Origin of the sequence: Pseudomonas nitroreducens TX1, assembly GCF_000313755.1 — a bacterium.
Lineage (GTDB): Bacteria > Pseudomonadota > Gammaproteobacteria > Pseudomonadales > Pseudomonadaceae > Pseudomonas > Pseudomonas nitroreducens_A.
The window spans coordinates 1-57,671 of record NZ_AMZB01000098.1; the positions used below are offsets into that span (position 1 = coordinate 1).

At 64.7% G+C, this 57,671-nt stretch carries 48 protein-coding genes and 1 tRNA gene (1 of these 49 running past the window's edge); 12 read left to right on the forward strand and 37 right to left on the reverse strand.

Features of this window, described 5'->3' with window-relative positions; all coding sequences use genetic code 11:
• Positions 1-135 precede the first annotated feature (135 nt).
• From C167_RS0108965 to C167_RS0109080, 23 genes are all read right to left on the reverse strand, one after another.
• Positions 136-226 (reverse strand) — tRNA-Ser (locus C167_RS0108965).
• A gap of 60 nt (positions 227-286) precedes the next feature.
• Entirely contained in the window at positions 287-472 is a 186-nt protein-coding gene (csrA, locus tag C167_RS0108970) for a carbon storage regulator CsrA (protein ID WP_003085981.1), read from the reverse strand.
• A 186-nt stretch (positions 473-658) separates the two neighbouring features.
• A complete protein-coding gene (locus tag C167_RS0108975; RefSeq protein WP_017517936.1) occupies positions 659-1,894 on the reverse strand; it encodes an aspartate kinase in 1,236 nt (411 codons plus the stop codon).
• Between the two features lie 100 nt (positions 1,895-1,994).
• Positions 1,995-4,619, reverse strand: coding sequence for an alanine--tRNA ligase (gene alaS / locus C167_RS0108980; protein ID WP_017517937.1), 2,625 nt, complete (start codon positions 4,617-4,619; stop codon positions 1,995-1,997).
• 121 nt (positions 4,620-4,740) lie between these two features.
• On the reverse strand, positions 4,741-5,745 hold the full coding sequence (gene ltaE, locus C167_RS0108985; protein WP_017517938.1) for a low-specificity L-threonine aldolase: 1,005 nt from the start codon (positions 5,743-5,745) through the stop codon (positions 4,741-4,743).
• A gap of 316 nt (positions 5,746-6,061) precedes the next feature.
• Positions 6,062-7,054: a succinylglutamate desuccinylase gene (astE, locus tag C167_RS0108995; protein WP_017517940.1), complete on the reverse strand. Its 993-nt coding sequence runs from the start codon at positions 7,052-7,054 to the stop codon at positions 6,062-6,064.
• A 50-nt stretch (positions 7,055-7,104) separates the two neighbouring features.
• A complete protein-coding gene (locus tag C167_RS0109000; protein ID WP_026078911.1) occupies positions 7,105-7,386 on the reverse strand; it encodes a GTPase in 282 nt (93 codons plus the stop codon).
• A 9-nt stretch (positions 7,387-7,395) separates the two neighbouring features.
• Positions 7,396-8,742, reverse strand: a complete 1,347-nt coding sequence (gene astB, locus C167_RS0109005; RefSeq protein ID WP_017517942.1) for an N-succinylarginine dihydrolase — start codon at positions 8,740-8,742, stop codon at positions 7,396-7,398.
• Positions 8,742-10,208: a succinylglutamate-semialdehyde dehydrogenase gene (gene astD, locus C167_RS0109010; protein ID WP_026078912.1), complete on the reverse strand. Its 1,467-nt coding sequence runs from the start codon at positions 10,206-10,208 to the stop codon at positions 8,742-8,744. Before astD ends, astB begins: the two co-directional genes overlap by 1 nt.
• Positions 10,209-10,233: 25 nt before the next feature.
• Positions 10,234-11,253 (reverse strand): arginine N-succinyltransferase, encoded by a 1,020-nt coding sequence (gene astA, locus C167_RS0109015; protein WP_017517944.1) that lies wholly within the window; start codon positions 11,251-11,253, stop codon positions 10,234-10,236.
• A gap of 11 nt (positions 11,254-11,264) precedes the next feature.
• Positions 11,265-12,281 (reverse strand): arginine/ornithine succinyltransferase subunit alpha, encoded by a 1,017-nt coding sequence (gene aruF / locus C167_RS0109020; protein WP_017517945.1) that lies wholly within the window; start codon positions 12,279-12,281, stop codon positions 11,265-11,267.
• A 167-nt stretch (positions 12,282-12,448) separates the two neighbouring features.
• Positions 12,449-13,669 (reverse strand): aspartate aminotransferase family protein, encoded by a 1,221-nt coding sequence (locus tag C167_RS0109025; RefSeq protein ID WP_017517946.1) that lies wholly within the window; start codon positions 13,667-13,669, stop codon positions 12,449-12,451.
• Positions 13,670-14,007: 338 nt separating this feature from the next.
• The gene (gene argR / locus C167_RS0109030; RefSeq protein ID WP_017517947.1) at positions 14,008-14,991 is read right to left on the reverse strand and encodes a transcriptional regulator ArgR; all 984 of its coding nucleotides are present in this window, start codon (positions 14,989-14,991) and stop codon (positions 14,008-14,010) included.
• 34 nt (positions 14,992-15,025) lie between these two features.
• The gene (gene aotP / locus C167_RS0109035) at positions 15,026-15,790 is read right to left on the reverse strand and encodes an arginine/ornithine transport ATP-binding protein AotP (RefSeq protein ID WP_017517948.1); all 765 of its coding nucleotides are present in this window, start codon (positions 15,788-15,790) and stop codon (positions 15,026-15,028) included.
• A gap of 17 nt (positions 15,791-15,807) precedes the next feature.
• Entirely contained in the window at positions 15,808-16,920 is a 1,113-nt protein-coding gene (locus C167_RS0109040) for a succinylglutamate desuccinylase/aspartoacylase family protein (protein WP_017517949.1), read from the reverse strand.
• 10 nt (positions 16,921-16,930) lie between these two features.
• The gene (locus tag C167_RS0109045) at positions 16,931-17,629 is read right to left on the reverse strand and encodes an ABC transporter permease (protein WP_017517950.1); all 699 of its coding nucleotides are present in this window, start codon (positions 17,627-17,629) and stop codon (positions 16,931-16,933) included.
• A 16-nt stretch (positions 17,630-17,645) separates the two neighbouring features.
• Entirely contained in the window at positions 17,646-18,335 is a 690-nt protein-coding gene (locus C167_RS0109050; RefSeq protein WP_017517951.1) for an ABC transporter permease, read from the reverse strand.
• A gap of 140 nt (positions 18,336-18,475) precedes the next feature.
• Positions 18,476-19,255, reverse strand: a complete 780-nt coding sequence (locus C167_RS0109055) for an ABC transporter substrate-binding protein (RefSeq protein ID WP_017517952.1) — start codon at positions 19,253-19,255, stop codon at positions 18,476-18,478.
• A gap of 570 nt (positions 19,256-19,825) precedes the next feature.
• Positions 19,826-21,781 (reverse strand): acetate--CoA ligase, encoded by a 1,956-nt coding sequence (acs, locus tag C167_RS0109060; protein WP_017517953.1) that lies wholly within the window; start codon positions 21,779-21,781, stop codon positions 19,826-19,828.
• 162 nt (positions 21,782-21,943) lie between these two features.
• Entirely contained in the window at positions 21,944-23,224 is a 1,281-nt protein-coding gene (gene dctM / locus C167_RS0109065) for a C4-dicarboxylate TRAP transporter large permease protein DctM (protein ID WP_017517954.1), read from the reverse strand.
• Positions 23,221-23,859: a TRAP transporter small permease gene (locus C167_RS0109070; RefSeq protein WP_017517955.1), complete on the reverse strand. Its 639-nt coding sequence runs from the start codon at positions 23,857-23,859 to the stop codon at positions 23,221-23,223. The genes dctM and C167_RS0109070 overlap by 4 nt, the downstream gene beginning before the upstream one ends.
• Positions 23,860-23,904: 45 nt before the next feature.
• Positions 23,905-24,951, reverse strand: a complete 1,047-nt coding sequence (locus C167_RS0109075) for a TRAP transporter substrate-binding protein (RefSeq protein WP_026078913.1) — start codon at positions 24,949-24,951, stop codon at positions 23,905-23,907.
• A gap of 217 nt (positions 24,952-25,168) precedes the next feature.
• Positions 25,169-26,116, reverse strand: coding sequence for a LysR family transcriptional regulator (locus C167_RS0109080; protein ID WP_017517957.1), 948 nt, complete (start codon positions 26,114-26,116; stop codon positions 25,169-25,171).
• A 346-nt stretch (positions 26,117-26,462) separates the two neighbouring features.
• On the opposite strand from C167_RS0109080, the gene C167_RS0109085 reads away from it, so the two are divergent.
• Both C167_RS0109085 and C167_RS0109090 read left to right on the forward strand, forming a co-directional pair.
• Positions 26,463-28,610 (forward strand): FUSC family protein, encoded by a 2,148-nt coding sequence (locus C167_RS0109085; RefSeq protein WP_017517958.1) that lies wholly within the window; start codon positions 26,463-26,465, stop codon positions 28,608-28,610.
• 396 nt (positions 28,611-29,006) lie between these two features.
• Positions 29,007-29,270 (forward strand): DUF2790 domain-containing protein, encoded by a 264-nt coding sequence (locus C167_RS0109090; RefSeq protein WP_017517959.1) that lies wholly within the window; start codon positions 29,007-29,009, stop codon positions 29,268-29,270.
• Between the two features lie 57 nt (positions 29,271-29,327).
• Here C167_RS0109090 and C167_RS0109095 read toward each other — a convergent pair whose 3' ends face one another.
• On the reverse strand, positions 29,328-30,635 hold the full coding sequence (locus tag C167_RS0109095) for a hypothetical protein (protein WP_017517960.1): 1,308 nt from the start codon (positions 30,633-30,635) through the stop codon (positions 29,328-29,330).
• Between the two features lie 221 nt (positions 30,636-30,856).
• Between C167_RS0109095 and C167_RS0109100 the strand changes: the two genes are divergently transcribed.
• Complete coding sequence (locus C167_RS0109100; protein WP_017517961.1) at positions 30,857-32,521, forward strand: MFS transporter; 1,665 nt, start codon at positions 30,857-30,859, stop codon at positions 32,519-32,521.
• A 59-nt stretch (positions 32,522-32,580) separates the two neighbouring features.
• Here C167_RS0109100 and C167_RS0109105 read toward each other — a convergent pair whose 3' ends face one another.
• The gene (locus C167_RS0109105) at positions 32,581-33,918 is read right to left on the reverse strand and encodes a DEAD/DEAH box helicase (RefSeq protein ID WP_026078914.1); all 1,338 of its coding nucleotides are present in this window, start codon (positions 33,916-33,918) and stop codon (positions 32,581-32,583) included.
• 144 nt (positions 33,919-34,062) lie between these two features.
• Here C167_RS0109105 and C167_RS0109110 point away from each other — a divergent pair, with 144 nt between their 5' ends.
• The 3 genes from C167_RS0109110 (at position 34,063) to C167_RS0109120 (ending at position 35,985) form a co-directional block, all read left to right on the forward strand.
• Positions 34,063-34,635 carry a dihydrofolate reductase family protein gene (locus tag C167_RS0109110; RefSeq protein ID WP_051167953.1) on the forward strand — a complete coding sequence of 191 codons (573 nt, stop codon included), beginning with the start codon at positions 34,063-34,065 and terminating at the stop codon, positions 34,633-34,635.
• The gene (locus C167_RS0109115; RefSeq protein ID WP_017517964.1) at positions 34,632-35,036 is read left to right on the forward strand and encodes an NUDIX hydrolase; all 405 of its coding nucleotides are present in this window, start codon (positions 34,632-34,634) and stop codon (positions 35,034-35,036) included. Before C167_RS0109110 ends, C167_RS0109115 begins: the two co-directional genes overlap by 4 nt.
• Positions 35,037-35,415: 379 nt before the next feature.
• On the forward strand, positions 35,416-35,985 hold the full coding sequence (locus tag C167_RS0109120; protein WP_017517965.1) for an NlpC/P60 family protein: 570 nt from the start codon (positions 35,416-35,418) through the stop codon (positions 35,983-35,985).
• A gap of 42 nt (positions 35,986-36,027) precedes the next feature.
• Here C167_RS0109120 and rarD read toward each other — a convergent pair whose 3' ends face one another.
• From rarD to rpsA, 3 genes are all read right to left on the reverse strand, one after another.
• The gene (gene rarD, locus C167_RS0109125) at positions 36,028-36,924 is read right to left on the reverse strand and encodes an EamA family transporter RarD (protein ID WP_017517966.1); all 897 of its coding nucleotides are present in this window, start codon (positions 36,922-36,924) and stop codon (positions 36,028-36,030) included.
• The gene (locus tag C167_RS0109130) at positions 36,921-37,790 is read right to left on the reverse strand and encodes a carboxylate/amino acid/amine transporter (RefSeq protein ID WP_017517967.1); all 870 of its coding nucleotides are present in this window, start codon (positions 37,788-37,790) and stop codon (positions 36,921-36,923) included. The genes rarD and C167_RS0109130 overlap by 4 nt, the downstream gene beginning before the upstream one ends.
• Positions 37,791-37,930: 140 nt before the next feature.
• Entirely contained in the window at positions 37,931-39,613 is a 1,683-nt protein-coding gene (gene rpsA, locus C167_RS0109135; RefSeq protein ID WP_017517968.1) for a 30S ribosomal protein S1, read from the reverse strand.
• A gap of 829 nt (positions 39,614-40,442) precedes the next feature.
• Between rpsA and C167_RS0109140 the strand changes: the two genes are divergently transcribed.
• A complete protein-coding gene (locus C167_RS0109140; protein ID WP_017517969.1) occupies positions 40,443-41,003 on the forward strand; it encodes a hypothetical protein in 561 nt (186 codons plus the stop codon).
• Positions 41,004-41,262: 259 nt separating this feature from the next.
• On the opposite strand, the gene cmk is transcribed toward C167_RS0109140, so the two are convergent.
• The 8 genes from cmk to mtnA all read right to left on the reverse strand — a co-directional run bounded on the left by cmk (position 41,263) and on the right by mtnA (position 52,201).
• Positions 41,263-41,952, reverse strand: coding sequence for a (d)CMP kinase (cmk, locus tag C167_RS0109145; RefSeq protein ID WP_017517970.1), 690 nt, complete (start codon positions 41,950-41,952; stop codon positions 41,263-41,265).
• Positions 41,952-44,177, reverse strand: a complete 2,226-nt coding sequence (locus C167_RS0109150) for a bifunctional prephenate dehydrogenase/3-phosphoshikimate 1-carboxyvinyltransferase (protein ID WP_017517971.1) — start codon at positions 44,175-44,177, stop codon at positions 41,952-41,954. The genes cmk and C167_RS0109150 overlap by 1 nt, the downstream gene beginning before the upstream one ends.
• Positions 44,170-45,282: a histidinol-phosphate transaminase gene (hisC, locus tag C167_RS0109155; protein ID WP_017517972.1), complete on the reverse strand. Its 1,113-nt coding sequence runs from the start codon at positions 45,280-45,282 to the stop codon at positions 44,170-44,172. The genes C167_RS0109150 and hisC overlap by 8 nt, the downstream gene beginning before the upstream one ends.
• A gap of 26 nt (positions 45,283-45,308) precedes the next feature.
• A complete protein-coding gene (cysC, locus tag C167_RS0109160) occupies positions 45,309-45,914 on the reverse strand; it encodes an adenylyl-sulfate kinase (RefSeq protein ID WP_017517973.1) in 606 nt (201 codons plus the stop codon).
• Positions 45,914-47,011 (reverse strand): prephenate dehydratase, encoded by a 1,098-nt coding sequence (gene pheA / locus C167_RS0109165; RefSeq protein WP_017517974.1) that lies wholly within the window; start codon positions 47,009-47,011, stop codon positions 45,914-45,916. Before pheA ends, cysC begins: the two co-directional genes overlap by 1 nt.
• Complete coding sequence (gene serC, locus C167_RS0109170; protein ID WP_026078917.1) at positions 47,011-48,096, reverse strand: 3-phosphoserine/phosphohydroxythreonine transaminase; 1,086 nt, start codon at positions 48,094-48,096, stop codon at positions 47,011-47,013. Before serC ends, pheA begins: the two co-directional genes overlap by 1 nt.
• Positions 48,097-48,110: 14 nt before the next feature.
• Complete coding sequence (gene gyrA / locus C167_RS0109175) at positions 48,111-50,891, reverse strand: DNA gyrase subunit A (RefSeq protein WP_017517976.1); 2,781 nt, start codon at positions 50,889-50,891, stop codon at positions 48,111-48,113.
• Between the two features lie 233 nt (positions 50,892-51,124).
• Positions 51,125-52,201, reverse strand: a complete 1,077-nt coding sequence (mtnA, locus tag C167_RS0109180; protein ID WP_017517977.1) for an S-methyl-5-thioribose-1-phosphate isomerase — start codon at positions 52,199-52,201, stop codon at positions 51,125-51,127.
• Between the two features lie 152 nt (positions 52,202-52,353).
• Between mtnA and C167_RS0109185 the strand changes: the two genes are divergently transcribed.
• The 5 genes from C167_RS0109185 to C167_RS0109205 all read left to right on the forward strand — a co-directional run bounded on the left by C167_RS0109185 (position 52,354) and on the right by C167_RS0109205 (position 57,355).
• Positions 52,354-53,679, forward strand: a complete 1,326-nt coding sequence (locus tag C167_RS0109185) for a TRZ/ATZ family hydrolase (protein WP_017517978.1) — start codon at positions 52,354-52,356, stop codon at positions 53,677-53,679.
• Between the two features lie 314 nt (positions 53,680-53,993).
• Entirely contained in the window at positions 53,994-54,692 is a 699-nt protein-coding gene (gene ubiG, locus C167_RS0109190; protein WP_017517979.1) for a bifunctional 2-polyprenyl-6-hydroxyphenol methylase/3-demethylubiquinol 3-O-methyltransferase UbiG, read from the forward strand.
• Positions 54,689-55,366, forward strand: a complete 678-nt coding sequence (gene mupP / locus C167_RS0109195) for an N-acetylmuramic acid 6-phosphate phosphatase MupP (RefSeq protein WP_026078918.1) — start codon at positions 54,689-54,691, stop codon at positions 55,364-55,366. The genes ubiG and mupP overlap by 4 nt, the downstream gene beginning before the upstream one ends.
• A 51-nt stretch (positions 55,367-55,417) precedes the next feature.
• Positions 55,418-56,161 carry a YciK family oxidoreductase gene (locus C167_RS0109200; protein ID WP_017517981.1) on the forward strand — a complete coding sequence of 248 codons (744 nt, stop codon included), beginning with the start codon at positions 55,418-55,420 and terminating at the stop codon, positions 56,159-56,161.
• A gap of 267 nt (positions 56,162-56,428) precedes the next feature.
• On the forward strand, positions 56,429-57,355 hold the full coding sequence (locus C167_RS0109205; protein WP_026078919.1) for a GGDEF domain-containing protein: 927 nt from the start codon (positions 56,429-56,431) through the stop codon (positions 57,353-57,355).
• Positions 57,356-57,605: 250 nt separating this feature from the next.
• Here the strand turns inward: C167_RS0109205 and rluB are convergent, their stop codons facing one another.
• A protein-coding gene (gene rluB, locus C167_RS0109210) for a 23S rRNA pseudouridine(2605) synthase RluB (RefSeq protein WP_017517983.1) crosses the window boundary here: on the reverse strand, positions 57,606-57,671 show its 3' end. Its footprint extends 1,299 nt past the window's final position; the window shows 66 of its 1,365 coding nt (coding positions 1,300-1,365); its start codon lies beyond the right edge, outside the window — the gene reads right to left on this strand; its stop codon occupies positions 57,606-57,608.

The window sequence follows — 57,671 nt, forward strand, 5'->3', positions numbered from 1 at the left end:
ACTCTATCCAGCTGAGCTATGAGTGCGCTGATGAGGGCGCAAATTCTAGAGCGATTTTTCTGACCTGTCAACAAGATTTTTCAATCTTTTCAGTCACTTACGTAACCGGACAACTCATCGCACCAGAGGATGCAATGGCGGAGAGGGGGGGATTCGAACCCCCGACACCCTTTTGAGGTGTACTCCCTTAGCAGGGGAGCGCCTTCGGCCACTCGGCCACCTCTCCGCAACACGGGGCGCATGATATCCATGTTTTCCCCGTTTGCAAAGAAAAATTTTAGAAAAATTAATGGTTTGGTTCTTGGTCTTTCTCTTTCTGGATGCGCTGGTAGATTTCCTCACGGTGCACAGCAACTTCCTTCGGCGCATTCACACCGATACGCACCTGATTTCCTTTGACGCCCAATACAGTCACGGTGACGTCATCACCGACCATCAGGGTCTCTCCGACCCGGCGAGTCAGAATCAGCATTCCTTTCTCCTTACGTGTTACGGGATAAGCAGTCTGCAAAAAAAGAAATGGTGGCAGATTCGTATAGATCAAGTGCGCGAATCCTTCACCCAAGTATTGACCAGTCCTGCCGGAAAGAAAGTTCCTGTCAGACAGTCAAAAACGACAAAAGGCGCGGGGTAGCCGCGCCTTTCGATATCTCCCGCCTTACTCGCCCTGTCGGGCGGGGGCGTCGAGTTCGAAAGCGGTGTGCAAGGCACGGACCGCCAACTCGAGGTACTTTTCTTCGATAACCACGGAAACCTTGATTTCCGAGGTGGAGATCATCTGGATGTTGATGGTTTCCTTGGCCAGGGCTTCGAACATGCGGCTGGCGACACCGGCGTGGGAGCGCATGCCAACGCCGACGATGGAAACCTTGGCGATGTTGGTGTCGCCGGTAGCTTCGCGCGCACCGATGGCGATGGCGGTCTGCTTGAGGATTTCCAGGGCGGCCTGGTAGTCGTTGCGGTGCACGGTGAAGGTGAAGTCGGTGGTGTTATCGTGCGCGACGTTCTGCACGATCATGTCGACTTCTACATTGGCGGCACTGATCGGGCCGAGAATCTTGAAAGCAACGCCGGGGGTATCCGGTACGCCACGGATGGTCAGCTTGGCTTCGTCGCGGTTGAAGGCGATGCCGGAGATGATCGGCTGTTCCATGGATTCCTCTTCATCAAGGGTAATGAGGGTGCCCGGACCCTCCTGGAAGCTGTGCAGCACGCGCAGCGGGACGTTGTACTTGCCGGCGAATTCCACCGAGCGGATCTGCAGCACCTTGGAACCGAGGCTGGCCATTTCCAGCATCTCTTCGAAGGTGATCTTGTCCAGGCGACGAGCCTGCGGCACGACGCGCGGGTCGGTGGTGTAGACGCCATCGACATCGGTGTAGATCTGGCATTCGTCGGCCTTGAGTGCCGCCGCCAGCGCCACGCCGGTGGTGTCGGAGCCGCCACGGCCAAGGGTGGTGATGTTGCCCTGCTCGTCCACACCCTGGAAGCCCGCGACCACTACTACGCGGCCGGCTTTCAGATCTGCGCGAATGTTCGCATCATCGATGCTCAGGATACGCGCCTTGGTGTGGGAACTGTCGGTCAGGATGCGGACCTGATTACCGGTGTAGGAAATCGCCGGCACGCCACGCTTCATCAGCGCCATGCTCAGCAGGGCGATGGTCACCTGCTCGCCGGTGGAGACCATCACGTCCAGCTCGCGCGGAATCGGTTGATCCATGATCTGTTTCGCCAGACCAATCAGGCGGTTGGTCTCGCCGCTCATGGCGGACACCACCACGACGATGTCGTCGCCCGCTTCACGGAATTTCTTCACCTTCTCGGCTACCTGCTCGATTCTCTCGACGGTGCCGACGGAGGTCCCTCCAAACTTCTGTACGATCAAAGCCATTTCAAAAGCCGCCTGATTCCTGAAGGGCGCCCATTAAACATGCATCACCGCATGCTGCCAAGGCCCGCCGGACGCGCTGCGGGCCCCGTATTTCAGGGCCTTAGAGGCCCTGCTCGACAAACTTGACTGCCAGCGCCAGAGCTTCGTCCAGCTTGCCGGCATCGACACCACCGCCCTGGGCCATGTCCGGGCGACCACCGCCCTTCCCGCCCACGGCCGCAGCGGCCTGCTTCATCAGATCGCCCGCTTTCAGCTTGGCGGTCAGGTCCTGGGTCACGCCGGCGACCAGCACGACCTTCTCCTCGAACACGCCGCCCAGCAGGATGACACCACTACCCAGCTTGTTCTTCAGTTGATCGACCAGCGCCAGCAGCGCCTTGCCGTCCAGACCGTCGAGGCGCGAGGAAAGCACCTTCACACCGCCGACTTCCACGGCGGAGCCCGCCAGGTCGTCACCGGCTGCACTGGCCGCCTTGGCCTTGAGCTGTTCCAGCTCTTTTTCCAGCTGGCGGTTGCGCTCGATGAGGCCGGAGAGCTTGTCCAGCAGGTTGTCACGGCTGCCCTTGACCAGGCCGGCCGCTTCCTTGAGCTGCTCTTCGGCACCGTTGAGATAGGCCAGCGCAGCGCCGCCGGTGACCGCTTCGATACGGCGCACACCGGAAGCCACGCCGCCTTCGCTGGTGATCTTGAACAGGCCGATGTCGCCGGTGCGGGATACGTGGGTGCCGCCGCACAGCTCGACGGAGAACTTGCCGCCCATGCTCAGCACGCGCACCTGATCGCCGTACTTCTCGCCGAACAGTGCCATGGCGCCCTTGTTCTTGGCCGATTCGATGTCGGTCTCTTCGGTCTCGACCTCTGAGTTCTTGCGGATCTCGGTGTTGACGATGTCTTCCAGCTGCTTCAGCTGTTCGGGCTTTATCGCCTCGAAATGGCTGAAGTCGAAGCGCAGGCGCTGGCTATCGACCAGCGAGCCCTTCTGCTGGACGTGATCGCCCAGTACCTGGCGCAGCGCAGCGTGCAGCAGGTGGGTGGCGGAGTGGTTCAGCGCGGTTGCCTGGCGCACGGAAGCGTCGACCTCGGCCTTCACGGCGGCGCCAACAGTCAGGTTGCCCTGGGCAACCACGCCGTGGTGCAGGTGAGCGCCGCCAGCCTTGGTGGTGTCGCGCACGTCAAAGCGCACGCCGGCCGCTTCTAGGAACCCGCTGTCGCCCACCTGGCCGCCGGATTCGGCGTAGAACGGAGTCTGGTCGAGGACGACCACGCCCTCCTCGCCTTCGCTCAACTGCTCGACGGCCTTGCCGTCCTTGAACAGCGCGATGATCTGGCCGGCGCCGGAAACGCCCTGGTAGCCGAGGAAGCGGGTGTCGCCATCCACTTTCACCAGGCTGTTGTAGTCCATGCCGAAGGCGCTGGCGGAGCGGGCGCGCTCGCGCTGGGCCTCCATCTCGCGCTCGAAGCCTTCCTCGTCGAGGGTCAGGCTGCGCTCGCGGGCGATGTCGTTGGTCAGGTCGACCGGGAAGCCGTAGGTGTCGTACAGCTTGAACACCACGTTGCCGGGGATGACGCTGCCCTTGAGCTCGGACAAGTCCTGCTCGAGGATCTTCAGGCCCTGCTCCAGGGTCTTGGCGAACTGCTCTTCTTCGGTCTTGAGCACGCGCTCGATGTGCGCCTGCTGCTGCTTGAGCTCGGGGAAGGCTTCGCCCATCTCGCCCACCAGCGCGGCGACGATCTTATGGAAGAAGGTGCCCTTGGCGCCCAGCTTGTTGCCGTGGCGGCAGGCGCGACGGATGATGCGGCGCAGCACATAGCCGCGGCCTTCGTTGGAGGGCAGTACGCCGTCGGCAATCAGGAAACCGCAGGAGCGGATGTGGTCGGCGACCACTTTCAGCGACGGCGCGTCGTCGTTGGCGCAGCCGATGGCGTCGGCCGACGCCTTCAGCAGGCTCTGGAACAGGTCGATCTCGTAGTTCGAGTGGACGTGCTGGAGCACGGCACTGATGCGCTCGAGGCCCATGCCGGTATCCACGCTAGGCGCCGGCAGCGGGTGCATGACGCCGTCCGCGGTGCGGTTGAACTGCATGAAGACGTTGTTCCAGATCTCGATGTAGCGGTCGCCGTCTTCTTCCGGCGAGCCGGGCGGGCCGCCCCAGATGTCGGCGCCGTGGTCGAAGAAGATCTCGGTGCACGGGCCGCACGGACCGGTGTCGCCCATCGCCCAGAAGTTGTCCGAAGCGTAGGGAGCGCCCTTGTTGTCGCCGATGCGGACCATGCGTTCGGCGGGAATGCCAACTTCCTGGGTCCAGATGTCGTAGGCCTCGTCATCGCTGGCGTAGACGGTAACCCAGAGCTTTTCCTTGGGGAGGTTCAGCCATTTGTCCGAGGTGAGGAATTCCCAGGCGTAGGTGATGGCGTCGCGCTTGAAATAGTCGCCGAAGCTGAAGTTGCCCAGCATCTCGAAGAAGGTGTGGTGGCGAGCGGTGTAACCGACGTTTTCCAGGTCGTTGTGCTTGCCGCCGGCACGCACGCACTTCTGGCTGGTGGTGGCGCGGGTGTAGGCGCGCTTTTCCAGGCCCAGGAAGCAGTCCTTGAACTGGTTCATGCCTGCGTTGGTGAACAGCAGGGTCGGGTCGTTCGCGGGGATCAGCGAACTGGACGCTACGCGGGTGTGCCCCTTCTCTTCGAAGAAGCGGAGGAAGGCTTCACGGATTTCAGCGCTTTTCATAGGTTCTTCCACGGAAAAATGCGGCCACGAATCGCCGGCAAAGGGCCGCATTATATCGGCCCCGCATCAAGGTTGTAGTGTCTTTGCGCGATAGTTAACCGCTATCGCGCAATAATTTCTGTCAGGAACGACGAAAGGCGGCAAAAGCTTCGACGATACGCGGGATATCGGCGTTTTTCACATCGAGGTGGGTGACCAGCCGCAGGCGCGCCGCCGGGCTGACGCGGATGCCCCGTTCGGCCAGGTGCGCACCCAGCGCGCCAGCCTGCTCGCCGATGCCGACGTAGACCATGTTGGTCTGTACCGGCTCGATGGCGTAGCCCAGTTCAGCCAGGCCGCGGCCGAGCGCTTCGGCGTTGGCGTGGTCCTCGGCCAGGCGCTCGACCTGATGGTCCAGCGCATACAGCGCGGCGGCTGCGAGACCACCGGCCTGGCGCATGCCGCCGCCGACCATCTTGCGCAGGCGGCGCGCGCGGCCGATCAGATCGGCATCACCACAGAGCACCGAACCCACCGGCGCGCCGAGGCCCTTGGACAGACACACCGAGACGGAATCGAAGTGGCGGGTGATCTCGCGAGCCTCCACGCCCAGCTTCACTGCGGCGTTGTACAGGCGCGCGCCGTCCAGATGCAGTGCCAGGCCGCGGCGGCGGGTCATTTCCCGTGCGGCAGCCAAGTAGGTGAGCGGCAAGACCTTGCCCTGCATGGTGTTTTCCAGCGCCAGCAGGCGGGTGCGAGCGAAGTGGAAATCGTCCTGCTTGATCGCCGCCTCGACCTTGGCCAGGTCCAGCGAACCATCCGCCTCGCCATCGATGGGCTGCGGCTGGATGGAGCCCAGCACGGCGGCGCCACCGCCTTCATATTTATAGGTGTGCGCCTGCTGGCCGACGATGTATTCGTCGCCCCGTCCGCAATGGGCCATCAGGCCAAGCAGGTTGCTCATGGTGCCGGTGGGCACGAACAGCGCGGCGGCAAAGCCCAGGCGCTCGGCCAGGGTCGCTTCCAGGCGGTTCACCGTCGGGTCCTCGCCGTAGACGTCATCGCCCAGCTCGGCGCGCGCCATCGCCTCGCGCATACCGGCGGTGGGCAGGGTCACGGTGTCGCTGCGAAGGTCGATGATGGACATGGCGGAGCTCCTCGGGCATCAGGCGGAAAAGGCCCGATGCTAAGCGCTCGCCGGAGGGGAAACAAGGCGGGACACACCCTGCAGGAGCGCCATGCGCGCGATCTCGGGCATGGCCCGCTTATACCTGAATATCGTTCCGGGGCTTGCCCTCTCCCCCGCCCTCTCCCTGAAGGGAGAGGGAGCAGGCCGTGCCGGCTGACACTTCGGCCTCAACCTGCACCAGACGGTCCCCCCTCTTCAGGGAGAGGGGAAATCCCAGGCACGAACTTTCAGAGACAGGCAGTTGCTCCTACAAGGTGCGGAAGGTCAGTCGAGGTCAGAGCTCGGTGGGGACCACCAGAATGCCGGCGCGCAGGCCGTTCTTCACCCGCGGGTTGGGGAAGATGATCCGCGCGCCCTGCTCTTCCACGATCCAGCGGGTGCCGCCAATATCCTCGGCGAGCAGGAAGCCATGGTCCAGTTCGGTGAAGTTGTCCACCGCGTCGTCCAGGTGCAGGCGGAAGTGGTCGCTGTGCTTGATCACTTCGCGGGAGACCGCGAACAGTTGCAGACCGTCGATCTGTGCGCCGTCCGCCTCCTGGCCACTGATCACGCCCTGCAGCATGGCCTCCAGGCGATCCAGGTTCACCGACTGGTTCTGTCCGAAGGGCCGCGCCTTGCCCAGCTCCAGGGTGAACGCCTCGGCGCCGAGCTGGCTGTAGGTGTAGGCGCTGAAAGTGATGCCCGGCTTGCTTTGCAGCAGCACCGCATCAATGCCGGCGCTCCGCAGGCGCGCCAGCTCATCGCGGGAATGCTCGCGACCACTGGCCCAGGGATAGAGCGCGAACTGCTCGATCTTCGAGCCACGGATGGCAGTGTGCAGGTCATAGTGCAGGCGCGCTCGTCCTTCGCGGGCGAAGAACGCGGCGGCCAGACGCTCCAGCTCCGACGCACGCAGGGCCTCGTTGCCGCTGCCCTCCTCGTGGCGGCCGCAGAACAGGCGGTTGATGTCCTGTTCCAGGTAACGTTCGCCGCGGCGCATGGCCTCGGGGTTGCCGAGCAGGAACAGTACCCTGGCCGCCGGTTTCAGCTCGCCACGGGCGACGCGGTGTACCAGGCGATCGAGCAGCTCGATGGGGGCCGTCTCGTTGCCGTGGATACCGGCCGAGAGCAGCAGGTCGCGGCCATTGTCGCGCGCCACCGGCGGAGTGACTTCGAGGGCACCTTCAGCCAGCCAGTGCAGACGGGTGCCGTCCGCGGTGAGCTGAATCTTTTCCGTCGGCTCACGACCGGCGAGGGTCAGTTCGAGCAGTTTGCCCAGAGCTAGCATGCGGACGCCTCCATCATTCCCCGCGGCCGAAGCGGCCGCGGACTCCGCGATCAGTGGTGATGGTCACATCCACAGTCTGGACCATGTTCGTGAACTTCGGCGGCTTCGAGCTCAAGGCTCAGGCCCAACTGGTTCACCGCCTGCGGGCGCACCACCAGCAGCGGGATTTCGGCGTCGTCCTCATGGGAATCGGCGTAGATCGTAAGGCCGCCCTTGCCGTCGGCCTCCAGCCACAGCTCGCGCCCTTCCAGGCGGATGGCCAGGCGCGCGGTGTGGGTCTCGCGGCGCTCGCCCTTGTTGTCTTCGAGAATCAGCGGGAGGCTTTCGGTCATTTCGGTCACTCAGATCTGCTGGAAAGGATAAACCGAGCCCAGTTTAAGGATCTGGCTCAATTCATCCAACGCCGTCCGGCACTCGACGAGCAATTGCGGATCGGCCAGGTCGGCTTCGGCCAGGCGATCGCGGTAGTGCTTGTCGACCCAGGTGACCAGGGTGTCGTGCAAGGTCGGGGTCATGATCACGCCCGGGTTGACCGCCGCCAACTCCTTGTCGGTCAGCGCCACGCGCAGACGCAGGCAAGCGGGGCCGCCGCCGTTCTGCATGCTCTGCTTGAGGTCGAACACCTTCACCTCGCGGATCGGGCCGTCCTCGGCGGTCAGGCGCGACAGGTAGCTCCAGACGCGCTCGTTCTTGCGGCACTCTTCCGGGACGATCAGCAGCATGTTGCCGTCGGCGCGGCTAAGCAGTTGGCTGTTGAACAGGTAGGACTTCACCGCGTCCTCGACCGTGACCTGGTCGCGCGGCACGCACACGGCGCGGAACCGGCCGCCACGCCGGCCCAGCTTGTCGTGCAACTCGGCGAGCACGCGCTCGGTGTCGAGGAAGGCGTCTTCGTGGTGGAACAGCACCTCGCCGTTGCCGACCGCGATCACGTCGTTGTGGAACACACCCTGGTCGATCACCGCCGGGTTCTGCTGGGCATAGACCACACCGTCATCGCTCAGGCCGTGGAGGCGGGCAACCGCCTGGCAGGCTTCCAGGGTCTGCCGCGCCGGGTAACGCTGCGGCGCCGGGAAGCGGCTGTCGAAGGCGCTGCGACCGAACACGAAGAACTCGACACCGGCTTCGCCGTAGGACTTGCAGAAGCGCGTGTGGTTGGCCGCGCCCTCGTCGCCGAACTGGGCGACCGCCGGCAGCGCGGCGTGGTGAGCAAAGTGCTGTTCGTCGTTGAACATCGCGGCAAGGATGCGGCTGGTCTGCGGATGTTCGATGGAACGGTGGAACTTGCAGTTCAGGTTGGCCGCGGTGAAGTGCACGCGGCCATCGGCGGTGTCGGCGCCGGGGCTGACGGTGGCGGCGTTGGCGGTCCACATGCAGGACGCCGAGCTGACCGCGGCGAGCAGCGGCATCGCTTCTTTCGCCGCCTTGGCGATCACCTCGGCGTCAGTGCCGGAGAAGCCCAGGGCGCGCAGCGAGGCAACGGCCGGACGCTCCTGCGGGGCGAACACGCCCTGCTTGAAGCCCAGCTCCATCAGCGCCTTCATCTTCGACAGGCCCTGCTTCGCCGCTTCACGCGGGTTGGACGCCGCCTGGCTGTTGCTCTGCGAGGCGACGTTGCCGTAGGACAGGCCGCCGTAGTTGTGCGTCGGTCCGACCAGGCCGTCAAAGTTCATTTCATAGGCGGTCATCACAGGCTCACTCCCGGAGTCAGGGTTGCAGGCAGGCTCAGGCTGTCGCTTTCCAGCGAGGCGACCGGGTATGCGCAGTAATCGGCTGCGTAGTAGGCGCTCGGGCGGTGGTTGCCCGAGGCGCCAATGCCGCCGAACGGTGCGCTGCTGGCGGCGCCGGTCAATTGTTTGTTCCAGTTGACGATGCCGGCGCGGCTTTCGATGAGGAAGTCCTCATAGCGCTCGCGGGAGTCCGACAGCAGGCCGGCGGCGAGGCCGTACTGGGTGGCGTTGGCTTCGCGCACGGCGGCGTCGAAGTCGGCGTAGCGGATGACCTGCAGCAGCGGGCCGAAGAACTCTTCGTCCGGGCGCTCGGCAACAGTGGTCACATCGAGGATGCCGGGGGTCAGCAGCGCGGCGGTATCCAGCGGCTGGGTCATGGCCAGCAGCGGCTTGGCGCCCTTGGCCAGCAGTTGTTCCTGGGCCTTGATCAGGTGCTGCGCAGCGGCCAGCGAGATCACCGAGCCCATGAACGGCGCAGGCTGCTCGTCGAAGCGGCCGACCTTGATGGTCGAGGCCACCGCCACCAGGCGCTCGATCAGCGCGTCGCCCCAGGCGCCCTGCGGCACCAGCAGGCGGCGGGCGCAGGTGCAACGCTGGCCGGCGGAAATGAAGGCGGACTGGATGATGGTGTAGACCGCGGCGTCGACGTCCTTCACCTCGTCCACGATCAGCGGGTTGTTGCCGCCCATTTCCAGCGCGAGGATCTTCTGCGGGCGACCGCCGAACTGGCTGTGCAGCAGGTTGCCGGTGCGGCTGGAGCCGGTGAAGAACAGGCCGTCGATGTCGTCGTTGCCGGCCAGCGCCACGCCGGTGTCACGGGCGCCCTGCACCAGGTTGATCACACCGGCGGGAATGCCCGCCTCGATCCAGGCCTGCAGGGTCAGCTCGGCGACTTTCGGGGTCAGCTCGCTGGGTTTGAACACCACGGCATTGCCCGCCAGCAGGGCCGGCACGATGTGGCCGTTGGGCAGGTGGCCGGGGAAGTTGTAGGGGCCGAACACGGCAACCACGCCGTGGGGCTTGTGGCGCAGCACGGCGGTGGCGTCGGCCAGCGGGCCGCTCTTTTCGCCGGTGCGCTCACGGAAGGCCTGGACCGAGATGGCGACCTTGTTGACCATGCTGGTGACTTCGGTGGCGGCTTCCCACAGCGGCTTGCCGGTTTCCTCGCCGATGGCGCGGGCCAGTTCCTCGGAGCGGCCCTTGAGGGCGGCGGCGAAGCGTTCCAGCACGCTGATGCGCTCCTCCACCGGGCGACGGGCCCAGGCCGGGAAGGCGTTGCGTGCGGCGGCGACAGCGGCGGCCACTTGCGAATCGGAGGCGGCACGGCCGGACCAGACCACGGCCTGGCTGACCGGGCAGAGCGATTGCAGCGGCTCGCCTTCGCCCGCCAGCCACTGGCCGGCAATGTAGTGGGTATTCATCATCAGGCTCCCCTGACGCCGGGCGGCGTCAGTTGCGTTTTCCGGAGAGGGGCACCGCGCGGACCGAAGCCCCGGCGGACAGGCGCAGGCGCTTGGCGGTCTGCGCATCGACCACCAGCGAGCCGGCGGCCACGCGCGCCGGGGCCGCGGTGATGCGGCACTCCTCGCGCTTGCGGTTGTGGATCAGGTAGGGCTCGGCGTCGTCCCCCGGCGTGCCGATGGCCAGCACCAGGTTCTGGCTGTCGGCGATGGCGCGGATCTTCTCGGTCGGCGCCTCGATGGCGGGCCCGGCGTCGAAGATGTCGACGTACCCCTGATAGCTGAAGCCCTCGGCCTTGAGCATGGCCAGCGCCGGCTCGGTGTGCGGGTGCACGCGGCCGATCACCTCCCGCGCATCCGCGGAGAGGAAACAGGTGTAGAGCGGGAACTTGGGCATCAGCTCGGCGATGAAGGCCTTGTTGCCCACGCCGGTCAGGTAGTCGGCCTGGCTGAATTCCATCTTGAAGAAGTGCCGACCCAGGCTTTCCCAGAACGGCGAGCGGCCGTCCTCGTCGGACATGCCGCGCATCTCGGCAATCACCTTGTCGCCGAACAGCTCGCGGAACTCGGCGATGAACAGGAAGCGCGCCTTGGACAGCAGGCGGCCATTGAGGCCGCTGCGGTGGTCGGCATGCAGGAACAGCGAGCACAGCTCGGACTGCCCAGTGAGATCGTTGGCCAGGAACAGTGTGGGAATCTCGCGGTGGATGCCCAGCTCCTGGGAGGCGCTGACGGTCAGGCCGACGCGGTAGTTGTACCAGGGCTCGCGCAGGCCGACGGCGCCGGCCACGGCGGAGATGCCGACGACCTTGCCGCTGTCGTCCTCGAGGACGAACAGGTAGTCAGCGTCAGCGCGCTCGGCTTCGCCGCGGAAGGCCTTCTCGGCCCAGCTCACGCGGTGCTGCAGGCGCTGCTCGTTGGCCGGCAGCGTGGTCAGGCCGGTGCCGGTGCTGCGCGCCAGGTCAAAGAGAGCCGGCAGGTCTGCGCTGGTTACGGGACGGACGATCATGCTCTCTCCCCTCAGATCGCGACCAGGCGCACGCTGGCGCCCTCGCCGATGCCCAGGGCTTCGGCGGTTTGCTGGTTCAGGGTGACGGGCTTGCCCGGTACCCAATCGAGTTCGGCGACGACGGCGCGGAAGTCCTGCAGCTGGCCATTGGTGACCAGGTAGCCGCGGCTGCCCTTGGCGCCTTCGCCGATGCGCACCGGCACCTGCCGGCTCTGCGCGATGGAGCGGATGCTGCTGGTGCGCGCATGCAGCGCGGGGCCGCCGTCGAAGATGTCGACATAGTTGTCGGACTCGAAGCCGTCGCGCATCAGGATGTCGAAGGTAATCTGCGCACGCGGGTGCACCTGGCCCATGGCTTCCTGGGCATCGTCCGGCAGCAGCGGCACGTAGATCGGGTAGTGCGGCATCAGCTCGGCGAGGAAGGTGCGGCTCTTCAGCCCGGAGAGCTTCTCGGCCTCGGTGTAGTCGAGGTCGAAGAAGTTGCGCCCGATGGCGTTCCAGAACGGCGACTCGCCCTGCTCGTCGCTGTAACCGACGATTTCCACCACCACTGCGTCGGCGAAGCGCTCCGGATGGCTGGCCATGAACAGCAGGCGACCACGGGAGTTGAGCTCGGCGATCGGCGTATTCACCAGGTCGCGCTCGACATAGAAGCTGGTCAGCAGGCTGTTGCCGGTGAGGTCGTGGCACAGCGAGAGGACGTGGATCTTGTTGTGGATCTTCAGCTCGCGGGAGGCGTGCACGAAGGTCTCGTTGCGGAAGCTGTAGAACGGCTCGGAGAAACCGGCCGAAGCAACGATGGCCGAGCAGCCGACCAGTCGGCCGGTCTCGCTGTCCTCGAGCACGAAGAAATAGCTCTCTTCACCGTTGAAACTCACCTCGGCGGCGAACGAAGCCTCCGAAGCGAGAATCTTCTCGCGCAGGCGTTCCGCGTCGTCCGGCAGCGACGTGACGCCGACCGGGCTGTCCGCGGCGAGACGCTGCACCTGCTGCAGGTCGGCCACTTGGGCGGGGCGCATCACCAGCATGGCGTCACTCCTCTAACCAGACAAAAGTTCGTGATTCTTGCTTTCTGATTCGCGGGCGCGACACAGCCTGTGCCGCACTCATCAGGGCATTCTCGGAAACCGGCCGGGACGATCCGGCCGGTTGAGCGGCGAAGCGCGAGCCTCGCCGGTTCAGCGTAGCCGGGGGATCAGCCGCGGGTCAGCTTGGCGATGGCGCGCTCGAGGCGATCCAGCCCTTCGTCGATGTCGGCGTCAGGGATCACCAGGCTGGGGGCGAAGCGCACCACGTCCGGGCCGGCCTGCAGGACCATCACGCCTTCCTTCTCGGCGGCGTTGAGCACGTCCTTGGCCTTGCCCTTGAAGGCATCGTTGAGCACCGCACCGATCAGCATGCCCATGCCACGCACCTGGGTGAAGATGCCGTACTCGGCGGCGATCTTCTCCAGGCGGACCTTGAAGCGCTCGTGCTTGGCCTTCACGCCTTCGAGCACTTCCGGGGTGTTGATCACGTCGAAGGCCGCACCGGCAACGGCGCACGCCAGCGGGTTGCCGCCGTAGGTGGTGCCGTGGGTGCCGACGACCAGGTGCTCGGCGATCTTCGCGGTGGTCAGCATGGCGCCGATCGGGAAGCCGCCGCCCAGGCCCTTGGCGCTGGACAGGATGTCCGGGGTCACGCCGTAGTACTGGTGGGCGTAGAGGTAGCCGATACGACCGAAGCCGCTCTGCACTTCATCGAAGATCAACAGCGCGTTGTTCTCGTCGCACAGCTTGCGCACGCCTTCCAGGTAGGCCTTGTCGGCCGGCAGCACGCCGCTCTCGCCCTGCACCGGCTCGATGATCACAGCGCAGGTCTTGTCGGAGATGGCCGCCTTCAGGGCTTCCAGGTCGTTGAACGGAATGTGGGTGATGCCTTCGACCTTCGGGCCGAAACCATCGGAGTACTTGGCCTGGCCGCCAACGTTGACGGTGAACAGGGTGCGGCCGTGGAAGCTGTTGACCATGGAGATGATCTCGAACTTCTCGGGGCCGTAGACGTCATGGGCGTAGCGGCGCGCCAGCTTGAGCGCAGCCTCGTTGGCCTCGGCGCCGGAGTTGGCGAAGAACACGCGCTCGGCGAAGGTGGCGTCGATCAGCTTCTTGGCCAGGCGCAGCGCCGGCTCGTTGGTGAAGACGTTGGAGACGTGCCAGATCTTGCCGGCCTGCTCGGTCAGCGCCTGCATCAGCGCCGGGTGGGTGTGGCCCAGGGAACTGACCGCGATGCCGCCAGCGAAGTCCACCAGCTCTCGGCCGCTCTGATCCCAGACTCGGGAACCCTCGCCACGCACCGGAATGAAGGCAGCCGGTGAATAGTTGGGAACCATGACCTGGTCGAAGTCGGAGCGTTGGACCTGAGCTTGCGGAGCGGACATCGGTGTTCTCCTGCCTGGTTGAGGCGGCTATCGATGGATGGATTGTAGGGACGAACAGCGGGCCGGCATTGCCGCCATGCGACAACTTGTTATAGCGCCAACCCGCGAATTGCCGAGGCTTACGGAAATGCGACAGAAAGCGTCGGGAAGGCGCAGTGTAAGGCCTGCGGACTGCTGCGGGTACACGGACGCGTGGAATTTGTTCGCGCGATGAACGAACGGTCAGCAATAGAGCAGAGAGGGAGATTTTTGCAGGAGCGAACTTGCTCGCGAGCCGCTTTACGTCGGCACACCCGGCAAGATCCTTCGCGAGCAAGCTCGCTCCTGCCTGAGAGCCGTCAACCGCGCTCGGCAACCACCGGGGCAGCTTCGGCGACGCTCTGGCCGCGGCGCTGGTTGCGGTCTTCGCGCGGGGTTACGCCGAAGAAGTTGCGGTAGGCGCTGGAGAAGTGCGGGCCGCTGGAGAAGCCGCAGGACAGGCCGATCTGGATGATCGACTTGCTGGTCTGCATGAGCATCTGCCGCGCGCGGTTCAGGCGCAGTTCCAGGTAGTACTGGCTGGGCACGCGGGTCAGGTACTGCTTGAAGATGCGCTCGAGCTGGCGGCGCGAGACGCACACGTGCTGGGCGATCTCGTCGGTGGTCAGCGGCTCCTCGATGTTCGCCTCCATCAGCAGCACCGCCTGGGTGAGCTTCGGGTGGCTGGAGCCGAGGCGGTTCTTCAGCGGGATGCGCTGGCGTTCGGAGCCTTCGCGGATGCGCTCCACCACCAGCTCTTCGGAGACCGCGCCGGCCAGTTCCGCACCATGGTCGCGGGACAGCACCGCCAGCAGCAGGTCGAGCACTGCCATGCCGCCGCAGGCAGTCAGGCGATCACGGTCCCATTCGAAGAGGTGGTTGGTCGCGATGACCTTGGGGTAACGCTCGGTGAAATCGTCGTGCCAGCGCCAGTGCACGGCGGCACGGTAGCCGTCGAGCAGGCCCAGTTGCGCCAGCGGATAGATACCGGCGGACAGCGCGCCGATGCTTACGCCGCTGCGCGAGAGCTGCTTGAGGGTATTGGCCAGGGGCGCGGAAACAGCCTGCGGAACCTCGTCGGCCACCAGGAAGATGCGCTGGCACTGCTCCAGCGCGCCATTCCAAGGCTGCCCTGGAAGGCGCCAGCCCTCGGCCTCGGCCACCGTTTCGGCGCTCATGAACACCGGTTCGTAGAGCGCCTCGGGGTGCAGCCGGCGGGCGACCCGCAGGGCCTCCTCGGCCAGACCGAGCGTCAGCGCCCGCGTGTGCGGCCAGAGCAGGAATCCGATGCGTTGTGCGGTCATGCGGCTAGATCACCAGGCGACGGTAACAGACAGCTTACTTCAAGCTGCCGGAAAGGAACTGCTTCAGGCGGTCCGATTGCGGATTGGCCAGGACCTCCTTCGGGCAGCCCGCCTCTTCCACCAGCCCCTTGTGCAGGAACACCAGCTGGTTGGAGACCTCGCGGGCAAAGCCCATCTCGTGGGTCACCACCACCATGGTACGGCCTTCCTGGGCCAGGTCCTGCATCACGCGCAGGACTTCGCCGACCAGCTCGGGGTCGAGCGCCGAGGTCGGTTCGTCGAACAGCATCACTTCCGGCTCGACTGCCAGGGCACGAGCGATGGCCACGCGCTGCTGCTCGCCGCCGGACATGTGCGCCGGATAGGCATCCTTGCGGTGCGCCACGCCGACTTTCGCCAGGTAGTGCTCGGCCTTTTCCAGCGCTTCCTTCTTCGATACGCCCAGCACGTGGACCGGCGCTTCGATGACGTTTTCCAGGGCGCTCATGTGCGACCACAGGTTGAAGTGCTGGAACACCATCGACAGGCGCGAGCGCATGCGCTGCAGCTGCTTGGCGTCCGCGGCCTTGAGCGCGCCGTCCTTGTTCGGCACCAGCTTGAGCTCCTCACCGTTGAGCAGAATCTTGCCGGCGTGAGGTTGCTCGAGCAGGTTGATGCAGCGCAGGAAAGTGCTCTTGCCCGAACCGGAAGAGCCGATGATGCTGATCACGTCGCCCGCCTTCGCCGCCAGGGAGACGCCCTTGAGTACCTCATGGGTGCCGTAGCGCTTGTGCAGGTCCTGGATTTCCAGTTTGTACATGGTGTCGGTTCTCGAATTCAGTCGTTGATCAGCCGGCCCTTGCGGAACGGCTCACGCCCGGCCACCTTGGCCAGCCAAAGCCCCGGCTGGGCGTAGCGCCCACGCTCGATGGCGAACAGCACACCGGAAGTCCCGGCGCAAACGGTGCTGACCTGGTCGTTCAGCGGGTCGACCACCTCGAACAGCGCGTCGCCCTTCTCCACCCACTCCCCCGCCTTGCGCAGGAAACTCACCACGCCAACGTGGGGTGCGTAGAGGTATTCGGTACCTTCGAAAGGCATGCCTTCGCAGCATTCGGCCGGTGCCGCCGGCCAGTCGCCGCCGATCAGGCCTTGCTCGGCGAGGAAGCCGAGGATGGCTTCGGCGTTGGCCTGCCCCTGCTCGACGCGGGTATCGCCCACGCCGCCCAGCTCTACGGTAGTTGCCAGGCACGCCAGGGGAATTGCCGCCTGCGGGAAGGCCTGCGCCAGGCGCAGCCAGGGCAGCGAGCAGGATTCGTCGAAGGAGCTGCCGCCGGAATCTTCGGCGAGCAACGCAACGCCGGCCTTCAGGCGTGCAGCCAGGGATTTCCAGCGCGGCCAGTGCTGCGGGATCGCGTAGACATGGATGGCGGCGTCGAAGTCGCAGTGCAGGTCGAGCACCACCTCGGCGTCGCAGGCGTGGCGCAGCAGCATGCGCTGCATGCCCTGCAGCTCGGACGAGGCCGGCGGCAGTGCGTCGAGAGCATCGCGCATGGCCTGGCGGATCAGCTCGACGTTGGCGGCTTCGTCGGCGCCCAGCTGGCTACCGACGCGCTCGGCCACCAGTGCGGAGAGTTCGACGAAGTCACGGTTGAAGTTCTTCCCGCTGCCGAACTCGAAACGGCCCAGGTGACTGGCCTGCAGGGTCTGCCCCAGGCCGATGGGGTTGGCCACCGGCACCAGTTCGACGACGCACTTGAGCTGCCCCCGCGACTCGAGGTCGGCCAGGCGCTGCTTGAGTTCCCAGGCGGTGCGCATGCCCGGCAATTCGTCGGCGTGCAGGCTGGATTGGATGTAGACCTTGCGCGGGCCCTTGCCGTAGCGGAACACGCTCAGGCGGCGCTCGCTACCCAGGCTGCTCCACGGCAGAAGATGATCGATACGTTCCACGGTCGGTTCCTCAGTGCTTGCGCGGCGCGAGATAGGCCAGCCAGCGGCGCTCGGCCAGCTTGAACAGGCGCACCAGGGTAAAGGTCATGATCAGGTAGAAGATGCCGGCGGTGATGAACGCCTCGAACGGCAGGTAGTACTGCGAGTAAACGGTACGCGCGGCGCCGGTGATGTCCACCAGGGTGACGATGGACGCCAGGCTGGTGGTCTGCAGCATCATGATCACTTCATTGCTGTACTGCGGCAGCGCACGGCGCAGGGCCGACGGCAGGAGGATGCGGCGGTACATCTTGATCCGCGACATGCCCATGGCCTTGGCCGCCTCGATCTCGCCGTGCGGCGTGGCGCGGATGCTGCCGGCGAGGATCTCGGCGGTGTAGGCGCTGGTGTTGATGGCGAACGCGGCGCAGGCGCAGAAGGTGGCGTTGGACAGCAGCGGCCACATCGCGCTTTCACGCACGAACTCGAACTGCGCCAGGCCGTAGTAGATGAGGAACAGCTGCACCAGCATCGGGGTGCCGCGGATCACGTAGGTGTAGAGCCAGGCCGGAAGATTCACTGCGGGGTTCTTCGAGCAGCGCATCAGCGCCAGCGGCACCGCCGCCACGAGGCCGAAGAACAGCGAGATCGCCAGCAGCTTGAGGGTCACCAGCAGGCCGCTGAAGTAGAGCGGCAGGCTGTCCCAGATGACGGAGAAGTCGAATATCATGATCAGGCTCCCTGTCTCAAAGCTCGGCGACTTTCACGCCGACCGAATAGCGGCGTTCGAGCATGCGCAGCAGTACCAGGGAGACGGTGGTGACCACCAGGTACAGCGCCGCCACGGCGAGGAAATAGGTGAAGGGTTCGCGGGTAGCGTCCGAGGCCTGCTTGGCCTTGAACATCATGTCCTGCAGGCCGACCACGGAGATCAGCGCGGTGGCCTTGACCAGTACCAGCCAATTGTTGGTGAAGCCGGGAATGGCCAGGCGGATCATCTGCGGCACCTGGATGCGGAAGAACACCTGAAGCGGGCTCATGCCGTAAGCGAAACCGGCTTCGCCCTGCCCTTTCGGAATGGCCATGAAGGCACCACGGAAGGTCTCGGACAGGTAGGCGCCGAAGATGAAGCCCAGGGTGCCGACGCCGGAGGCGAAGGGGTTGAGGTCAATGTAGTCGTCGTAGCCGACCATCGGCGCCACCCAGTTCACGGCAGCCTGGCCGCCGTAGAAGATCAGCAGGATCAGCACGAGGTCCGGTACGCCGCGGATCACGGTGGAATAGAGGTCGCCGCACCAGGCCAGCCATTTCACCGGCGACAGGCGGATGGCCGCACCGAGCAGGCCCAGGGCGATTGCCAGGGCCATCGACAGCAACGACAGCTGAAGCGTCAGCCAGGCACCATCGACGATGGTGGCTCCGTAGCCATTGAGCATAATTTCGTACCTCGTGAAACCGGACGCCGCCCGCAACGACACGGACGCTCAGGGCAAGCGCGACTGCAGGCTCACCCCCAATAAAAAAGTGGCACAAACTTCAGGACCGGGCCTGGGTTTGCGCCACTTCTGGACGTGGATCAGTTCTCGCCGTAGACGTCGAACTTGAAGTACTTGTCCTGTACCTGCTTGTACTTGCCGTTGGCACGGATGCCGGCGATGGCCGTGTTGAATTTCTCGGCCAGGGCGGTATCGCCCTTGCGCACGGCGATGCCGGCACCGCCACCGAAGTACTTCGGATCGTTGTATTCCGGACCTACGAAGGCGTAACCCTTGCCGGCGTCGGTTTTCAGGAAGCCGTCGTCGAGGTTGACCGAGTCTGCCATGGTCGCGTCGATGCGGCCGGAGACCAGGTCCATGTTGGCTTCGTTCTGGGAGTTGTAGCGCACGACTTCGATACCGGCCGGGGCCAGGACGTCGGTGGCATAGCGGTCATGGGTCGAGGCGCGCAGCACACCGACCTTCTTGCCCTTCAGGTCCGCCAGCGGATCGTTCAGGGTCACGCCCTGCTTCATCACGAAGCGCGCGGGGGTGTGGTAGTACTTGTGGGTGAAGTCGACGGACTTCTTGCGCTCATCGGTGATGGTCATGGACGAGAGAATGGCGTCGATCTTGCGAACCTTCAACGCCGGGATCAGGCCGTCGAATTCCTGCTCGACCCAGGTGCACTTGACCTTCATTTCTTCGCACAGGGCGTTGCCGATATCCACATCGAAACCGGCGAGCTTGCCGTCGGGAGTCTTGAAGGAGAAAGGCGGATAGCCGGCTTCGATGCCGATGCGGACCGGCTTCTCGTCAGCGTGGGCAACCAGGGAAAGCGCGGACAGGGCCAGCGCACCGAGAAGTGCAAACTTCTTCATCAGTAACTCCTTCGAGGGTAGGACTTCGATTGGCAGGAGAAAGGGGTTGGCCCAGGCTGCCCGTGCAGAAGTGAAGGTTATTGTTCGTCTGCGCATTGCCGGCGCGATTCTTGTGAAAAGCGCGCCTACCGGGGTGAGCGGCATTCTAGCGACAGCCCCGGAGCGGTTATTTCTTCAATGCGACAAGTAATTATAGAAGCGCTGGGGGCGGAGCCCCGATGGCTTGACGGCGCGGATTTTACGTGATCTGAAAGCGGATAGTAAAACCCAACGTACTTGCAGTAATTGGGCCACAAATATCGGAGCCCAGCCCCTGCGCGGGGTGCGCGATATTGACTCATTCTGTGCACAGAGAAAAGACGCACCGAAGCTGTGCGAAATGTTTCCTGCCGCCTCATTTTGTCGCGGGGAAATGTTACCGGTGGGCAGAAGGCACACTGTAGGAGCGAGCCTGTTCGCGAACCGGATTGGCTCGGCGTCATGCGTTCGCGAGCAAGCTCGCTCCAACGAAAAGCCAAAACGCGGAAATGAAAACGCCCCGGCAAGCGGGGCGTTTTCATCAGGCGGCGGTCAGGCCGCGCGCATGGCCTGGTGCGTATCGATCAGATGCTGCACCACACCTGGATCGGCCAGGGTGGAGATATCACCCAGGGTGTCGTACTCGGCCGTGGCGATCTTGCGCAGGATGCGGCGCATGATCTTGCCCGAGCGGGTCTTCGGCAAGCCGGGCGCCCACTGGATGACATCCGGGGTGGCGATCGGGCCGATTTCCTTGCGCACCCAGGCACGCAGTTCCTGGCGCAGCTGCTCGCTGGATTCCTCACCGGCATTCAGGGTGACGTAGACATAGATGCCCTGCCCCTTGATGTCGTGCGGTACGCCAACCACCGCGGCCTCGGCCACTTTGGGGTGGGCGACCAGGGCGCTCTCGATCTCGGCGGTGCCCATGCGGTGGCCGGAGACGTTGAGCACGTCATCCACGCGGCCGGTGATCCAGTAGTAGCCGTCCTCGTCGCGACGGGCGCCGTCGCCAGTGAAGTACATGCCCTTGAAGGTCTTGAAGTAGGTGTCCACGTAGCGGTCGTGGTCGCCGTACAGGGTGCGCGCCTGGCCCGGCCAGGAATCGAGGATCACCAGGTTGCCCTCGGTGGCGCCTTCCAGGATGTTGCCCAGGTTGTCCACCAGCGCCGGCACCACGCCGAAGAACGGCTTGGCGGCGGAGCCCGGCTTCAGGCCGTGGGCGCCCGGCAGCGGGGTCATCAGGCAGGCGCCGGTTTCGGTCTGCCACCAGGTGTCGACGATCGGGCAGCGCGACTGGCCGACGGTCTCGTAGTACCACTGCCAGGCTTCCGGGTTGATCGGCTCGCCGACCGAACCCAGCAGGCGGAGACTGGAGCCGTCGGCGCCTTCGACCGCGGCCTTGCCCTCGGCCATCATGGCGCGGATGGCGGTCGGCGCGGTGTAGAGGATGTTGACCTTGTGCTTGTCGACGATCCTGGCGACGCGGGAGATGTCCGGGTAGTTCGGCACGCCCTCGAACAGCACGGTGGTCGCGCCGTTGGCCAGCGGGCCGTAGACGACATAGGTGTGGCCGGTGACCCAGCCGATGTCGGCGGTGCACCAGAAGACTTCGCCCGGACGGTAGTCGAACACGCGCTCGTGGGTCAGCGAGGCGTAGACCAGGTAGCCGCCGGTGGTGTGCAGCACGCCCTTGGGTTTGCCGGTGGAGCCGGAGGTGTAGAGGATGAACAGCGGGTCCTCGGCGCCCATTTCCTTCGGTGCGCAGGTGGAGCCGGCGACCTTCATCAGGTCCTCGAACCACACGTCGCGGTGCTGGTTCCACTTGATGTCCGAACCCGTGCGCTTGCAGACGATGATCTTCTGCACGCTGTTGGTTTCCGGGTTGGTCAGCGCGTCGTCGACGTTGGCCTTGAGCGGGGTCTTCTTGCCGCCACGCAGGCCTTCGTCAGCGGTGATCACCACTTTGGAACGGCAGTCGATGATGCGGCCGGCCAGGGCTTCGGGGGAGAAGCCGCCGAACACCACGGAGTGGATCGCACCGATGCGGGCGCAGGCCAGCATGGCGACCACGGCTTCCGGAATCATCGGCATGTAGATGGTCACCACGTCGCCACGGTGAACGTCCTGGCCGCGCAGGGCGTTGGCGAACTTGCAGACCTGCTCGTGCAGTTCGCGGTAGGTGATTTCCTTGTGCTCGGAAGGATCGTCGCCTTCCCAGATGATGGCGATCTGGTCGCCGCGCTCGGCCAGGTGGCGGTCCAGGCAGTTGTAGGAGAGGTTCAGGGTGCCGTCGGCGAACCACTTGATGTCCACGTGGTGATCGTCGAAGGAGGTCTGCTTGACCTTGGTGAACGGCTTGATCCAGTCGATGCGCTGGGCCTGTTCGCGCCAGAAGCCGTCGGGGTTGACCACCGACTGCTGGTACAGCTTCTTGTAGGTGGCCTCGTCGGTCAGAGTGGTCGCGGCCACTTCGGGACGCACGGGGTACACGGATGCCGCTGTCATGGCGTTTTACCTCGGTGAAGAGTGTTGTTTTTGTTGCCATCAGTTGTAACGGCGACACCCTCCCCCGAACCATACGACCATGGTCTTACCAATCCTTAGTCTTAGTGATGAGCCCCATAAGCCGTTGTTTTGGCAACGGACTCACGGGGCCGCGACAACCTGTCACATGCCAAGGGCGTGGGGCAGCGCCAGCGAGATGTAGGGCACGTAGGTCACCAGGATCAGGAACAGCAGCAGGATCATCAGCCACGGCAACGCCGCTCGGATGGTCGCGCCCAGCGGCATGCCGGTAACCGCCGAGGTGACGAACAGGTTGAGCCCCACCGGCGGATGCACCAGGCCGATTTCCATGTTCACCACCATGACGATCCCCAGGTGGATCGGGTCGATGCCCAGGCGCATGGCGATGGGGAAGAAGATCGGCGCAAGGATCAGCACGATGGCCGAAGGCTCCATGAAGCTGCCGGCGACCAGCAGCACGATGTTGACCATCAGCAGGAAGCCGATCGGCGTCAGTCCTTCCTGCATCACCCACTCGGTGATCTGCTGGGGTAGTTGCTCAGTGGTCAGCACATGGGCAAAGAGCATGGCGTTGGCGATGATGAACATCAGCATGATGCTCAGCCGCCCCGATTCCACCAGCACCTTGGGGCAGTCGCGCAGGCGCATGTCCTTGTAGACGAACAGCGCGACGAAGGCCGAGTAGACCGCCGCCACCGCCGCCGCCTCGGTGGGTGTGAACAGGCCGGAGTAGATGCCGCCGAGGATGATCACCAGCAGCAACAGCCCCCATCCCGCGCGGCGCGCGGCGGACAGCCACTCACGCAGGCTGGCGCGCGGCTGCGCCGGGAGCTTCTTCACTCGGGCGACGATGTAGATCACCACCATCAGGATCACGCCCAGCAGCAGGCCCGGCACCACGCCGGCGACGAACAGCTTGCCCACCGAGGTCTCGGTGGCGGCGGAGTACACGACCATGACGATCGACGGCGGAATCAGGATGCCCAGGGTACCGGCGTTGCAGATGATCCCGGCGCCGAACTCTCGCGGGTAGCCCGAGCGCACCATGCCGGCCACGGCAATGGAACCCACGGCCGCCACGGTCGCCGGAGACGAGCCGGATAGCGCAGCGAACAGCATGCATGCCAGCACCGCGGCGATAGCCAAACCGCCACGGATGTGGCCGACGCACGCATTGGCGAAGTCGATCAGCCGCCGCGCCACGCCGCCTGTGGTCATGAAGGCACCGGAGAGCAGGAAGAACGGGATCGCCAGCAGCGTGTAGGCCTCGGACGTCTCGAACAGCTTGATCGCCAGCGAGCGCACCGAATCCGGGCTGAACAAGAGAATCGTCAGCGCGCCAGACAGGCCCAGGGAAATCGCGATGGGCACGCCGATGAACATGAAGACGAACAGCAGGAGGAACAGGATCATCACGGTCATGGACGATTCTCCGCGGCTTCTTCGCCGGCCAGCTTCGAGGCTTCCGCGGCCTCGTCGGCTAGGCCCAGGCCGAGCTGGCGGCCGCGCAACAGGTTGACGAGGATTTCCAGGTAGCGCAGGAGCACCAGGCCAAAGCCGATGGGCACGATCACCGCGATGTAGGCCTGGAGGATGCCGAAGTGGTCGAGGTCTTCCGCGCCGATGCCGGCAATGAACAGGGTCTTCACCCAATCGAAGCTGGCGACCATGAACAGCCCGGCGTAGCCCAGGCAGCAGAGGCAGGCGAGCACGCCGATGCAGCGCTGCACCCGGCGCGGCGCCAGCTTCACCAGCGCGTCCACGCCCAGGTGGCCGGCGGTGCGCACGCCATAGGCAATACCGAAGAAGATCAGCCAGCCGAACAGCGCCTTGGTCAGCGCGTTGCTCCAGGACATGTCCTGGGCGACACCAAGGATTGCGTCGCCGATGCCGTAGAACGGCCCTTGCAGCGAGGGCAGGCGGTCGCCCAGGTCATAGAACAGGGTGAAGACGTTGGTCATCACCACGTAGACGAAAGTCACCAGCGTCATGGCCGCCAGCAGGAAGGCGATGGCGCCCTCCTCGAAGTGGTTCCAGACGCGCACGAGTCGGTTCATGGGAAAGGCTCCAGAAAGCCCCGCCATCCGGCAGGGCCGGACGGATCAATGGGGACGGTTGGAGGCTTCAGCGGCCTGGATGAGATCGGCGCCGACGTTGTCGCGGAATTTCCGCCACACCGGCTGCATCGCCTCGCGCCAGTCGGCGCGCTGCTGCGCGGTGAGCGAATGGATCTCGCTGCTGCCGCTGGCGAGGATACGCTGGCGGGCATCGCGGTTCAGCCGCTCGGCCTCCTGGTTCACCTGCACGGTGACCTCGGCCATGATCTGCTCCAACTCGGCACGCAGGTCCGGCGGCAGGCCGTTCCAGAACTTGGCGTTGGTGATCACCATGTAGTCCACCAGGCCGTGGTTGGACTCGGTGAAGTACTTCTGCACCTCGTTGACCTTCTGGCTCTCGTAGTTCGACCAGGTGTTCTCGGTGCCATTGACCACGCCGGTCTGCAAGCCCTGATAGACCTCGGCAAAGGACATCTTGCGGGAGATCGCACGCAGCTGGCGGAACTGCTCATTGAGCACGTCGGAAGCCTGCACGCGGAACTTCAGCCCGCGCGCATCGCCCGGTTCCAGCAGCAGGCGATTGGCCGACAGCTGCTTCATCCCGTTGTGCCAATAGGCGAGGCCGAGAATGCCCTTGCCTTGCATGCTGGTCAGCAGGCCCTGGCCCTGCGGGCTGCGCTGGAATCTGTCGACGGCATCGATGTCGTCGAAGAGGAATGGCAGGTCGAATATCTGCACTTTCCTGGTGTACTGCTCGAACTTGGCCAGGGACGGCGCAAGCATCTGCACGTCGCCCAGCAGCAGCGCTTCCATCTCCTTGCCGTCGCCGAAGAGCGAGGAGTTCGGGTAGACCTCCACGCGAACCCGGCCGGGCAGGCGCTCCTCGGCCAGGCGCTTGAACATCAGCGCCCCCTGCCCCTTGGGCGTGTTCTCCGCGACCACGTGGGCGAACTTGATCACTATCGGCTCATGAACGGTCGGTTCATGGATAGTCGGTTGATGGGCAGTCTGCGGTTCATCGGCAGCCTGTATGACAGAAGCGCAGGCCAACGCCAGGACGGCGAGCAACGCCCGCCCCGTCGATCCAAACATCGATCCAAACATCGCGTCACCCTCAATTTGTTCTTGTGCTTGCGAGGTGAGCCCGGTGGCAGGCCCGTGAGGAGACTGACGCAAATATTCGCGTTCGGAGAATTCGTCTTTTCCCAAAGCGGCGTTCGACACAGCGGAACGCAAGGTCCGAAAAAGACGCGCCCGGCGAGGGCCGGGCGCTTGGGGTTTCCGCAGCATGCCGCTATGCGGCGGTGGCTCAGGCAGGCACTCGGGCGCGGTGCTCGAGCATCATCCGCTCGTGCTCTTCGAGCATGCCGGGCACGCAGTCGCGGAGGAACTCCACCCAGGTGCGGATCTTCGCGTCGAGGTACTGGCGCGAGGGGTACAGCGCATAGACGTTGAGGTGGAACAGGCTGTAGTCGGGCAGCACGCGCACCAGGCTGCCATCCTTCAGCCCCTGCACGGCGGAGTAAACCGGCAGCGCGCCGATACCCATGCCGGCGCGCACGGCCTCGGTCATGGCGTCGGCGGTGTTGACCTGGAAATGGGTCTGGTTGATGCCGACCATTTCCTGGCCGTCGGGGCCGTCGAACAGCCACTTGTCCAGCGACATCACCGAGTTCACCAGGCGCAGGCAGCGATGATCGGTCAGCTCCGCGAGCTTCTTCGGCATGCCATGGCGCGCCACGTACTCGGGCGAAGCGCAGAGCACGCTGTAGGTCTTGCCGATGCGCTTGGAAACGAAGCCCGAGTCCGGCAGTTCCTGGGCGATGACCACGGAGATGTCGTAGCCCTCGTCGAGGATGTCGGTGATGCGGTTGGCCAGGGTCAGGTCGAAGGTGACCTCCGGGTAGATCTCGCAATACTGGGAGATCGCGCGGATCAGGTAGTGCTGGCCGATGCCGGTCATCGCGTGCACCTTTACCTTGCCATGGGGGCGGGCGTGGGCGTCGCCCGCCTCGGCCTCGGCTTCCTCGATGTAGCCGAGGATCTGCTGGCAGCGCAGCAGGTAGCGCTGGCCAGCTTCGGTGAGGGCGATGCGGCGGGTGGTGCGATGTAGCAAGCGGGTGCGCAGGTGCGCCTCAAGTTTGGCCACCGTCCGCGAGACGTAGGCGGTGGTGAGGTCCATGCGCTGGGCGGCGGCGGTGAAGCTGCCGGTCTCGGCGACACAGACGAAAGCACGCATGTTGTGCAGCAGGTCCATCATTTCTCCTGAGAGCCTGTCCACGCCACGGCGGGCGGCCTCTGCAACGGCGCTCGAACGAGCAACGCCTTGTTACAGTTTCATGACAGGCGGCGAATTGTCGCACAGGTGCCGGGCGGGGATTATTGTACTTTCAGGTAACAATAATTCGCCCATCCGTCAGCTTATCCTGCCCCCGGCGCACTTCTAGAATCGCCATCCCCAACGCGGTCTCCCGCAACCTCCCAGGACAAGCAGCCGTGCTCCGCCTTTCGTGCAACGTGCTTCCACCCCTTCGCTCCACTTTCGAACTACAGGGTTATCAAAACCCGATCCGCCCCAGACAACGCCTGCCGAGATAAGCCTGATGAGCAGTCTCTCCGTGCGCCTGCCCAAGGCTGCCGCGCTGCGCTTCGCCCTGTCCGACTGGGCGCACACCGACGGCGTCACCTGGATGTTCATCCTCAAGACATTGGTCACCGCCTTCACGGCGTTGTGGCTGGCCTACCGCCTGGAGCTGCCGCAGCCCAGCACCGTGCTGGTGAGCGCCTTCATCGTGCTGCAACCGCAGAGCGGCCAGGTGCTGGCGAAGAGTTTCTACCGCATCCTCGGCACGCTGGCCGGGCTCACGGTGATGGTCACCTTCATCGCCCTGTTCGCCCAGGAGCGGGTGCTGTTCCTGCTCTGCGTGGCGATCTGGGTCGGCCTGTGCACCGCCGGCGCGGCGCGCTACCGGGACTTCCGTGCGTACGCCTGCCTGCTCGCCGGCTACACGGCGGTGATGATCGGCATCCCCGCCACCCTGCACCCCGAAGGCGCCTTCATGCAGGCCCTGTGGCGGGTGATCGAGATCACCCTGGGGATTCTCTGCACCGGGGTGATCAGCGCCGTGGTCCTGCCGCAGACCAGCACCGCCGCCCTGCGCAACGCGCTGAACACCCGCTTCGGCGACTTCGCCGGCCTGGCCAGCGCCGGTCTCGACGGCACGCTGGACCGTGAGCGCTTCGAACAGGCCAGCGCGCGCATCGCCGCCGAAGTGGTGGGCCTGGAAAGCCTGCGCAACGTCACCGCGTTTGAAGACCCTCACATGCGCCTGCGCAGCGGCCGCCTGGCGCGGCTGAACAGCGAGTTCATGCAGCTGACCACGCGCTTCCACGCCCTGCAGCGCCTGCTCGATCGCCTGCGCGAGCGCCAGGCCAGCAACGTGCTGGAAGTGCTCATGCCGTGCCTGATCGACGTCAGCGAACTGCTCGCCAGCTGGCATGGCCGCCCTCTGAGCGAGGCGGACGCGGAGCGCCTGAGCGTGCAGCTGGAGCTGTGCAAGCACCACCTGATGCCGCGCATCCGCGAAGCTCGCGCCACCCTCGGCCACACCTGTCCGCGGGAAGCCGATCAGCTGGATTTCGAGACCGCCGCCGAACTGCTCTACCGCTTCGCCGACGACATGCACAACTATGCCCAGACCCACGCCTCGCTGGCTGCGCACAAACACGAACGCGAGCAGTGGAAGGAACGCTTCACGCCCAAGGCGAACGCGCTCGCCGCCGCAGTCGCGGGCTTCCGTTGCGCGCTGTTGGTGATAGTCGGAGGGGTGTTCTGGATCGAGACCTCCTGGCTCAGCGGCGCCACCTTCGCGCTGACCTCGGTACTGATCGCCGCCCTCTCCTCCGCCTCGCCCAACCCCAAGCGCCTGTCGCTGCAACTGACCCTCGGCACCCTGCTGGGTGCAACCCTCGGCTTCATCCTGACCTTCCGCGTGCTTCCGCACATCGATGGCTTCCCGCTGCTGTGCTTCGTGCTCGCGCCGGTGTTCGCCCTCGGCGCCTTCCTGATTACCCGGCCCAAATGGAGCGGCTACGGCGTCGGCCTGCTGGTGTGGTTCTGCATCGCCTCGCTGCCGGCGAACGTCGCCCGCTACGACGCCTACACCTTCATCAACGAATACCTGGCGATGCTGCTGTCGATGGGCATGGCGGTGGTCGCGGCGATCGTCATCCTGCCGCCGAACCGGCCGTGGCTGTGGGAGCGCCTGGAAGCAGAGCTGCGCCTGCGCGTGGTGCGGGTGATCAGCGATCCGCTGAAGGGTCTGTCATCGAACTTCGAAAGCGGCACCCGCGACCTGCTGAACCAGGCCTACGGCTTATCCACAGGCCGTCCGGACGTGCAACGCCGGCTGCTGCGCTGGACCTTCCAGGTACAGGAGATCGGCCTGTCGATCATCGAACTGCGCCGCGAGCAGGAAGCGCTGCCGAAGGAGCCCTGGTACGCCGAGCGCATGCCCTGGCGGCGGGCGATTCGCGCGCTGGGTCGCGCGCTGATCCGGCTGTTCATCCAGCCCAGCGAGAGCAACCGCCAACGCGCCCTGGCGGCGGTGGAGCATGCCATCCACGCCACGCGCACCACGGACGACCGGCGCCCGCCGCACTTCGATTCCTCGCCCCTGCGCCGGGTGTGCAGCTACCTGCATTTCATCCGCACTTCGCTGCTCGATCCGCAGTCGCCGTTGCGCGATTGAGTCCGGCGGGTTCGCGAGCAAGCGCGCTCCTACGAAGAGCACACCGACGCCCTTCTGTAGGAGCGCGCTTGCTCGCGAATCGCACGGCACAATCCTTCAGATGGCTCGTAGGAGCGGCAGCCACATCGCGAACCTGGGCCAACCTGCGACCAGCCACCGCAGAACCTGCCCTGCAACCCGCGTCAATCCTGGATTGTTGCCTCTGAGTACGAAGTCTTGTTGGCGCCTGGATATATGACTCAGGTCAGGCAAATTCTATTATTTCCGTGCTGTTACAGCGCGCGCCGCAACACCACCCAAGACCCGTAATCATTCCCCAACGCTTCCCGATGCAGCCATGAGCTGAACGTCACGGCCCCGTCACGTCCGGACTCCGGGAACAAGGCAGGTAAATTCATGAAAGCTGTAGTCATCCTGGCCATGCTGGGCTTCTCTTCGCTCGCCCTGGCCGAGCAGGTGAATGCCGCCGACCAGGCGCCAAGCACGGCCGTGGAGCAGTACACCTACGACATGAAAATGGACGTCGCCCACGTCATCTCGACCACGGACGTTTCCAACGCGTGCGGCATCGTGCCGGCACGCATGACTTATGAAGACTCCCAGGGCCAGCGCCACACCGTCGAATACCAGGTGTGGGGCAACGGCTGCTCCGGCGGCTAATCGCGTTGCGCACTCCCGCCGCGGCCCACGCAGCCCCGGCGGGGATGCACTGCCCTGTTACGGCTGCAGGGCCGCCTTCGCAATGTTGCGACTGTGCGCGCCGAAATGCCGGATCAATTGCACGATCTGCTCATCCAATGCCTCATCGTGGCGGAACGGCTCCGGTGAGTTCCCCGCACTGAAATCCCCCGCCGGCGCCTTCTCGCTCTCCAGCCAATGGCCGATTGCCGCATCAAATGCCGCCGCACGGGCATGGGACTCGCTCGCCACCACCTCGCGCAGATACTGGGTCGAATAAGGCGGATAGCTGCCGTCCACGCTCACATCCGCATAGGCCGCCAGCAACGGCGACTGCCCACCCAGGCGCAGCGTCTCGCGCAGCCAGTCCACCTCGTAGCGCTCCACGCCCGTATGCCGGTCCGCCACACGCTGGATCGCCGCCTGCTTGTCGGCATCGAAGCCGGCCATGGACTTGCCCGCCGTCCACAGCATGCTGGCGGTGGTCTCGCCCGGCAGCGGCGTCGAGTGGTACGGCTGGGTCATGTCCTGGATGTAGTGCATCGCCCAGCCGAGGAAGCGGTAGCCCCAGTACGGATGCCCCTTCTCGAAGGCAAAGCGCGCCAGGCCGTAGAACTGATAGGCGCGCCATTCCGGCCAGTTGCGCTCCAGGTACGGCGCGCCGGTGAAGATGATCGCGTCCTCGTGGTAGAAGCCCATGTGGAATGGCGCCTGGGAGCTGAATTCGTAGCGCGGGTCGCCGAACGGCTGGGTACCGAAGCCGTAGCGCTGGCCGGCTTCGCCGGGGTTGTCGCTGAACAGGTTGATGTCGTGGCCGAAGTCCGGCTCATCGGCGGCACTGGCCAGCACGTCCAGCGCGGGAATCTTCTCCCCCGCCTGCAACTGCACGAAGCGCCATGGGCTCCAGCCGGAGAGGTTACGGAACACCAGCACGTCCGCCGGCTGCAACGCCGCATGATTGCGGAGTTCACCTCCGGGCGGCGGCTGCACGGCAGTGGCCAGCTTGATCTCAGGATTCAGGCGCAGCGCCATGAGGAAGGCCTTGCGCAAATCGTCACGGCCCTCTTCGGTCAGGCGCAAGTCGTCCGGGCGCGGTGGATACTGGCGAAAGTGTTCGCGGGCGTAGGCCTCCTGCTCGTCCAGCAGTTGCACCAGGCCGGCGCGCTGCTGGCTGACAAAGCTTTCCAGCGGCTCCACCTCGACTTCCGGCGCCTGGACAAGCGCCGGCAACTGTTGCAGGGCGATGTAGCTGCCCAGGGTGTGATTGGACCAGGCCCAGAGGCTTTGCGGCAGGGCCAGCACGCCTGCCAGCAGGCAGGTGGGCAGGCTGATGGAAAGTCGCTTCATCGGCTCTTCGCTCTTATTTGGCAGTGCAATGCGGAAAATTCCGACGCAGCCTACCAATCAGAAACCCCATCGGCACTGTCCAAGCTTGCCAGGGCGTGTCACCGATAACGCCACGCCTGACCATCATCAATGGCGCGAACCGCCCCAGCCACTACACTTGCCCGGCATGGAAAGGCACCGGTTCCGCAGGTGTGCCGACCACTCGAAATAAGGGCGTCCCCATGCTGCAGTCCGTTTCACCCAAGCAAGACCTCCCCCTCAAGCCCGATCCAGTCGAACCCCGCAGCGGCATCCTCGCCCCCTTCAGCATCGCCGCGTTCCGCATCATCTGGATCTGCAACCTGTTCGCCAACCTGGGCACCTGGGCACAGTCGGTCGCCGCCGCCTGGGTGGTCACCGAGGCGCATGCGAGCCCGCTGATGGTGGCGATGATCCAGGTGGCGTCGGCACTACCGCTGGTGCTGCTGTCGATCATGTCCGGCGTGCTGGCCGACAACCACGACCGGCGCAAGATCATGCTGGTAGGCCTGACGGTGGAGCTCTCCGGCGCCGCGCTGGTGACGGTGCTGGCGTTCATGGGTTACCTCGACCCCCTGATGCTGATCGTGTCGATCCTCTGGCTGTCGCTGGGCAGCTCGATCACCATTCCCGCCTGGCAGGCGGCGGTGAACGAGCAGGTGCCACCGCGCATGCTCGGCGATGCGGTGCTGCTCAACAGCGTCAATTACAACGTCGCCCGCGCAGTCGGCCCGGCCATCGGCGGTCTGCTGCTCTCGGCCACCGGCGCCTCCTGGGTATTCCTGTTCAACTGCATCTGCTACGCCTCGCTGATCTGGGCGATCTGGCAATGGCGCCGCGACGTGCCCAAGCGCACGCTGCCGCCGGAGCACATCTTGGAGGGCGTGATCGCCGCGCTGCGCTTCACCCAGTACTCCAGCGTCACCCGCCTGGTGATGCTGCGTTCGGCAGTCTTCGGTATTTCGGCCAGCGCCGTCTGGGCGTTACTGCCGCTGCTGGCGCACCGCAACCCGGACGGCAGCGCCTCGGTGTACGGCTACATGCTCGGCGCCCTGGGCCTGGGTGCCATCGTGGCCAGTACCGTGGTGAGCAAGGCGCGGCAGTGGCTGGGCAGCAGCCGGCTGATCAGCTTCGCCGCCGCCACGCTCGCGGTGGTCATGCTCATCCTCGGCGGCGTGGACAACCTCTGGGTGATCTTCCCCGCGCTGGTACTGGGCGGCGCCTGCTGGATCGCCGCTGTCGCCACCTACAACTCCGCCGTGCAGATCCTCGTGCCCGACTGGGTCAAGGCGCGCGCCCTGGCGCTGTACCAGACCGCCATCTACGGCGGTCTGGCGGCGGGCTCCTTCCTCTGGGGGCATTTCGCCGAAACCATGGGTGTGCAGGGCGCGCTGATTGCCGCCGGCTGCCTGCTGCTGGTCTCGGTGGCGCTGCTCTACAACTCCCGGCTGCCGGAGCTGGACTCGACCAGCATTGCCCGCGCGCCGGGGGGCGTGCCAGGGCAGCCGACCTTCGTGTTCAACCCCGAGCGCGGCTCGGTGCTGGTTTCCATCGAGTACCGGATTCCCGCCGAGCGCACCCGTGACTTCGTCCGCTCCGCCAAACCGCTACGCCGCCTGCGCTTGCGCAATGGCGCGGAACGATGGGCGCTGTACCGCGACGTGAGCAACCCGGAAATCTGGCAGGAGCTGTTCCTGGTGGACAACTGGATCGGCCACCTGCGGATGCTCGACCGCCTGACCATCGAGGACAAGACCATCATCGACAACGTCACCAGCCTGCACGAGGGCGACGCACCGCCGGTGATCCGCCACGGGGTGAGCTACGAATCGGGAAGCTACGATCCGCCGCCGGAGTCCCTGGGCTGATGGGGTAGAAACAAAAACGCCTCCCGGTCAGGGGAGGCGTTTCAGGTGCCGCGACAGCGTTACTCCGCCGCCGGCTTCTTGCGCTTGAGCGGCGCCAGGCCATCCTGGCTCACGACCTTGGACGGGCCGGGCTTCGGCTTCGAAGCAGGCTTCTTCTTCGCCGGTGCCTTGCTGCCGGTCTTCTTCGCATCGTCCTTTTTCTTCTTGGTGCCAGCGGCCTTGCCGGAAGCCTTGACCTTCTTCGGCCCCTTGTAGGTGCCCTTCAGCTCCTTGATGGTCCGCAGCTCGAAACGCAGTTTGAGGTAGCGCTCGATACTGGACATCAGGTTCCAGTCGCCATGGCCGACCAGCGAAATCGCGGTGCCGGCGGCGCCCGCGCGGCCAGTGCGGCCGATGCGGTGCACGTACTCGTCACCACGACGAGGAATGTCGAAGTTGATCACCAGATCCAGGCCGTCGACATCCAGGCCGCGGGCAGCCACGTCGGTTGCGACGAGAATCTTCACCGCGCCCTGCTTGAGGCGTTCGATGGCCAGCTTGCGGTCCTTCTGGTCCTTCTCGCCGTGCAGCACGAAGACCTTGTGGCCAGCGGCTATCAGACGCCCGGTCAGGCGATCGGCAGCCACACGGGTATTGGTGAAGATGATCGCCTTGTCGTAGGTCTCGTTGCCGATCAGCCAGTGCACCAGGGCTTCCTTGTGCGCGACATCGTCGGTCAGGATTACCTGCTGGCTAACATCCTCGTTCAGTTCGCTGACGCGGTTGAGCTGCAGGACCTCAGGCTCGCGCAGGACCTTCTCGACCATCTCGTGCAGACCGCTGCCGCTGGTGGCGGAGAACAGCAGGGTCTGGCGCTGCGCCGGGCACTGCGCGGCGAGCTTGAGCACGTCCTCGGAGAAGCCCATGTCGAGCATGCGGTCGGCTTCGTCGAGGACCAGCACCTCGACGTCACCCAGCGGCAGGTTGCCGGCGTTGAACTGCTCGTTCAGGCGGCCGGGGGTGCCGATGATGATTTCCGGGTTCTTGCGCAGGCGCGCGCCCTGCACCTTGAAGTCTTCGCCACCGGTGATCAGGCAGGCCTTGATGAAGGTGAACTGCGCGAAGCGCTCCACTTCCTTGAGCGTCTGCTGGGCCAGCTCGCGGGTCGGCAACAGGATCAGCGCGCGGGCGCCGCTCCTGGGCTTTTCCTCGGCAAGCAGGCGATGCAGCAGCGGCAGTACGAAAGCCGCGGTCTTGCCGCTGCCGGTCTGCGCCGTCACCCGCAGGTCGCGTCCCTCCAGGGCCTTCGGGATGGCCGCCGCCTGGACCGGGGTCGGCTCGGTGAAGGACAACGAATCGAGCGCCTTGAGCAGGCGTTCGTGCAGGGCGAATTGGGAGAACAAGGCAGACCTCGATATCACGTAAAGACCAAATAGCTGCATAGCTTAATGTTTGCCGCGCCCGCGCGCTGGAATTATTGCCGAGCGCCCCTGTGTCCGCCGCATCGCGTCAATAACCCGACAAACGTACCGACGCGATACGAGAGGCAATGCCATGCTCTGATGGGCCTGACAAAAAGGAGAATCCAGGTGCCATCGACTCTCATTTATTACGTGGCCGCCAGCCTCGACGGCTACATAGCCCGCCCCGACGGCAGCGTGGACTGGCTCGAAGGTTACGGCAGCGAAACCGACGACCAGGGTTACTCCGCCTTCTACACGAGCATCGACGGGTTACTCATGGGCCGCGCCACTTACCTGCACTGTCTGGACGCCGGCCGATGGCCCTACCCGGACAAACCCACGCTGGTGATGACCCGCTCCAACCATCTTCCCCGGGCCACGCCACAGGTGGAGATGCAGCACTATGCCCCGATCGACGCCCTGGAATCCCTGGAAGCCCGCGGTTGCGAGCGCATCTGGCTGGTGGGCGGTGGCAGCCTGGCGGGTAATTTCCTTGCCGCAGGCTTGCTCGACGAAGTGATCGTCAGCATCATTCCGCACCTGCTCGGCGCCGGCATTCCCCTGTTCAGCATCGGACTCGAGCAACGCCTGCAGCTGCTGGAGCAGCGCAGTTTCCCCAGCGGCATCGTGCAGATGCGCTATCAGGTTCTGAAGGAAACATCGTCGCCATGACCACCACCATTCGTATCGCCGCCGCCTGCCTGCTGGATCAAGCCGGACGCCTGCTGCTGGTACGAAAGCGGGGCACCCAGGCCTTCATGCTGCCCGGTGGCAAGCACGAGCCCGGCGAGACCTCGCCCCAGGCCCTGCTGCGCGAACTGGGCGAAGAACTCGACCTTCACCTGGCAACCTCGGCCCTGACGCCGCTCGGCCACTTCCAGGCCAACGCCGCCAACGAACCGGACATGCGGGTGGACGCCCAGGTCTACGTCGCAGCCCTGCCCCACCCCGTCCAGCCCGCCGCCGAACTGGAAGAGCTGGCCTGGCTGGACCCTGCTGGCGACTATCCGCACAACCTCGCCCCGCTGCTGCGCGAACAGGTGCTTCCTGCTCTGCTTGCCCATCTGGACTGATACGTTCAGCTCAAATACCTGCATTTCGTCGGGTTTTTCCTTAAGAACTCCTTTCGCCCTGGCTTTTCGCCAGCAATTTCCGTGTGGCGTTCGCCTGCGCCGAAACCCCCGGTTTATAGGGCTTCCGGCTATAAGGTCAGGCCGTGACTGATGCGTCTGAACACATGTCACGCAGCGTCCTACAAGTCACAGGGGAATTGTCAGAATCGACAGACGGTACGAACTGTCATGAAAAGTCGTTCAGAATGCGTGGAATTTTTGAGCGGACCAAAGGAAACCACGCCGACAACAAGGGCGATCCAGCGGAGTCTGGGCGATATCAACCAGCAAGAAGACATGCCGAATGCGAAGTACCCTTTTGACATGCCTTTCCATAGGCTTGGCGACTTTTTTAGCCGCCACCGAGGCAACCGCCTCCTCCAAGATCACGCGTTCCTATCAACCCGCTCCGGTTGATCTCCGTGTCCCGGTCCAGGGCAGCGCCCTGCTGACCTTCAACACCAAGCCGGTCAAGCAGACCAAGAGCGAGGCGCATCAGGTGACCCAGCGTGCCTACAGCATGATCGGCACGCCTTACCGCTGGGGCGGCACTTCGCCCAAGCGCGGCTTCGATTGCAGCGGCCTGGTGAACTACGTGTTCCAGAACGTCGACGAAGTCGATCTGCCGCGCACTGCGCAGCAGATGTACAGCATGCGCGGCAACTCGAAAGTGGCGCGTGGCGACCTGCAGCCCGGCGACCTGGTGTTCTTCCGCATCCACAACCGCCGCAATGTCGATCACGTCGGCATCTACGTCGGTGACAACCAGTTCGTTCATGCGCCGCGCCGCGGCCAGAAGGTCCGCGTTTCCGACCTCGGTGGCGACTACTGGAAGAAGCACTACACCGCTGCCCGCCGCATCCTGCCGGAAACCCTGGCCAAGGCTGACGTCGGCGGTCGCTACGACTGATACACAGCGCTCTCCCCTCTCGGGAGAGCGCCCACCCCTCATCTACAAGCCGCGACGCGCCTGCCGGCGCAACAGTCGTGCGCTATCCCAACCGGTCAGCAGCACGGCAATCCAGATCGGCCCGTAGGTCCAGATCTGCGCCGGATTGAACGCCTCGCCCAGGAACAGCACGGCGATGGCGAACAGCAACACCGGCTCGACGTAGCTCAGAATTCCGAACAGCCCCATTGGTAGCAGCCGGCTGGCCGCCATCATCGCGCCGAACGCCAGCGCGCTGATCAGCCCCAGCAGCGGCAGCAACGCCCATAGGCGCGGAACCTCCTCCAGCACCTTGCCGCTATCGGTCAGCCACAGGGTTGCCAGGGCAAACGGCAGCAGTACGATCATCTCGAACACGAAGCCCGAAAGTGAATCCACGGCCATCTTGCGGCGCAGCATGAAATACGGCGGATAGCCCAGCGCGGTGATCAGGGTGAACCAGGAGAAGGCACGGGTCAGCCACAGCTCGTGCAGCACGCCCGCCAGCGCGAAGGCGACCGCAATGGCCTGCAACGTGGTCAGGCGCTCGCCGTAGAATACCCGGCCGCACAGCACCATGGTCAGCGGCAGCAGGAAGTAGCCCAGCGACAGCTCCAGCGTGCGCCCGACCATGGGCGCCCAGATGAACACGCCCCACTGCACCAGCATCATCGCCGCCGTCAGCGGGAAGCACGCCAGCAGCCAGGGCTCACGCAGCAGGCGCCGCCCCGCGTCGCACAGCACACTACCCTGGCGGGTGAACAGCACCAGCAGCAGGACCATGGGAATCGACCAGACCACCCGGTGCGCGATCACCTGGATGCTGGTCAGCGGCTCCAGCGAATGGATATAACCCGGCAGGGTCACGAACAGCACGGAAGACGCCAGGGACAGCGCTACGCCACGCCCGGAGATATTCATGCGAAACGCTCCCTCTGGCGACGCAGACCGAAACGGTTGACGCCCAGCGACGCCACGATCACCGTACCGCCCAGCGCAAGCCGCGGCAGGTCGGCGGCCTCGTTCCAGATCAGCAGGTTGATCAGCAGGCCCACCGGCACGTGCAGGTTATTCATCACCGCCAGGGTGCCGGCATCCACCAGCGTTCCGCCCTTGTTCCACCAGAACTGCCCCAGTGCGGTAGCCAGCAGGCCCATCCACACCAGCACGCCCCATTGCAGCTCGGTGGTTGGCAGCTTCTGCGGATTGCCGAACAGCAGCCAGCCCGGCAGCGCAATCAGCAACGCACCGACGAAGAAGTAACCGAAGCGGCGGTACTGCGGGATGTCGGAGGGATAACGTTGCACCAGGTGCTTGTAGAACACTTGGCCGGCCGCGAAGGTGGCATTGGCCAGCTGCAGCAACAGGAAGCCCTGTATGTAGTCGCCATCGACGCCGTCGTAACGGATGATCCCGGCGCCCAGAACCGCCACAGCGGCCGCCAATAGCGCCCAACCGTTGAAGCGGCGGTTCAGCGCGTCATCGATCAGCGCCACATGCAGGGGCGTCAACACGGTAAACAGCAACACCTCCGGCACCGTCAGCACGCGAAAGCTCTGGTAGAGGCAGACGTAGGTAATGCCGAACTGCAGCGCACCCGCCAGCATCACTCCGGCGATGAAGCGCGGATCGACACCGCGCCAGCGAGTCAGCGGCAGGAACACCAGACCGGCCAGCACCACGCGGGTGAGTACGGCGAAATAGCTGTCGACCTGCCCGGCGAGGTATTCGCCGATCAGGCTGAAGGAAAACGCCCAGAGTACGGTGACAAAAAGCAGATAAGGCATGGAAAAGGCGACCGGAACGGGGCAGGCAACATAGCGTCAGACTCAGCGTAGGAAAAGCGCTGCGCGCCCGCGCCCTGCGAAAGGCAAAAACGAAAAAGGGCGACCGAAGTCGCCCTTTTCCTTGGATGGTGAATCAGGGATCAGCCCTGGTTCTCCATCTGAGCACGGATCAGATCACCGATAGTGGTCGGACCAGTGTTTTCTACGTCTTGCTTGGTGCGCAGTTCTTTCATCGCATCCTTCTCGTCATCAACATCTTTCGACTTGATGGAGAGGGAGATGACGCGGCTCTTACGGTCGATGCTGATGATCTTGGCTTCGACTTCTTCGCCTTCTTTCAGAACGTTGCGAGCGTCTTCAACGCGGTCACGGCTGATTTCGGAGGCTTTCAGGACGCCTTCGATTTCGCCGCCCAGGCTGATGACAGCACCTTTGGCGTCCACTTCCTTCACGGTACCGCGAACGATGGTGCCTTTCTCGTTGAGCGAGGCGTAGTTGGAGAACGGATCGTCTTCCAGCTGCTTGATGCCCAGGGAGATGCGCTCACGCTCCGGATCAACGGAGAGGATGACGGTTTCCAGCTCGTCGCCCTTCTTGAAGCGGCGAACGGCTTCTTCGCCAACTTCGTTCCAGGAGATGTCGGACAGGTGAACCAGACCGTCGATGCCGCCTTCCAGGCCGATGAAGATACCGAAATCGGTGATCGACTTGATGGTGCCGGAGATCTTGTCGCCCTTGTTGAAGCGGCCAGAGAAGTCTTCCCACGGGTTGGACTTGCACTGCTTGATGCCCAGGGAGATACGACGACGCTCTTCGTCGATGTCCAGAACCTGAACTTCCACTTCGTCGCCAACCTGAACGACTTTCGACGGGTGGATGTTCTTGTTAGTCCAGTCCATTTCGGAGACGTGTACCAAGCCTTCCACGCCCTCTTCCAGCTCGGCGAAGCAGCCGTAGTCGGTGAGGTTGGTGACGCGCGCGGTAACACGGGTGCCTTCCGGGTAACGAGCCTTGATGGCAACCCATGGGTCTTCGCCCAGTTGCTTCAGGCCCAGGGATACGCGGTTGCGCTCGCGGTCGAACTTCAGAACCTTGACATCGATCTCGTCGCCAACGTTGACGATCTCCGACGGATGCTTGATACGCTTCCAGGCCATGTCGGTGATGTGCAGCAGACCATCGACGCCGCCCAGGTCAACGAACGCACCGTAGTCGGTGAGGTTCTTGACGATACCTTTGACCTGCTGGCCTTCCTGCAGCGATTCCAGCAGAGCTTCGCGCTCGGCGCTGTTTTCGGCTTCCAGGACGCTGCGACGGGAAACGACAACGTTGTTGCGCTTCTGGTCCAGCTTGATGACCTTGAACTCGAGCTCTTTGCCTTCCAGGTGAGTGGTATCACGCACCGGACGCACGTCGACCAGCGAACCCGGCAGGAACGCGCGGATGCCGTTGACGTCAACGGTGAAGCCACCCTTGACCTTGCCGTTGATGACGCCCTTGACCACTTCGTCGGCAGAGAAAGCAGCTTCCAGAACAATCCAGCTCTCGGCACGCTTGGCTTTTTCGCGGGACAGCTTGGTTTCACCAAAGCCATCTTCTACCGCGTCCAGCGCAACGTGGACTTCGTCACCCACATTGATGGTCAGCTCGCCCTGTTCGTTGTAGAACTGCTCGACCGGGATGACGCCCTCGGATTTCAGACCGGCATGGACGGTGACCCAGTCACCATCGATGTCGACCACGATGCCGGTGATGATCGCACCCGGCTGCATGTCGAGGGATTTCAGACTTTCTTCAAAGAGTTCTGCGAAGCTTTCGCTCATGTCTATACCTGTAGTCAAAGGCTTGTAAGCCCGATTCCGCGCCACCAGCGAACACGGTCAAGTGATGAAAAAGAAGCCAGCGGGATCAAGACTGGTATCCCGCCGGCCCCCTGTTGCGCCCGCCGAAACGGACACTCCACATTCAGATTTTAAGGGAACGCTTCGCTCAATATGGGCGAAACCCTCCCGATACAAGGTCTGGAATGGTAGCAATGGATACAACCTGCGTCAATCCATGGTCTGACTACCAAGGCGCCTCACGGCGCTACGAAATCCAGCCCTGATTGAGTATTTTTGCCCAGTGTGGCAGCTAGGGAGGCACCGCCTGTCAGGCACTCCATGCGTCGATCTTGAAAGCGGCCGCTATATGAACGGTACGCATGCCCGCTTACCGCTGCTACGCCTACCTGTAGATCGGGACAAGCTCAAAAGCGCCTGAACATCATGGTCCCAGCCTCATGCAATGGAGTCCGCAACTTCAGACACCACACGCCCCTCGCGACGCGTCGATTTCCATACGGACATTGAGGCGCCTGGCGCGGCCAAAGCAGTGCGATGCCCACCTATTAACGTGCATTGACCGCAAAGCGTTGTCGCGATGGGAATCGAGGGGTACAACACAGTCATTCTTGTAAAGGTGCGTCCACAGCAAGTCTCTGACGATACACCCCCAAAAGCCCGGCCCCGTGCCGGGCTTTTTCATGGCCGTGAAATAGGGCCATGCATCCGTATTCGGACCTAGGCACCACTGGGTCCGCTACCGAAGAGGCCCTACAAGGGCCTTGCAAACAGGCGAAAGCACTCGCCACTTTCCACATAGAGAAACGCTATGAAACATCCAATCAAGCACCACCACGCCAAAATCATCGGCGGTCTGGGCGCACTGCTAGTAGCCGCCAACGCCTCCGCTGCGCCGATACAGGAGCTGATCGTGACCGCCAACCCCTCGGTCATCAACGAAGGTGAATCCGCCAGCATCAACTGGGGCTCGACAAATACCGAGTTCTGCCAGATCAACGGTGCAGAGTCCGGAACGCAACCGCCCAATGGCAACTGGCTTAGCAAGCCTCTGGCCCAGAGCAAACGATTCACCGTCATCTGCTATGGCGGAACCAGCAGCGTCAGCAAGTATGTAGACGTCACAGTAAAGCCGAAACCACCCACCATGACATTCTCGGTGAATCCGCCGCAGATCAAGGCAGGTGAAAAGGTGACCCGCTATTGGACCTCGGAAAACACTACCGGCTGTCAAAGCAAAACCGGCATCCCTCTCGCCACCAGCGGCGTTTGGGTGACCGAGCCGGTCTATAGCTCCAACACCTACCAGATCACCTGCACGGGGCCCGGCGGCTCGGTGACCAAGTCCGCCGACGTAACCATCTTGCCGTAACACCCGCTGAAAAGGAGCGGCGCTGCTATCGACGCGCGCTCTGAACAGCGACGTAATGATATGGAGGCAGGTGCTGCAGACCCTGCCTCCTCACCGATCTGGCCTTGAGCCCATACTCGCCGAAGAACGAATGCGTCGATCTTCGCCTGGAACACGTACAAGCTTCAGGTCCGAAAATATAAATCCTCGGACTGGCCGGGGATTTATATTTCGAACCTTAAAGCCACCGGAGTGGAGCCCGGTCAGTTCGTAGTGACCACTAATCGGCCAACCCCAACCGCGAAACCTCAGCCAGGATGCTGTCCACCACCTCATCGATGCCCATCGAGGTGGAGTCCACCAGTATCGCCCCCTTGGCCGGCTTCAGCGGCGCCACGGCTCGCTGGCTGTCACGCTCGTCGCGCGCACGGATTTCCTCTGCCAGCTGTGCCTGGTCGCTGTCGATGCCCTTGCCCTTGAGCTGAAGGTAGCGGCGGCGGGCGCGCTCCTCGGCCGAAGCGGTGAGGAATATCTTCAGGGGGGCGCTGGGGAAGACCACGGTACCCATGTCGCGCCCGTCGGCCACCAGGCCCGGCGCCTCGAGGAAGGCGCGCTGGCGTTGCAGCAGCGCATCGCGCACCGCCGGCAGGGCGGCGACTTGCGAGGCGCCGGCACCGACTTGTTCGGTGCGGATGGTGTCGGTGACGTCTTCGCCTTCGAGGATGATGTGCTGGCCCTGCCCGCCCTTGGCGTGGGTGAACTGCACATCCAGGTGAGCGGCCAGGACCTTGAGGGCTTCTTCGTTGGTCAGGTCGATGCCGTGATTACCGGCGGCAAACGCCAGCAAGCGATACAGCGCACCGGAATCCAGCAGATTCCAGCCCAGGCGCTTGGCCAGCAGGCCGGCGACGGTGCCCTTGCCCGAGCCGCTGGGGCCGTCGATGGCGAGGACTGGCCATTCGCCATTCATCAGTTCTTCTCCTCAGCGACGCGGATGCCCGCGCCGGACGCCAGCCCGAGGAAGTTCGGGAAGGAAGTCGCGACGTTGGCGCAGTCGTGGATGCGGATCGGGGCACCGGCACGCAGGGAGGCCACGCTGAAGGACATGGCAATACGGTGGTCGCCGTGGCTCCAGACCTCGCCGCCGCCGTAGGTGCCGCCGTCGATGATGATGCCGTCCGGGGTCGGCTCGCACTTCACGCCCAGGGCCAGCAGGCCGTCGGCCATGACCTGGATGCGGTCGGATTCCTTCACCCGCAGCTCTTCCGCGCCGCGCAGGACGGTGCGGCCTTGCGCATTGGCGGCGGCGACGAAGAGGACCGGGAACTCGTCGATGGCCAGCGGCACCAGGTCTTCGGGGATATCGATGCCTTTCAGTTGGGCGGAACGCACGCGGATGTCGGCGACCGGCTCGCCGCCTACTTCACGCTGGTTTTCCAGGGTGATGTCGGCGCCCATGAGCTTGAGGATGTCGATGACGCCGGTGCGGGTCGGGTTGATGCCGACGTGCTCCAGAGTCAGGTCCGAACCTTCGGCGATGCTCGCGGCGACCAGGAAGAAAGCGGCGGAGGAAATGTCCGCCGGAACTTCGATGGAGGTGGCGCTGAGCTTGTGGCCGGACTCGACACGGGCGGTGGCACCCTCGACGTCGACCGGGTAGCCGAAGCCACGCAGCATACGCTCGGTATGGTCGCGGGTCGGGGCCGGCTCGGTGGTGGAGGTTTCTCCGGCAGCGTAGAGGCCGGCGAGCAGCAGGCAGGATTTCACCTGGGCACTGGCCATGGGCATGTCGTAGTGCATGCCGGTGAGTTTCTGACCGCCACGAATGGTCAGCGGCGGGCGGCCTTCGGGGCCGGTCTCGATCACCGCACCCATCTCGCGCAGCGGCTTGGCGACACGGTTCATCGGGCGTTTGGACAGCGAGGCGTCGCCGGTCAGGGTGGTGTCGAACGGCTGGGCGGCGAGCAGACCACTGAGCAGGCGCATGGAGGTGCCGGAGTTGCCCAGGTAGATCGGGCCGGGCGGCGCCTTCAAGCCATGGAGGCCGACGCCATGTACGGTCACGCGGCCGTGGTGCGGGCCTTCGATGACCACGCCCATGTCGCGGAAGGCCTGGATGGTGGCAAGGGCGTCTTCGCCCTCGAGGAAGCCTTGCACCTCCGTCGTGCCCTCGGCGAGGGAACCGAGCATGATCGAGCGGTGCGAAATGGACTTGTCGCCCGGTACGCGAACACGTCCGGAGAGGCGGCCACCCGGCTGGGCCAGGAAAATCAGGTCATTGTTGTGCATGGCGTCCACATAGGCCCGGCGGGCCAGGATTTTGCTGAAATGCTCGCGGGCAACGCGGGCGCGGGTGAAGACGCCCATCAGTTGTTGCCCGTCCCCTTTATCGACGGCCTCGCGCAGATCATCGAGGTCGTCACGGAATACGTCGAGGATGCGCAGCACCGCCTCGCGGTTGGCGAGGAAGATGTCGTGCCACATCACCGGGTCGCTGCCAGCGATCCGCGTGAAGTCGCGGAAGCCGCCAGCGGCATAGCGGAAGATTTCCAGATTCTCGCTGCGTTTGGCCAATGAGTCGACCAGCGTGAAGGCCAGCAGGTGCGGCAGGTGGCTGGTGGCGGCGAGGACTTCGTCGTGGTGTTCGACGGCCATCTGCTCGACATCCGCACCCAGCTCGCGCCAGAGGCTTTCGACGCGCTGGATCGCGTCCGCGTCGGCATTATCCAGCGGAGTGAGGATGACTTTATGACGGCGGAACAGTTCTGCGTTGGCCGCTTCCACCCCGCTCTGCTCGGAGCCGGCGATAGGATGGCCGGGCACGAAGCGCGCCGGCATGCCGCCAAATACCGCTTTCGCGGCACGCACCACGTTTCCCTTGGCGCTGCCCACGTCGGTGAGGATAGCGTTGCCGATGTCGAAGGTAGCGAGCTCGCCGAGGACCTTCTCCATGGCCAGGATCGGCACGGCAAGCTGGATCACGTCAGCGTCACGGCAACCGACAGCGAGGCTTTCCTCGCAGCGGTCGACTACGCCGAGCTCCACCGCCAGGCGCCGGGTTTGCGGGTCACGGTCGACGCCGACCACTTCCTCGAACAGGCCCTTCTGGCGGACACCCTTGGCGAAGGAGCCGCCGATAAGGCCGAGCCCCACCACGACGAGGCGGCGAAGCTTGTGCGGCTGGACATCAGGCACGGGCGAGCACCTTGGCCAGCGCATCGAGGAAGCGGGCGTTCTCGGCCGGCAGGCCGATGGAGATGCGCAGGTGATGTGGCATCCCGTAGCCGCCTACCGGGCGGACGATCACGCCTTCGGCGAGCAGACCCTGGTAGACCGGCCCGGCATCGCGCTTGAGATCCACGGCAATGAAGTTGCCCTTGGAGGGAATCCACTGCAGGTCCAGCGCGCGCAACCCGTTTTCCAACTGGGCCATGCCTTCGTCGTTGATGCGTTTGCCTTCGGCCAGGTACTGCGCGTCGTCCAGCGCGGCGCAGGCTGCGGCCAGGGCCAGGCTGTTGACGTTGAACGGCTGGCGCACGCGGTTGAGCACATCGGCAACCTGCGCCGAGGAGATCGCGTAGCCAACGCGCAGCGACGCCAGGCCATAGGCCTTGGAGAAGGTGCGCGAGACCAGCAGGTTCGGATAGCGGGCCAGGTACTTCAGGCCATCCGGCAGCTCTTCGCCTTCGGCGTATTCGATGTACGCCTCGTCGAGCACCACCAGGACACTTTGCGGAACCTGCGACAGGAAGCGCTCCAGCGCGTCAGGGCCGAACCAGGTGCCGGTGGGGTTGTTCGGGTTGGCGATGAAGACCACGCGGGTGTTGGCGTCGATGGCCGCCAGCATGGCTTCCAGGTCATGGCCCCAGTCCTTGGCCGGCACGACCTTGCCCTGGGCGCCGACGGCCTGGGTGGAGATCGGGTAGACGGCGAAGGCGAACTGGCTGAACACCGCATTCAGGCCGGGCGCCAGGTAGGCGCGAGCCACCAGGTCAAGGATGTCGTTGGAGCCGTTGCCCAGGGTGACCTGAGCGGTGTCGACACCGCAGCGCTCGGCCAGGCGGGACTTCAGCTCGAAGCCATTGCCATCGGGGTAGCGGGTCAGTTCGGCCAGTTCGGCGCGGATGGCCTCGAGGACCTTCGGGCTCGGGCCCAGCGGATTCTCGTTGCTGGCCAGCTTGACGATGCCGGCGGGGTCGAGCTTCAACTCGCGGGCCAGTTCGTCGACCGGTTTGCCCGGCACATAAGGGGATAGCTTCTGCACGCCCGGCTGGGCCAGGGCAAGGAAATCACAGCTCATGGGGCATCTCTCTCGAGTGGGGCCGCTCAGAATGAGTCGATGTAACCGGCGGCCACCATGTAATTGCAGATGCGGTCGACCGCTTCCTCGACCGACAACGTGGATGTATCGATGGTGAGTTCCGCCGCCTCCGGGACCTCGAACGGGGAGTCGATACCGGTGAACTGCTTCAACTCGCCGGCTCGCGCCTTGCGATAGAGCCCTTTGGGGTCGCGCTCCTCGCAGACGCTCAGCGGGGTGGAAACGTGAACCTCGACAAAGCACTCGGGCAGCAAGGCACGGACAAGGTCGCGGTCGGCCCGGAACGGCGAGATGAACGCCGCAATGGCGATCAGCCCCGCATCCACCATCAGCGCGCCCACCTCGCCTACCCGGCGGATATTCTCGCAGCGGTCTTCGGCACTGAAGCCCAGGTCACGATTGAGGCCGTGGCGGAGGTTGTCGCCATCGAGCAGGTAGGTGTGCCGACCACACGCATGCAGTCGATGTTCGAGAGCGTCGGCGATCGTCGACTTGCCGGAGCCACTCAGCCCCGTCAGCCAGATCAGACACGGGCGCTGCCCCTTGATCCATGAGCGGCTCTTGCGATCGATCACCGACGACTGCCAGCGAATATTGCGACTGCTGGGCATCAGAGCACGGCCTTGGGATAGGAACCCAGCACCTTCAGGGCAACGGCTTCGCTGTTGATCTTCTCCAGCACGTCCTTGATCAGCGGATCCTTGTGGTGGCCTATGAAGTCGATGAAGAACACGTAGGTCCACTTGCCGCTGCGCGACGGACGGGTCTCGATGCGGGTCAGGTCGATGCCGTTGTTGTGGAACGGCACCAGCAGCTCGTGCAGCGCGCCCGGCTTGTTGCGCATGGAGACGATGATGGAGGTCTTGTCGTCGCCGGTGGGCGGCACTTCCTGGTTGCCGATCATGAGGAAGCGCGTGGAGTTGTCCGGGCGGTCCTCGATCTTCTCGTGCAGCTTGTCCAGGCCATAAAGGCTGGCTGCCATGTCGCCTGCAATTGCTGCACTGTTCCACTCGCTCTTCACCCGCTTGGCGGCATCGGCGTTGCTGGAGACCGCCACGCGCTCGACGTTCGGGTAGTGCGCGTCCAGCCACTTGCGGCACTGGGCCAGGGACTGGGCGTGGGAGTAGATGCGGGTGATGTTGTTGGTCTTGGTGTTCTCCCCCACCAGCAGGTGATGGTGGATGCGCAGTTCCACCTCGCCGCAGATCACCAGGTCATGCTCGAGGAAGCTGTCGAGGGTATGGTTGACCGCGCCTTCGGTGGAGTTTTCCACCGGCACAACGCCGAAGTTCACCGCGCCGGCGGCGACTTCGCGGAACACTTCGTCGATGGCGGCCATCGGGGTGCTGATCACCGCGTGGCCGAAGTGCTTGAGCGCCGCGGCCTGGGTGAAGGTGCCTTCCGGGCCGAGGTAGGCCACTTTCAGCGGCTGCTCCAGGGCGAGGCAGGAGGACATGATCTCGCGGAACAGACGAGCGACTTCCTCGTTGTCCAGCGGGCCCTTGTTCAGCTCCATGATGTGCTTGAGCACCCAGGCCTCGCGCTCGGGCCGGTAGAACACCGGCTTCTCGCCTTCGGCCAGGGAGGCCATCTTCACGCGCGCCACGTCGGTGGCGCAGCGGGCGCGTTCGCTGATCAGCTCGAGGATCTTCTCGTCGAGGCTGTCGATGCGTACGCGCAAAGCCTTGAGCTGGTCAGCGTCGCTCATCAGCCGTGCTCCTTCTCGAACTCGGCCATGTAGCCGACCAGGGCTTCGATGGCATCCAGGCCCAGGGCGTTATAGATGGAGGCACGCATGCCGCCCACCGAACGGTGGCCTTTCAGGTTGAGCAGGCCGCGCGCGTCGGCACCTTCGAGGAAGGCCTTGTCGAGCTTCTCGTCGGCCAGGCGGAACGGCACGTTCATCCAGGAGCGGGCGCTGGGCTGGATCGGGTTGGTGTAGAAGTCGCTGCTGTCGATGAAGGAGTACAACATGTCCTTCTTCGCGCGGTTGCGCTTCTCCATGGCGTCGACGCCGCCCTGCTCCTTCAGCCACTGGAAGACCAGGCCGGAGAGGTACCAGGAGTAGGTCGCCGGGGTGTTGTACATGGAGCCGTTGTCGGCGGCGACCTTGTAGTTGAGCATGGTCGGGCAGATGCTGCGGGCGCGGCCCAGCAGGTCTTCGCGAACGATGACGACCACCAGCCCGGACGGGCCGATGTTCTTCTGCGCGCCGGCGTAGATCAGGCCGAACTTGGACACGTCGGTCGGGCGGGAGAGGATGTCCGAGGACATGTCCACCACCAGCGGAACGTCGCCGACTTCCGGAATCCAGTCGAACTCCAGGCCGCCGATGGTCTCGTTGGACGCGTAGTGCAGGTAGGCGGCGTCCTTGGACAGGTTCCACTCGTTCTGCCCGGGGATGGCGAAGTAGTCGTACTTGGATGCGCTGGCGACGACATTGACGTTGCCGTAGCGGCGAGCCTCTTCGATGGCCTTCTTCGACCAGATGCCGGTTTCCACGTAGTCCGCCACGCCGTCTTCGGGCAGCAGGTTCAGCGGGATCTCGGCGAACTGCTGGCTGGCGCCGCCCTGCAGGAACAGCACCTTGTAGTTCGATGGCACGCCCATCAGGTCGCGCAGGTCCTGCTCGGCCTTCTCGGCGATGGCCACGTAGTCGTCGCTACGGTGGCTCATCTCCATGACCGACAGGCCCTTGCCCTGCCAATCCAGCAGCTCGGCGCGGGCGCGCTCCAGCACCTCGGTGGGAAGCGCCGCGGGACCGGCGCAGAAGTTAAAGGCTCGCTTGCTCACATCCACTCTCGCTATCAGTCTTCGCTGGCCTGCGGGGCTTCTTCAGCCGCAGCTTCGCCTGCTTCTGGGTTCTCGTCCGACACTTCGCCTTCGATGATCTCGCCGTCGATGACGTCGTCTTCGCCTTCCACCACGGTCGGCTCCTGCACCCGCTCCAGGCCCACGACGGTCTCGTCGGCGGCCAGCTTGATGAGGATCACGCCCTGGGTGTTACGGCCGGCGCCACGGACTTCGTCGACACGGGTACGAACCAGGGTGCCCTGGTCGGAAATCAGCATGATTTCCTCGCCGTCCAGCACCTGCACGGCGCCGACCAGGTTGCCGTTACGCTCGTTGATTACCATGGCGATCACGCCCTGGCCGCCACGACCGCGACGCGGGTAGTCGGCCAGCGGGGTGCGCTTGCCGTAGCCACGCTCGGAGGCGGTGAGGATCTGTGCCTCGCGGCACTCCGGGATCAGCATGGAGATGATGCGCTGGTCTTCGCCCAGGCGCATGCCGCGCACGCCACGGGCGTTACGGCCCATGATGCGTACCTTGCTTTCCTTGAAGCGGATCACCTTGCCGGCGTTGGAGAACATCATCACGTCCTTCGAACCGTCGGTGATGGCGGCGGCGATCAGCGAGTCGCCCTCTTCCAGCTTCAGGGCGATCAGGCCGTTGGAGCGCGGCTTGGTGAACTGGATCAGCGGGGTTTTCTTCACGGTGCCTTTCATGGTGGCCATGAAGATGTATGCGCCGGTCGGCTCGTCCTGGCTGAAGTCGGCGTCGTCGCCCTCTTCGGCTTCTTCGGCTTCCACCACTTCGGCGACCTGCTCGGCGACCACGTCATCGTCATCGGCTTCGTCACCGGCAAACTGGGCGCGCACGGCTTCCAGGTCGATCTGCAGCATCGCGGTGATGCGCTCGCCTTCGTCCAGCGGCAGCAGGTTCACCAACGGACGGCCGCGGGCGGTGCGGGAGGCCTCCGGGATCTCGAAGGTGCGCAGCCAGTAGACCTTGCCCTTGCTGGAGAACAGCAGCAGCGTGGCGTGGCTGTTGGCGACCAGCAGGTGTTCGATGTAGTCCTCGTCCTTCACGCCACTGGCGGACTTGCCCTTGCCGCCGCGACGCTGGGCCTCGTAGGCGGCCAGCGGCTGGGACTTGGCATAGCCGCCGTGGGAGATGGTCACCACGCGCTCTTCTTCGGTGATCAGGTCGGCGATGGTCAGGTCCATCTGCGACGCGACGATCTCGGTGCGGCGGGCATCGCCGAACTCGGCCTTGACCTTCTCCAGCTCCTCGCGGATGACTTCCATCAGGCGCTCGGGGTTGGTCAGGATGCGGATCAGCTCGCCGATCAGGGAAAGGATTTCCTGGTACTCGGACAGGAGCTTCTCGTGCTCCAGGCCGGTCAGGCGGTGCAGGCGCAGCTCCAGGATGGCCTGGGCCTGTTCCGGCGACAGGTAATACTTGCCCTCGCGCAGGCCGTACTGCGGGTCCAGGTCTTCCGGACGGCAGGAGTCGGCGCCGGCGCGCTCCACCATCGCCTCCACGGCGCTGGATTCCCAGGCGGTGGCGATCAGGCGTTCCTTGGCTTCGGCCGGGGTCGGCGAAGTCTTGATCAGCTCGATCACCGGGTCGATGTTCGACAGGGCGACGGCCTGGCCTTCGAGGATGTGGCCGCGCTCGCGGGCCTTGCGCAGCTCGTAGACGGTCCGGCGGGTCACCACTTCACGGCGGTGGCGGATGAACACCTCGAGCATGTCCTTGAGGTTCATCGTGCGCGGCTGGCCATCGACCAGGGCCACCACGTTGATGCCGAAGACGCTCTGCAGCTGGGTCTGGGCGTAGAGGTTGTTCAGCACGACCTCGCCCACTTCCCCGCGGCGCAGCTCGATGACTACACGCATGCCGTCCTTGTCGGACTCGTCGCGCAGCTCGGTGATGCCTTCGATCTTCTTCTCTTTCACCAGCTCGGCGATCTTCTCGATCAGGCGGGCCTTGTTCAACTGGTAGGGCAGCTCGGTGATGATGATCTGCTGGCGGTTGCCGCCCTTCTCCATGTCCTCGATGGTGGCGCGGGCACGGATATAGACGCGGCCACGGCCGGTGCGATAAGCCTCGATGATGCCCGCACGGCCGTTGATGATGCCCGCGGTCGGGAAGTCCGGGCCGGGGATGTACTGCATCAGGTCATCGATGGACAGCTCGGGGTTGTCCATCAGTGCCAGGCAGCCGTCGATCACCTCGGTGAGGTTGTGCGGCGGAATGTTGGTCGCCATGCCCACGGCGATACCGCTGGAGCCGTTGACCAGCAGGTTCGGGATCTTGGTCGGCATGACCGCCGGGATCTGCTCGGTGCCGTCATAGTTGGGCACCCAGTCGACGGTTTCCTTGTCCAGGTCCGCCAGCAGCTCATGGGCAAGCTTGGCCATGCGTACTTCGGTGTATCGCATGGCTGCGGCGTTGTCGCCGTCCACCGAACCGAAGTTGCCCTGGCCGTCGACCAGCATGTAGCGCAGCGAGAAGGGCTGGGCCATGCGGACGATGGTGTCGTACACCGCGGTGTCGCCGTGCGGGTGGTACTTACCGATCACGTCGCCGACCACACGGGCGGACTTCTTGTAGGGCTTGTTCCAGTCGTTGCCCAGTTCGCTCATGGCGTACAGGACGCGGCGATGCACGGGCTTCAAGCCGTCGCGCGCATCGGGCAGGGCACGACCGACGATCACGCTCATGGCGTAATCGAGGTAGGACTGTCGGAGTTCGTCTTCGATGTTGACCGGGAGGATTTCTTTGGCCAGTTCGCCCATGAGAAGCCTGGTTCCTTTTTCAAATGGGACTCCGCCAAGCCCGTCCTGAGCCCGGCGGAGCGCGGTGCGCCATCAAAGCGCCACCGACTCTCTACAAATCAACGACTTGGCCGCTGATCCGCGATGCTGTGGGGGGCGAAAAAAAGCCCCATCAAGAACCGTCGGAGCTTACCACAAGCCAGGGTCAAACCCTACCCTCGGCCAAGCCCCACGATGAATTGCCGCAGCCCTCGTCAGTGCAGGCGCTTGCGGCTCATCAGCTGCGCCATCCGCTCGATGTCCGGACGCTCGACGACACCCCGCTCGGTCACGATGGCATCGATCAGGTCCGCCGGAGTCACGTCGAATACCGGATTGAAGGCTTCGACGTCAGCGGCGATACGTTTGCCGCCGATGTCCAGAAGTTCGCGACCATCGCGCTCTTCGATCGGAATGTCCTCGCCACTTTCCAGGCCCATGTCGATGGTCGAACTGGGCGCCACCACCATGAAACGCACACCGTGGTGCATGGCGGTGACCGCCAGCTGGTAGGTGCCGATCTTGTTGGCCACGTCGCCATTGGCGGTGATGCGGTCGGCGCCGACTATGACCCAGGTGATGCTTTCGGTCTTCATCAGATGCGCGGCCGCCGCATCCACGTTCAGGGTGACCGGCACGCCTTCGTTGGCAAGCTCCCACGCAGTCAGGCGGGCGCCCTGCAGCCAGGGGCGGGTCTCGTCGGCGTAGACACGCTCGATCAGCCCCTCCAGGTGCGCCGCGCGCAGCACGCCCAGCGCGGTGCCGAAGCCGCCGGTGGCCAGGGCGCCGGTGTTGCAGTGGGTGAGGATCTTCTGCGGACCGCCGTGGTGCTTGCGGATCAGGTCCACGCCCAACTGGGCCATGGTCAGGTTCGCCTCGCGGTCGCTTTCATGGATCGCCACGGCCTCGGCTTCCAGCAGCGGCAGTGGGTCCTCGCCCGGCTTCAGGCGCTCCAGGCGGTCGCGCATGCGGTTCAGCGCCCAGAACAGGTTGACCGCCGTGGGACGCGATTCGGCGAGGACGGTGAAGTCCTCCTCCAGCGCCGCGCGCCAGTCGCCGCCGGCGGCCACACGGGCGCGCAGGCCCAGCACCAGGCCATAGGCGGCAGCGATGCCGATGGCCGGCGCGCCCCGCACCACCATCTGACGGATGGCGTCGGCGACGCCCTCGGCCGTCTCGTAGGACAGCCAGGTTTCCTCCAGCGGCAACAGGCGCTGGTCCAGCAGTCGGAGTGTGCCCTTGCGCCAATCAATGGCCGTGACCCGTTCGGCCGCCAACAGTCGCTCACGCATGGAACACCTCTTCATTTCAATGGAATCGCGGGCCGCTCCGGCGCCACGGAAATCGCCCCGGAAACACCGGGAAACGGCGGAGTATACCGAGCCTTAGGCCCCGGCGCTCGGCTATACTCGGCGCCTTTATCCACGCGCCCAGGATGCGCTTCATGCCGACCGAAAAAGTCCCGCTCGACCTGCTGCTCTTCCCCACCTGGATCGTCCCCGTGGAACCCGCCGGCATCGTCCTGCGCGATCACGGCCTGGGCATCCGCGACGGCCGCATCGCCCTGCTCGCGCCGCGCGCCGAGGCCCTGCGCCACCCGGCCGCGGAAACCCGCGAGCTGCCGGGCATGCTGCTCTCCCCCGGCCTGATCAACGCCCATGGGCACGCGGCGATGAGCCTGTTCCGCGGCCTGGCGGACGACCTGGCGCTGATGACCTGGCTGCAGGAGCACATCTGGCCGGCAGAAGCCAAGTGGGTCAGCGAGGACTTCGTCCGTGATGGCACGGAACTGGCCATCGCCGAGCAGCTCAAGGGCGGCATCACCTGTTTCTCGGACATGTACTTCTTCCCGCAGGTCGCCTGCGAGGCCGTGCACAAGGCCGGTGTGCGCGCGCAGATCAGTGTACCGGTGCTGGACTTCCCGGTACCCGGCGCCCGCGACGCCGACGACGCCATCCGCCAGGGCCTGGCGCTGCGCGACGACCTCAAGCACCACCCACGCATCAAGGTAGCCTTCGGCCCGCACGCGCCGTACACCGTCAGCGACGACAAGCTGGAGAACATCCTGATGCTCGCCGAGGAGTTGGACGCCGGCATTCATATGCACGTCCATGAGACTGCCTTCGAGGTCCAGCAGGCGCTGGAGAAGCACGGCGAACGCCCGCTGGCCCGCCTGCATCGCCTGGGCCTGCTCGGGCCGCGCTTCCAGGCCGTGCACATGACCCAGGTGAACGACGAAGACTTGGCCATGCTGGTGGAAACCAACAGCTCGGTGGTGCATTGCCCCGAATCCAACCTCAAGCTGGCCAGCGGTTTCTGCCCGGTGGAGCGGTTGTGGCAGGCCGGCGTCAATGTCGCCATCGGCACCGATGGCGCGGCCAGCAACAACGACCTGGACCTGCTCGGCGAAACCCGCACCGCCGCCCTCCTGGCCAAGGCCGTGGCCGGCCAGGCCACCGCGCTGGACGCCCACCGCGCCCTGCGCATGGCCACCCTGAACGGCGCCCGTGCGCTGGGCATTGAACAGGAAACCGGCAGCCTGGAACTGGGCAAGTCGGCCGACCTGACCGCGTTCGACCTCTCCGGGCTGGCACAACAGCCGGTGTACGAGCCGGTTTCCCAGCTGATCTACGCCAGCGGCCGCGACTGCGTGCGCCACGTGTGGGTTGGCGGCAAGCAACTGCTGGACGACGGCAGGCTCACTCGGCTGGACGAAGATCGCTTGATTGCTGTGGCGGGCGAATGGGGCAGGAAGATCGCCGGGGCCTGATCCCGCGTTTGCAAGTTCCCTCTCCCCAGCCCTCTCCCTGAAGGGAGAGGGGGCATTCCGAGCGGAGCGAAGGTGTCTGCGTTTCCAGGCACCACGGCATCAAGCGATGCGCCAGTATCAAAGCTCGCGCAGATCCAGTCCCCTCTCCCTTCGGAGCGGGGCGCGCAGCCAGGGTTAGGGAGAGGGAGGCCGTGGGCGCGGACACCGCCAGGAAACGGAAGCTGCGACAATCCGTCATGCAGCGCCCCATCCATTCCCCGAAGCTGGCATCATAGTCAGCCTTCGTTTCCAGCTTTTCGATCAATAGGGACACCATGAGCAACGTCGACCACGCCGAGATCGCCAAATTCGAGGCCCTCGCCCACCGCTGGTGGGACCGCGAAAGCGAGTTCAAGCCCCTGCACGACATCAACCCGTTGCGGGTCAACTGGATCGACGAGCGCGTCAGCCTCGCCGGCAAGAAGGTGCTCGACGTTGGCTGCGGCGGCGGCATCCTCAGCGAAGCCATGGCCCAGCGTGGCGCCACCGTCACCGGTATCGACATGGGCGAAGCCCCCCTGGCCGTCGCTCAGTTGCACCAGCTGGAGTCCGGTGTGCCGGTGGAATACCGTCGCATCACCGCCGAAGAGCTGGCCGAGGAGATGCCCGAGCAGTTCGACGTGGTGACCTGCCTGGAGATGCTCGAACACGTGCCGGACCCGGCCTCGGTCATCCGCGCCTGCTACAGGATGGTCAAGCCCGGCGGCCAGGTGTTCTTTTCCACCATCAACCGCAATCCGAAGGCCTATCTGTTCGCCATCGTCGGCGCGGAATACGTGATGCGCCTGCTGCCGCGCGGCACCCACGACTTCAAGAAGTTCATCCGCCCCTCCGAGCTGGGCGCCTGGTCGCGTGACGCCGGCCTTGCAGTCAAGGACATCATCGGCCTGACCTACAACCCGCTGACCAAGCACTACAAGCTGGCCAACGACGTCGACGTCAACTACATGATCCAGACCTTGCGCGAGGAGTGAATCGCATGCTCAGAGCGGTTCTCTTCGACATGGACGGCACGCTGCTCGACACCGCGCCGGACTTCATCGCCGTCTGCCAGGCGATGCTCAAGGCCCACGGCCGCGCGCCGATCGACGACCAGCGCATCCAGGACGTGGTCTCCGGTGGCGCCCGCGCCATGGTCGCCGCGGCCTTCGACATGGCCCCGGAAGCCCCTGGCTTCGAGACCCTGCGCCAGGAGTTCCTCGACCGCTACCAGGAGCATTGCGCCGTCTTCACCCGCCCCTACGACGGCATGATCGAACTGCTGGAGAACATCGAGCAGTCGCGCCTGATCTGGGGCGTGGTGACCAACAAGCCGGTGCGCTTCGCCGCGCCGATCATGCAGCAGTTGGGCCTGGCCGAGCGCTCGGCCGTGCTGGTCTGCCCGGATCACGTGAAGAACAGCAAGCCGGACCCGGAAATGCTCCTGCTGGCCTGCAGCCAGCTGAAGGTCGACCCGTCCGAAGTGCTGTTCATCGGTGACGACCTGCGCGACATCGAGTCGGGCCGCGCCGCCGGGACCAAGACCGCAGCCGTGCGCTACGGCTACATCCACCCGGACGACAACCCCGCGCACTGGGGCGCCGACGTGATAGTCGACGCTCCCCGCGACCTGCTCGCCGTCCTCGACCGCGCCCTCTGCTCCTGCTGAGCCCCATTTCCGGGAGCCCGTCTCGCTGGCGGGCTCCGCCAAGGAGAAACCATGTTCGACTATTCCGCCCGCCCCGACCTGCTCAAGGGCCGCGTGATCCTGGTAACCGGCGCCGGCCGCGGCATCGGCCGGGCCGCCGCGCTTGCCTACGCAGCCCACGGCGCCACCGTGCTGCTGCTGGGCAAGACGGAGGACTACCTCAACGAGGTCTATGACCTGATCGTCGCCGCCGGCCATCCCGAGCCGGTGGTGATTCCGCTGAACCTGGAAACCACCCTGCCGCACCAGTACGACGAGCTGGCAGCCATGATCGAGAAGGCGTTCGGCAAGCTCGACGGCCTGCTGCACAACGCCTCGATCCTCGGTCTGCGTTCGCCCATCGAGCAGATTTCTACCGACAACTTCACCCGCGTCATGCAGGTGAACGTCAACGCCATGTTCAGCCTCACCCATACTCTGCTGCCGCTGCTCAAGCTCTCCGAGGATGCCTCGGTAGTGTTCACCTCCAGCAGCGTCGGCCGTAAGGGCCGCGCCTACTGGGGCGCCTACGCGGTGTCGAAGTTCGCCACCGAAGGCCTGATGCAGGTGCTGGCGGACGAGTGCGAGGACATCACCCGCGTGCGCGCCAACAGCGTCAACCCCGGCGCCACCCGCACTGCCATGCGCGCCCACGCCTACCCGGGCGAGAACGCCTACAACAACCCGGCGCCCGAAGAGATCATGCCGGTCTACCTGTACCTGATGGGCCCGGACAGCAAGGGCGTCAACGGCCAGGCCTTCAACGCCCAGGACTGATTTCCACCGCGCGAACCGGTACTGACGTACCAGCGGCGTCGACGTGCAGCCCAGCAACGACGCCGCTTCCCGCCATTTTTCTGGCTCCGTCCCACTTACCTATCCGGCAAAGTGCCACTACTTCGCCAGACTTCTGGCGAAACCTTTCCGCCCTCGGGAACCCTGACCACCATCGGTCGGTCAATACGGCGTCTTTTCAGGCCTTTCCGTGCCCTGGCACGGAAATCGCTGAGTCCCTGCAAACGCCGTAAAAAAATGGTCACCGCCATGGTTCCTCCCAAGCAGTCCAACACCATCGATTTCGATGCTGCCAAGCTCCAGCGCGCCGCCAGCCAGGACTCCCGCACTTCTTCGCGGCGTCCGCTGGACCTGCTGGAGTTGCGCCAGCAGCTGAATCTGCAATTGCAGGTGAGCCTGGAGGCCGACCGCATCCTGGCGGTGTTCTTCCGCGAGATCCAGCAGCTGCTGCCGGTGGAATACCTGGCCTATTACCACGCCGGGGCCGACCTGCGCCTGGAGTTCGGCGAAGCCGGCAAGCACTGCGCCGACTACCGCCTGATCCACGCCGCCGAGTACCTCGGCGAAATCAGCTTCCGTCGCGCCCAGCGCTTCTCCGAGGCCGAACTGGCGCAGCTGGAATCGCTGATGGCCTGCCTGCTCTACCCGCTGCGCAACGCCCTGCTCTATCGCGCCGCCGTGCAGTCGGCATTGCGTGACGCGTTGACCGGCACCGGCAACCGCATCGCCATGGACCAGACCCTGAGCCGCGAGGTCGAGGTGGCGCGCCGCCATCTGCTGCCGCTGTCGATCCTCATGCTCGACCTGGACCACTTCAAGCGAATCAACGATGAGCACGGCCACAGCGTGGGCGACGATGCGCTGCGCGCCGTGGCCACGGCCCTGAAGAACAGCCTGCGCAATGTCGACATGGTGTTCCGCTTCGGCGGCGAGGAGTTCCTCGTGCTGCTCTCCAATACTCCCGGCGTCGCCGCCGTGCAGGTGGGCGAACGGCTTCGCACTGCCGTGGAGGAGCTGGACCTGGCCGCCAACGGCAAGCACTTGCCGCTGTCCATCAGCCTGGGCTGCGCGACGCTCAATGGCGGCGAGTCGGTGGATGACCTGCTGCGCCGCGCCGACAGTGCCCTGTACGAAGCCAAGCGCGACGGGCGCAACCGGCTGGCCTGCGCCAGCTGATTCGAAGGCTTTCCGCTCCCTGAGCTCACCAACGGACCACGGCGGAGCGCGCGCCATGGGCGCGATCGCGGGCATGGCCCGCTCCTACACGCGCTTGAACACCTGTAGGAGCGAGCTTGCTCGCGAACCCGCCTGATGTCGGAGCCGCCGGGATACTCGTTCGCGAGCAAGCTCGCTCCTACAAGGCCTCCGGCCAGCAAATCCCAGGCAATAAAAAAGGGCTCCGAGGAGCCCTTTTGACCGCTGTCGCTTAGCGCTTGAAGCCCGGACGCATGCCGTCACCGGCAGCCTGCGGACGACGCTTGGCGATCGGCTT

Excerpts from the sequence above, each read along its gene's own strand:
- csrA (WP_003085981.1), bottom strand. The coding sequence starts at position 472 with ATGCTGATTCTGACTCGCCGGGTCGGAGAGACCCTGATGGTCGGTGAT.
- C167_RS0108975 (WP_017517936.1), bottom strand. The coding sequence starts at position 1,894 with ATGGCTTTGATCGTACAGAAGTTTGGAGGGACCTCCGTCGGCACCGTC.
- alaS (WP_017517937.1), bottom strand. The coding sequence starts at position 4,619 with ATGAAAAGCGCTGAAATCCGTGAAGCCTTCCTCCGCTTCTTCGAAGAG.
- ltaE (WP_017517938.1), bottom strand. The coding sequence starts at position 5,745 with ATGTCCATCATCGACCTTCGCAGCGACACCGTGACCCTGCCCACCGCC.
- astE (WP_017517940.1), bottom strand. The coding sequence starts at position 7,054 with ATGCTAGCTCTGGGCAAACTGCTCGAACTGACCCTCGCCGGTCGTGAG.
- C167_RS0109000 (WP_026078911.1), bottom strand. The coding sequence starts at position 7,386 with ATGACCGAAAGCCTCCCGCTGATTCTCGAAGACAACAAGGGCGAGCGC.
- astB (WP_017517942.1), bottom strand. The coding sequence starts at position 8,742 with ATGACCGCCTATGAAATGAACTTTGACGGCCTGGTCGGACCGACGCAC.
- astD (WP_026078912.1), bottom strand. The coding sequence starts at position 10,208 with ATGATGAATACCCACTACATTGCCGGCCAGTGGCTGGCGGGCGAAGGC.
- astA (WP_017517944.1), bottom strand. The coding sequence starts at position 11,253 with ATGATCGTCCGTCCCGTAACCAGCGCAGACCTGCCGGCTCTCTTTGAC.
- aruF (WP_017517945.1), bottom strand. The coding sequence starts at position 12,281 with ATGCTGGTGATGCGCCCCGCCCAAGTGGCCGACCTGCAGCAGGTGCAG.
- C167_RS0109025 (WP_017517946.1), bottom strand. The coding sequence starts at position 13,669 with ATGTCCGCTCCGCAAGCTCAGGTCCAACGCTCCGACTTCGACCAGGTC.
- argR (WP_017517947.1), bottom strand. The coding sequence starts at position 14,991 with ATGACCGCACAACGCATCGGATTCCTGCTCTGGCCGCACACGCGGGCG.
- aotP (WP_017517948.1), bottom strand. The coding sequence starts at position 15,790 with ATGTACAAACTGGAAATCCAGGACCTGCACAAGCGCTACGGCACCCAT.
- C167_RS0109045 (WP_017517950.1), bottom strand. The coding sequence starts at position 17,629 with ATGATATTCGACTTCTCCGTCATCTGGGACAGCCTGCCGCTCTACTTC.
- C167_RS0109050 (WP_017517951.1), bottom strand. The coding sequence starts at position 18,335 with ATGCTCAATGGCTACGGAGCCACCATCGTCGATGGTGCCTGGCTGACG.
- C167_RS0109055 (WP_017517952.1), bottom strand. The coding sequence starts at position 19,255 with ATGAAGAAGTTTGCACTTCTCGGTGCGCTGGCCCTGTCCGCGCTTTCC.
- acs (WP_017517953.1), bottom strand. The coding sequence starts at position 21,781 with ATGACAGCGGCATCCGTGTACCCCGTGCGTCCCGAAGTGGCCGCGACC.
- dctM (WP_017517954.1), bottom strand. The coding sequence starts at position 23,224 with ATGACCGTGATGATCCTGTTCCTCCTGCTGTTCGTCTTCATGTTCATC.
- C167_RS0109070 (WP_017517955.1), bottom strand. The coding sequence starts at position 23,859 with ATGAACCGACTCGTGCGCGTCTGGAACCACTTCGAGGAGGGCGCCATC.
- C167_RS0109075 (WP_026078913.1), bottom strand. The coding sequence starts at position 24,951 with ATGTTTGGATCGACGGGGCGGGCGTTGCTCGCCGTCCTGGCGTTGGCC.
- C167_RS0109080 (WP_017517957.1), bottom strand. The coding sequence starts at position 26,116 with ATGGACCTGCTGCACAACATGCGTGCTTTCGTCTGTGTCGCCGAGACC.
- C167_RS0109085 (WP_017517958.1), top strand. The coding sequence starts at position 26,463 with ATGAGCAGTCTCTCCGTGCGCCTGCCCAAGGCTGCCGCGCTGCGCTTC.
- C167_RS0109090 (WP_017517959.1), top strand. The coding sequence starts at position 29,007 with ATGAAAGCTGTAGTCATCCTGGCCATGCTGGGCTTCTCTTCGCTCGCC.
- C167_RS0109095 (WP_017517960.1), bottom strand. The coding sequence starts at position 30,635 with ATGAAGCGACTTTCCATCAGCCTGCCCACCTGCCTGCTGGCAGGCGTG.
- C167_RS0109100 (WP_017517961.1), top strand. The coding sequence starts at position 30,857 with ATGCTGCAGTCCGTTTCACCCAAGCAAGACCTCCCCCTCAAGCCCGAT.
- C167_RS0109110 (WP_051167953.1), top strand. The coding sequence starts at position 34,063 with ATGGGCCTGACAAAAAGGAGAATCCAGGTGCCATCGACTCTCATTTAT.
- C167_RS0109115 (WP_017517964.1), top strand. The coding sequence starts at position 34,632 with ATGACCACCACCATTCGTATCGCCGCCGCCTGCCTGCTGGATCAAGCC.
- rarD (WP_017517966.1), bottom strand. The coding sequence starts at position 36,924 with ATGAATATCTCCGGGCGTGGCGTAGCGCTGTCCCTGGCGTCTTCCGTG.
- C167_RS0109130 (WP_017517967.1), bottom strand. The coding sequence starts at position 37,790 with ATGCCTTATCTGCTTTTTGTCACCGTACTCTGGGCGTTTTCCTTCAGC.
- rpsA (WP_017517968.1), bottom strand. The coding sequence starts at position 39,613 with ATGAGCGAAAGCTTCGCAGAACTCTTTGAAGAAAGTCTGAAATCCCTC.
- C167_RS0109140 (WP_017517969.1), top strand. The coding sequence starts at position 40,443 with ATGAAACATCCAATCAAGCACCACCACGCCAAAATCATCGGCGGTCTG.
- cmk (WP_017517970.1), bottom strand. The coding sequence starts at position 41,952 with ATGAATGGCGAATGGCCAGTCCTCGCCATCGACGGCCCCAGCGGCTCG.
- hisC (WP_017517972.1), bottom strand. The coding sequence starts at position 45,282 with ATGAGCTGTGATTTCCTTGCCCTGGCCCAGCCGGGCGTGCAGAAGCTA.
- cysC (WP_017517973.1), bottom strand. The coding sequence starts at position 45,914 with ATGCCCAGCAGTCGCAATATTCGCTGGCAGTCGTCGGTGATCGATCGC.
- pheA (WP_017517974.1), bottom strand. The coding sequence starts at position 47,011 with ATGAGCGACGCTGACCAGCTCAAGGCTTTGCGCGTACGCATCGACAGC.
- gyrA (WP_017517976.1), bottom strand. The coding sequence starts at position 50,891 with ATGGGCGAACTGGCCAAAGAAATCCTCCCGGTCAACATCGAAGACGAA.
- mtnA (WP_017517977.1), bottom strand. The coding sequence starts at position 52,201 with ATGCGTGAGCGACTGTTGGCGGCCGAACGGGTCACGGCCATTGATTGG.
- C167_RS0109185 (WP_017517978.1), top strand. The coding sequence starts at position 52,354 with ATGCCGACCGAAAAAGTCCCGCTCGACCTGCTGCTCTTCCCCACCTGG.
- ubiG (WP_017517979.1), top strand. The coding sequence starts at position 53,994 with ATGAGCAACGTCGACCACGCCGAGATCGCCAAATTCGAGGCCCTCGCC.
- C167_RS0109200 (WP_017517981.1), top strand. The coding sequence starts at position 55,418 with ATGTTCGACTATTCCGCCCGCCCCGACCTGCTCAAGGGCCGCGTGATC.
- C167_RS0109205 (WP_026078919.1), top strand. The coding sequence starts at position 56,429 with ATGGTTCCTCCCAAGCAGTCCAACACCATCGATTTCGATGCTGCCAAG.